This window comes from Hydrogenophaga sp. RWCD_12, assembly GCF_046604225.1.
Lineage (GTDB): Bacteria > Pseudomonadota > Gammaproteobacteria > Burkholderiales > Burkholderiaceae_C > Hydrogenophaga.
Map to the genome: position 1 here is coordinate 1,460,727 of NZ_JBKIXC010000001.1, position 57,083 is coordinate 1,517,809.

The following is a 57,083-nucleotide window of genomic DNA, read 5'->3' on the forward strand; positions in this document are numbered from 1 at the left end:
TCAAGGTCCGCTGCCCGCTGCGCCGCTTCCAACCCCAGCGCCTGGACCCGGCATTCAAGCTCTTCCGCCCGGACTCTCGTGACGTTGAGTTCCTGCACCTGGCGTTCAAGCACGGCGGAACGGCCCTTTACCTCGTGCAGCGCATGAACCTGCTGCTCCAGCTCGGCAGCCCGCACCCGCACAAGGTGCATTTCCAGCAGTTGCCGGTCCATGTCAGCCAGGCGGACGTGGGCGGCGTGCAATTCCGTCTGGGTGCTGGTCAACCCCGCAGAAGCTTCGATCAGGCGGGACTCCAGGCTCCGCGCGCTGCTCAGCAGCATCCCGGTCTGCACCGCGACGTATGGTGTGCCAAAAGGCAGCAGGTTGGCGGCGACATGGCGGGCGAATTCGCGCAATTCGTCCTGTGGCGCGATCCGCGGCCGCGTTGGCTCGGCCTGGACCACCTGAAGCGCCAGTGCCTCAAGGCCATCGGTGGTGGCTTCCAGCGACACATGGGTGCGCACATACCCGGTGACCAGCGTCGCATCGGCCGCGTCATAGCGCAGAACCTCGCGCCGCACGCTCTCCAGGTCGATCGGCGTCTGCATCAGCCGCCGCCCGAAGTTCCAGTGGTGCCATTCCTGCATCCGGTCGGAGGTGACCATCCCGGCCAGCCCCATGCCTTCATTGAGCAGGACCACAGCGCAGCCCACCGCCATCGCCTCCATGGCGCAGCGCGCCTTGGCGAACACCAGATCGAAGTCACCCAGCACCGCCTCGGGCGCTGCGGCCTGGCGGCCGACGCCCTGCCCGATCACTTCCAGCGACAGACCGAGAGACTCGCAGGCTGCGCGGATGGCACGCGTGTCGTCGCTCTCGGTGGCGTAGTTGCTGAAGATCGCTGCGCGCGTTGGCCGCTCGGGCAACGCCGACCGCGGGCGAAACCGTTGCAGGTCCACCCCGTTGGACACGATGGCGATGTCTGCTGGCGCGATGCCACTTTCCTGCGACAGCCGTTCGGCGCAATTGGCATCCACCGCGACGTACTGCCGCACCCGGCTGAACAGCGGCGGCTGGCCATGCGAAGCCGTGCGGTCGTGACAGATCGAGATCGCCGGCACTTCCAGGAAGTGCGCCATGCAGGCCACGGTGTCGTCGCGGGTGTTGCCGATGATGAGCTCGGGTGCCACGGCCACCTGCCGCAGGTCGGTCACACAGGCAATGCCCCGCTGGCGCAGTCCGTCGACCATGTCGCCCATGACGGGCGCATACACAGCTAGGGAATGGCCACGCCGGTGCAGCGCCAACGCCACGTCGTGCACGAACAATTCGGCGCCAGAACGGTGGGCCATGCTGCAGATGGCCAGCAGAATGTTCACAAGGGTCCTTTTTCGGGGCTCTGGGTCTGGGGTGCGGGCCGCAAGCCTACCCGAAGGTCGCTGTCGGCCAGTGTTGGCGCGCTCCTGAAGCGCCGGCAACGGACATTCAAGGGCGCAATCCTCCGACCGCCAACACATCCCAGCATGCCCCCATGGTGTGGTAGTCCACCTTGCCGGCGGGCGATTTGGTGTCCTCCAGCTTGCCGCCACTGGCCGAAAGGATGCGGAACCAGGCGCCATGCACATGGTCGATCAGGTGCAGCCAGCTCCAGCGCCACAGCTGCAGGTACTGCTCCCGGAACGCCTCGTCGCCCGTGACGCGCCACAGGCGCCAGGCGCTGGCGAACGACTCGGCCTGCACCCAGAAGTACTTGTCGGTGTCGCAGGGGCGGTATTCAGGGTCGAAGCCATAGATCAGCCCGCCGTTGCTGGCGTCCCAGCCATGCTGCCAGGCCGCCTGCTGCAGCGCGACGGCGCGGGGGATGTACCGTGAATCGGGCGCGTGGCCGTGCGCTATCAGCAGCAACTTGGCCCATTCGGTCTGGTGACCGGTCTGGAAACCCCAGGGTTTGAAGATGTTGCCGGGGTTGTCGCGGTTGTAGTCCCAGTCGATCGACCAGTCCTGACCGTAGTGTTCCCACACCAGTCCGCCCGAAGCCTCGGCCAGGCCGAACACGAATCGCTCGATCAGCGACTGCGCGCGCTGCAGGTAGCGCGCCTCGCCGGTGAACGCGTAAGCCGCCAGGCAGGCCTCGCACATGTGCATGTTGGCGTTCTGCCCGCGGTAGTCGATCAGCGTGCCCGCGCCGTTGATCTCGTCGGCATAAGCCTGGTCGGCCGCGCGGTAAAACAGGGCCTCCATGGTGTCGAAAGCTTGCGCCACATCGGCCGCCGAGCACAGGCCGATGCGGTGCGCGTGCGCCCGTGCCAGCAGCACGAAGGCCTGGCCATAGGCCATCACGGTCGGGTCTTCGATGACACCGTCCCGAAGCGTCCATGCATAGGCGCCGGCCGCAGGACCGGTGGGGAGCCGGAAAACTTCCAGATGTGCCAATGCATGCGCCGTCCGCTCGCGGTAGGAGGCATGGCCGGTCTGCACATGGGCCATGGACTGCGTGAACACCAGCCTTGTTGCGCTGACGAGGTGGCGGTGCGTGCGGTCGTAGACCGTACCGTCGTCCTTGAGGTAGTGGAAGAAACCGCCAGCGGGATCGAAGGCGTTGGTGTCGTAGAAAGCCAGCGTCTGGCCCACGTGGGCGCGGAGCACCGCTTCGCTTTCAAAGTCGGGCAAGTCGGCAATGTGCACAGTTGTCTCCATGGTTCGTTCAGATGCTTGTGGCATGCAATCGCCGCAGCGCCGCTTCGCCCACCCGATGCCCGCTGGCGAGGCAAGCGGTCAGCAGGTAGCCGCCAGTCGGCGCTTCCCAGTCGAGCATCTCTCCGGCGCAGTACACGCCCGGCAAGGCCTCGCACATGAGGTCGGCGTCCAGCGCCTCGAACAGCACGCCGCCGGCGGTGCTGATGGCTTCGTCGATCGGCCGCGCCGCAACCAGATGCAGCGGCAGCGCCTTCACGGCCTGCGCGAGCTTCGACGGGTCGTTCATGGCTTCCTTGCCCAGCACCTCGTGCAGCAGCGCGAGCTTGATGCCGTCCAGACCGAGGCGGCCCTTGAGGTGGTTGGCCAGGGAGCGCGAGCCACGCGGATGTGCGATCTCGCGCCCCACCCGCTCGGCCGGCAGATCGGGCAACAGGTCCAGGTGGAGCGTCGCGTGGCCACTTCGGATGATCTCGTCTCGCAGCAGGCTGGAGGCGGCATAGATCAGGCTGCCTTCCACGCCCGATTCGGTGGCGACGAACTCGCCTTTGCGCTCGAAGTGATGCCCGGCCGCATTGACGCAGCGGATGGCAACGTTCTTGAACGGCTGGCCCGCGAAGCGCCCGCGGAAGAAATCACTCCAGCCGACCGGACGCGCCGGCACGGCCTGCACCGGGAGCAGACCCGAAGGCACAGTGGTTTCTCTAGGCAAGGCCACGTCGAAACCGCAATTCGTGGGCAACAGCGGCGCCACCGCGACGCCTCGGCCGGCGAGCAACGGCACCCAGGCGCCGTTGGAACCCAGGCGCGCCCAGCTGCCGCCGCCCAGGGCCAGCACGGTCGCTTTGGCCCGCACCGCCGCAACGCCCGACGGTGACTGGAAATGCAGCGTCTGCCCGTCGTCGCCCCAGCCCAGCCAGCGGTGCCGCATGTGAAACCGCACGCCCGGACCGCCCGCCACCGGATGCCGAAGCCGCGTCAGCCATGCGCGCAGCAGCGGCGCCGCCTTCATGTCGGTCGGAAACACGCGCCCCGAACTGCCGACAAAGGTGTCGATGCCCAGACCCAGCGCCCAGGCCCGAACCTCGGCCGCGCCGAATTCCTTGAGCAGGGCCTCGATCTGCTGGCGCCGATCTCCGTAGCGTTCGGCGAACCGGTCGGCGGACTCGGAATGCGTGAGGTTCATGCCTCCCTTGCCCGCCAGCAGGAACTTGCGCCCCACGGAGGGCATGGCGTCGAAAAGGTCGACCTGCACACCACCGGCCGACAGGATTTCGGCGGCCATCAGCCCCGCTGGCCCGCCGCCCACGATGGCGACGTCCGTGTTCAACAAAACGCTGGTGTCGGGCGACCCAAGACTCATGGAGATTCCAGTTCGATCAGCCTTCCGGCCGCATTGATGAAAGCCAGGCGCACGACGCCCTCCACACCGGAGGCCAGCAGGGCCTGGTGATAGCGCCGCATCTGCCCGCGCAGTTCTTCCTGCAGTTCGGGTCGCTCGGCGCTCTTGTAGTCGAGCACCCACCACTGGCCGCTGTCGCGCCGCTGCACCAGCCGGTCCATGCGCAGCAGCTCGCCGCCGTGCCAGATCTCGACCTCGTTGCCCCAGGAAGACAGCGCCGCCGCGTCCCAGGCCCAGGCCGCTTCGCCGCTGGCGACGCGGCGCGCCATGGCCAGCGCTTCGTCGGCGGCGGCCGGCGACAAGTCGAACTCGCGCGCCACGGCACGCACATGTTCGCGACCCCAGTCGTCCTCGGCCGCCGTCATGGACCTCCACTGCAGCAGGCGGTGCAAGGCGCGACCAATGCGCGTGCGTTCGTCGGCCTCCACGACTGTGACCGTGGAATTCAGACTGTGCAACAGGTCGGACCGCAAGGCCGGCAGGGTCGGCAGCTCGAAGCCCTCGTGTGCCTGCTCCGCAACGCTGACGGCCGTTGGCGAGGGCTGGGGCTCCGCGAGCGCCAGCAAGCGCCGCCACCACGACCGGTCCGGCGTGCGATGCGGCACGAAGCTGGAGATCACCAGCCGGTGCTCGGCGCGCGTCAGCGCCACGTACAGCGCGTTCAGCTCTTCGACCGAGCGCGCCTGCCGCTCGGCCGCCAGCAGGTCGTCGGCGCAGGCCGGCGGTGTCTTCTCGCTGGCGACAAAGACGAACCGGCGCGGTGAAGCTTCTTCGGCCGGCCAGTCGACCAGCACACCCATCGACTCAGTGCTTTGCGGCGGGCTGTCGGTGTCGAGCAGCAGGACCGTGTCGGCCTCCAGGCCCTTGGCGCCGTGGATGGTCAACAGGCGCACCGCGCCGGCATGGTGTGCGGCGCTGGCGGCGATGCCACCGGCCTTGAGCGCCCGCACGAAACGGTATGGCGTGAGAAAACGTCCGCCGTCCTGCGCCAGCGACTGCGCCAGCAGGTCGCGCAGGCAGGCCAGCGTTGTACCCCGCTCGCTGGCCGACACTCCGGCAGCGAACCGGGCCAGCACATCGCCGTGGTCAAAGATCGCCGAAAGTGCATCGTGCGGCGGCAGGCGATGCAGCCAGCCGCGGTAGAGGTCCAGGGTTTCGAAGGTGGCTTGGGCAAGCGCGAGGAAGCTGTTGGAAAGCCCGTCGCCGCCGGATCCGCTCGACAAGCTGCGCATCACGTCCCACCAGCCTGGCGCAGCCGCCTTGCTGTCTCCGCCGGGCCGCCCCTGCGGACTGGCCGCCCGCACCGCCGTGGCCAGCGACACCAGATCGCCGTCGCTCCAGCCGAACAGCGGCGACTTCAGGGCTCGCGCCAGACTCAGGTGGTGGCGCGGCGATACCAGTGCATCCAGCAGCGCGATCAGGTCCTGCACTGCAGGCGATTCGTGCAACAAGGTTTCGCCCGGCGCTTCGCTGGCGATGCCGCGCTCGCGCATGGCCTCGTGCATCAACCGCAGGCGGCTGCGCTTGCGCGCCAGCACCATGAACCCGTCCGGCTTGGCGCCGTTGGCGATCTGCGCGGCGATCCAGTCGGCAGCCTGCACCGCTTCGCGCTCCGCGCTGCCCTCTTCGTCCGGCAACACGCGCGGCTGGCTCAGGCTGTCGCGCCAGACCGGTTCGTCGCCATCGTCGACGGTTGGTTCGTCCTTCTCCGGCCGTTCGATCGCTGGCAGCGCCAGCACTGCTCCGTCCGCAACGCTGTGCGTGGTGTGCTCGCGAAAACCCTCGTATTCACCGGCCTGCACCGCGTCCTGCATCGCCGCATTGAGTGCCTGCACCACGGCCGGCGCACAGCGCCGCGTGTGGTCGCAGCTGAGCAGCAAACCGCCCAGGCCCCGCACCACGAAGGCTTGCGCCGCCTTGAACACCTGGGGCTCGGCGCGGCGGAAGCGGTAGATCGACTGCTTGGGGTCGCCGACCAGGAACACGCCCGGCGCTTCCCCCGGCCCAGCACCTGCGTAGGCGCTGAGCCAGCCGTACAGTGCCTGCCATTGCAAAGGATTGGTGTCCTGGAACTCGTCGATCAGCAGGTGCCGCACGCGGGCGTCCAGCCGCTGCTGCATCCAGCCCGAGAGTTCGGCATCACCCAGCAGACGGCACGCCACCGACTCCAGATCGTTCATGTCGACCCAGCCGCGCTCGCGCTTGAGACCGGTGTAACTCTCGATCAGCACCCGCGCCAGCCTCACCATGCGTTGCTGGTGCAGCCAGGCGTCGTGTTGCCGGCGGGCCAGCAGCACGCGTTGCACCTGCTCCTGCGCCACGCGCACGGCCTCGATGTCTGCGATCTTGGTGCCGAATTTCCGCGCCTCGCCGTCCTTGGTCAGCAGCGCCTCGCAGACGCCAGGCCAGCGCCCTTCGGTCAGCGCTCTTTCCAGCTCCACACCCTTGGCCGAAAAGCTCGGCGCCGAAGCCGCCCCGAGCACGCGCGCCGCCGTCCACAGGCTCTCCTGCATCCCAGCAGACGTCACCGCCGACTCTGGCTCGGAAAGCCCAGCCATTTCCGGGAACTGCTCGCCAAACGGGCGCACCGAACCGGCAGCCACGCCGGCCCCATCCGCCAGCGTGAACTCGACCCGCTTCTCCAGCGCCTTTTCCAGCGCCTTGAGCGTCTGGTGCCGACCGTGTCTCGCCACGCTTTCGAAGAACGCTGTCTTGTCGGCCTCGCTGGTCGCCAGCGCAGCATAGAAGCGCGGCCAGACCAGCGGCAAGGCCTTCTTGTCGTCTTCCAGCAGCTCGTAGGAGAGCGGCAGACCCAGCTCCTGCAGCACCGCCAGCGGCGCGCCGCGCAACAATGCGGAGAACCAGCTGTGGAAGGTGCGCAGCTGCACCTGGCGGCCTTGCGTGCTCACGCGGGCCTGCAGGCTCTTCAGTTCGGGCGCCCGGCGAAGTGCTTCGGACTCGCCGTAACCCCAGGACCGCAGGGTGACCGCCAGCGCCGGTTCGTCCAGCGCGGCGCAGCGGCGCAATTCGGCATTCAGGCGCCCGCGCATCTCGCCGGCAGCCTTCTTGGTGAAGGTGATGGCCAGGATGTCCTGCGCTGCCGTGCCCTCCAGCAGCGACCGCACGACGCGCGCCACCAGCATCCAGGTCTTGCCAGCACCTGCGCAGGCCTCGACCGCGATCGACCGCGCCGGGTCGCAGGCCGCCGCGTAGAACGTTTCCGCCGACACCGTCTGGCCGTTGATCTGGTACGCCGCTGGCCGCTTCATGGCGTGCTCCAGAAGTCCTTGCGGCACAAGCCCCGCGCGGCGCAGTATTCACAGACCAGGCCTTCGCCCAGCGCCGGCAGCGCATGTCCAGCCGCCACGCGACCCAGGTCTTGCACGATGCCTTCGCGCAATTGCTCGCGGGCCTGCAGCACCAGCGGCTGTTCGACCAGGTGGGTCGCTCCCTCGCGGCCCGAGGCCGAACGGCCGTCGGTGATGCTGAGGTAGGCGGCGCGCAAGTTCTCGTCGGGCAGCAATGCCGCGTAAAACGCCAGCTGCGTGTCTTCGAACGGGTCCTTGACGCGCTTGTTGGTCTTGTCCCGGCTCTCGGTCTTGTAGTCGATCACCAGCGGCAATGGCCCTTCCGGGCTGCTCTGCTGGTCGATGCGGTCGAGCTTGCCGTACAGGCGCCAGGGCGGCAGGGTCACGCTCAGCTCCGCCTCGGCGCGCGCAAACATCGGCCCGGGCCGTTCATCGCTTCCTTCGTGCCCGGCCAGCCAGTCCAGATATCCCTCGCGCAGTGCCGGCCACACGGCCTGGTACGGCAGGAAGCCCGCGCCGCCCTCGTCGACCTGCAGCCCCATCTCGGTCGCGATCTCTTCGCCGATCTGGTCCAGCCGGCGGGCGTCGATGTCGCGGCCCGGACGCCCGTCGCCGCGTTCCTCGTGAAAGCGCCGCAACACGGCATGCAGCCAGTTGCCAAGGTCGCGCTGGTCGGGTTCGGCTTCTAGCTCGTCGGCCTCGGACAGACGCAGCTGGCGCAAGGCAAAAAAGCGGTAGGGACAGTCGCGCAGATCCTGGTAGGCGCTGGCGGACAGGGCCGACGGCATCAGATCCGGCGCCACCGGCAAAGGGTGCGCAACCACGACCGTGCACAGAGGACGCGGCGCGCAGAACGTGTTCGCGCCGGCCTGTCGATCGTCGAAACCCGGCAAGGCCATCACCCAGGGGCTGGGCGAGAGTGGCTCACCACCTTCCTGCCGCCGCCAGAGGATGTCCACCTGCGGCGCCCGCAAGGCCGCTTGCCAGGCCTGCGCCTGGCCCTCCATGAGCGCGGTCCGCCCCGGGAGCCCCAGTTGTTCACACTGCGACGCGGTCCAGGGCGACTGTTGGCCGGGATCGGGATCGAGCGTGAGCTCGTCGCAGCCGGGCATCACCACCGTCGAGAAACCCCGGCCCAGCAGTTGCGACAGCGGCAGGATCACCACTTGGGCCTGAGGATCCGCGGCTGGCTTGAAACTCGCGCCTTCGAGCACGTCGCGCACCCAGGCGCTGAACGCCGACAGTCCCAGTCGCGCGCCGGGGCGGCCCGTCTCCGCCACCGCCAAGCCGACCTGCAGCAGCTCTTCCGACGCGCCTTCGTCCAGACGCAGCGCACGGATCGCCCCCTGCCCGGCTGCATCGGCTGCCAGCCGTTCCCACAGGCCGCCTGACTGCAAGGCAGCGCGCAGGGCATCCAGCCAGCGCTCCAGTGGCCTGGCCACCTGCAAGCTCTCCAGCAACGCTGCAAATCCTTCCGGGATCAGCGGAGCCAACACTGCGTGCTGGGCCGCAGCCTTCCATGCCGAGATGCCCGCCTCTCTTGCCGCCAGTTCCAGCGCCTCCACCTGTGCCGGAGGCCAGGCGGAGCCTTGTTTGAGGAGATCCAGCACGTCGTCCATGCGTGCCCGGGCGTCGGCCGCCCGCAACACGGCCATGATCTGGGCGGCCGCGTGGGTGGTTGACAGCTTCCAGCCGGTTTCGTCGCACAGCGAGACCCCCGCGCCCGACAACATCGCGCTCACGCGGCGGGTCAGGCGCCGGTCGTTCGCGACCAAAGCCAGCGGAAACCCTCCTTCGTTGATCCGTGCGATGACAGAGGCGGCCGTTCGCTGGGCTTCTTCTTCGGCATCGGCGCAGGATTGCAGGGTCAATGCCCGTGGCGCTGCAGTGGCATCGCCGGCCAGCAGGCTGAAAAGATCGGACACCTCGGCCCGCTCGCCCCAGTGCGTTCCCAGCGCCAGCCCCAACGGATCGTGCTGGAACCCCTGCAACAACCAGATCCGGTCTGCCACCACCCCGGGTGCCGCAGTGTCGCCCCAGAGCACATCGGTCGGATAGCTCGCATTGCCCGCCCACGCCAGGGCCAGCGACGCCACCAGAGACTCCCAGTGCGGGCCTTGCCCCAGGGCTTCGCGCTGCTCTCCCGCCCAGGCCGCCCGTTGTGCCGGCGGACGGGCCGCCGCCAGCGGCGCCACAGACCGCACGGCGTCCACCAGCCGAGACACCAGCACCGCACGCAGGGCCGGATCGGCGCTGCCTTTGACCATTCGAACCACCATCGCCTCGGCCACCAGGCTGTCGCGCGCCATGTCGCCGCTGACATCGGTGGGCGCCGGCCACCACGGTGCGAGGCCCGACGCCCAGCTGCGTGTGGTCTCAAAGCGCGGCCCGAAACCGCTCGGGTGTGCGGTAGCCCAGGCTCGGCGGGCGGGCTCCACCAGCTGCAAATAGGGGAGCAGGACCACCAGGCGCCCGGGTGCCAACTCCTGCCGGGCCAGGCGATCATCCAGATGGCGGATGCAGGCCGGCCAGTCCGCCCCGGCAGGCGTGATGGACCCATACCCGGTGGGGTGGTCGGAGGAAGGCATCGGCGGCGGGGGGGTTTCTGTCACAATGTCTCGGTCACAGGGCGTCAAATCGTTTTTTTGCCCTGATTTCCGACTTTAACTTCCCCGATCCACGTTCCTCAGGATGAACCATGGCCAGTGAGCTGATCACCCACGTTTCCGACGCAAGTTTCCAAGCCGATGTGCTGGACGCCAAGACTCCCGTTCTGGTGGACTTCTGGGCCGAGTGGTGCGGCCCCTGCAAGATGATTGCCCCGATCCTGGACGAAGTTTCCGGTTCCTACAACGGCAAGCTCAAGATCACCAAGGTCAATGTCGACGACAACCGCGAAATCCCGGCCAAGTTCGGTATTCGCGGCATCCCGACGCTGATGCTGTTCAAGGACGGCCAGCTTGCCGCCACCAAGGTCGGCGCCATGAGCAAGGCCCAGCTGACCGCCTTCATCGACCAGCAACTGGCCTGACCGGCCACGCCGGTCGCCGCCGCTCCGGGTGCAAGGCCCGGCCCTTGTGTGGCGACCGGTTTTTTCCTGTCATAATCCGCCCGTCAGCTGGCCCCCACCAACGGCCCAGCCCCTTCTGACAGCGCCAGTCCGCCAACCGGACACCAGCGCCCCCTCCCCCGGTTCTGACACGACTCCCCTTCCGGAGCGAATTCCATGCACCTTAACGAACTCAAGGCACTGCACGTGTCTGAAGTCCTCAAGCAGGCCGAAGCGCTTGAGATCGAAAACACCGGCCGCATGCGCAAGCAGGAGCTGATGTTCGCCATCATCAAGAAGCGCGCCAAGGCCGGCGAACAGGTGAACGCCGACGGCGTGCTGGAAGTGCTGCCCGACGGCTTCGGCTTCCTTCGGAACATGGACACCAGCTTCACGGCGTCCACCGACGACATCTACATTTCGCCCAGCCAGATCCGCCGCTTCAACCTGCATACCGGCGACATGATCGAGGGCGAGGTCCGCATCCCCAAGGACGGCGAACGCTACTTCGCGCTCAACAAGCTCGACGCCATCAACGGCCTGCCGCCCGAGTCGAACAAGCACAAGGTGATGTTCGAAAACCTGACGCCGCTGTTCCCCAAGGAACAGATGCGCCTGGAACGTGACATCAAGACCGAAGAGAACATCACCGGTCGCGTCATCGACATCATTGCCCCCATCGGCAAGGGCCAGCGCGCCCTGATCGTCGCCCCGCCCAAGAGCGGCAAGACGGTCATGATGCAGCACATCTGCCACGCCATCACCGCCAACCACCCTGAGGTGGAACTGATGGTGCTGCTGGTGGACGAACGCCCGGAAGAAGTGACCGAAATGCAGCGCACGGTGCGCGGCGACGTGATCGCCTCGACCTTTGACGAACCGGCCGCGCGCCACGTGCACGTCGCCGAAATGGTGATCGAGCGCGCCAAGCGCCTGGTCGAGCTGAAAAAAGACGTGGTGATCCTGCTGGACTCCATCACCCGCCTGGCCCGCGCCTACAACAACGTGCTGCCCAGCTCTGGCAAGGTGCTGACCGGCGGTGTGGACGCCAACGCCCTGCAGCGCCCCAAGCGCTTCTTCGGTGCCGCCCGCAACGTCGAAGAAGGCGGCTCGCTGACCATCATCGCCACGGCCCTGGTCGACACCGGCAGCCGCATGGACGAAGTGATCTTTGAAGAATTCAAGGGCACCGGCAACAGCGAAATCCACCTGGACCGCCGCCTGTATGAAAAGCGCGTCTTCCCCTCGATCCAGCTCAACCGCAGCGGCACCCGCCGTGAAGAACTGCTGCTGGCACCCGAGATCCTGCAGAAGACTCGCATCCTGCGCCAGTTCATGTACAACATGGACGAGATCGAAGCCATGGAAATGGTGCTCAAGAGCATGAAGGCGACCAAGAACAACTCTGAATTCTTCGACATGATGCGCCGCGGCGGTTGATCAGCGAAAAAAATCATATAATTCAAGGCTTTGCAACTTGCGGCAAGTACGAGAGAACGGTTCTTTCGCGGCTGTCGCACCTGACCACAAGGAATCGCCATGAAAGAAGGCATTCACCCCAACTACCGCGACGTCTGCTTCGTGGACCTGTCGAACAATTTCAAGTTCGTGACCCGTTCGTGCGCGAACACCAAGGAAATGATCAAGCTGGAAGACGGCCGCGAGCTGCCGCTTTTCAAGCTGGATACCTCCAGCGAATCCCATCCCTTCTACACCGGTACCCAGAAGTCGGTGGACAACATGGGTGGTCGCGTGGAGAAGTTCCGCAACCGCTTCGGCAAGAAGTAATCGGACCGATCGCTTCTTCGGGCCTGTGCCCGGGACAGAAAGGCAGCCGGTCTCCGGCTGCTTTTTTTTCGCCTGGACCCACCTGAAACCCCCTGTATATTTGCCGCCGTGAGTTCTGCCACCCCCGCCATCGTGACCCAGTCGGCCGTGCGCCGCCTGCCGCGGCTTGCGCTGATGCTGCTGGGGCTGGCGTATGTGCTGCCGGGCTTCCTCGGCCGGGAACCCTGGAAAAACATCGACGTGGCGACCTTTGGCGCCATGATGGAGATGGTGCGTGGCAGCAGCGGCTGGTGGACTCCCCAGGTGCTGGGAGCTCCGGTCGATGTGGCTGGTCCGCTGCCCTACTGGCTGGGTGCCCTCTCCATCCAGCTGTTTCCTTTTCTGTCTCCTGACCTTGCCGGTCGCATTCCCTTCGGACTGCTGCTCGCATTGACTCTGGTCTGCACCTGGTACGCGGTCTACCACCTGGCGCGGCAACCGAGCGCTCAGCCGGTGGCCTTTGCATTCGGTGGCGAGGCCGATCCGATCGACTACGCCCGGGCGCTGGCGGACGGCGCCCTGCTGGCCCTGGTGGCTTGCCTCGGTCTGGCGCAGATGTCGCACGAGACCAACCCCGATGTGGCGCGGCTGTCGATGGTCAGCGCCATCCTTATGGCGGCATCTCGCATGGCCCTGCCCGCCACTCGAAGGCCCTGGCTGGCGCTGCTGCTCTGGAGCGGCGGGACGGTCGGGCTGGTCTTCAGCGGTGCGCCATGGATTGCCTTTTCACTGGGCGCCGGACTCGCCGCGGGCGTCTGGTACACCCGTACCCGACAGGGCGCTGACAATACGCGGGAAATCAGCTGGGTGATTGGCATGCTGGCGCTGGTGGTGGTGCTGGCCGCGACCACCGAGCAGATTCACTGGCCGGCCAATCTGGCCCCGCCGCTCGAGCTCGATGACTGGCAGCGCTGGGGGCGCCTGCTGGCCTGGTTCACCTGGCCGGCCTGGCCGCTGGCACTCTGGACGCTGTGGCGCTGGCGACACCAGCTGCTGAGCCCGCACGTGGCGCTGCCGCTGTGGACGGCACTGGTGAGTGTGGTCAACAGCGCCATCAATCCCGACTTCGACCGCTCGCTGTTCCTCGCACTGCCTGCCATGGCGGCGCTGGCATCTTTCGCGCTCCCCACCTTGCGGCGCAGCGTGGCGGCGCTGATCGACTGGTTCACGCTGGTGTTCTTCAGTGGCTGCGCGCTGGTGATCTGGGTGATCTGGCTGGCCATGCAGACCGGCTTCCCGGCCAAGCCTGCAGCCAACGTAGCGCGTCTGGCCCCCGGCTTCTTGCCCGAGTTCTCCTGGCTGTTGCTCCTGCCAGCGCTGCTGGCCACGATTGCGTGGGGCTGGCTGGTGTCGTGGCGCGTGGGACGCCACCGCCAGGCGATCTGGAAGAGCCTCGTGCTGCCGGCCGCCGGCGCCACGCTGTGCTGGCTGCTGCTCATGACGCTCTGGCTGCCATTGCTGGACTTCGGGCGCAGCTATGGCCCGCTCGCGCGACGCATCGCCCGCCTCCAGCCGGAGAACTCGCCCTGTGCGCTGGTCGATGGCCTGGGTCAGGCCCAGATTTCAGCCCTTCAGTTCCAGGGAGGCATTTCTCCGGTGCGTGCGGGCAACGGCGCGGGGGAGAACTGCCGGCTGCTGGTGGTGCATCCCGACAGCCAGCCTTCGCTGGACCGCCGTGTCAAGCTGGTCGACTGGGCCTTCAAGGGCACGGTCCGGCGCCTGTCCGACAAGGAACCCCTGCTGATCTACCAGCGCATCCGGGGCGGTTAACTCGCCACCGAGGCGGCAGGCATTGGCCGCAGCCGCGAGGCAGGCAGCGAGATGGCGAAGGTGGAACCCTGGCCAACTGCGCTGCGGATGTAGACCTGACCGCCGTGGCGTTGCGCCACGTGCTTGACGATCGCCAGTCCCAGGCCGGTGCCGCCGGTTTCGCGCGAACGGCTGCGGTCGACCCGGTAGAAACGTTCCGTCAGCCGCGGCAGGTGTTCGGGTGCAATGCCCGGACCTGTGTCATTGACGAAGAACTCGCACACCCCATCCGGACCACTGCGCCAGCCAGCGCGGATGCGACCGCCCGGCGGCGTGTAGCGCACGGCATTGCTCACCAGGTTCGATACCGCGCTGTAGAGCTCATGGCGGCTGCCAGCGACCTGCAGCGACGGCCCCATTTCCAGCGCGATGTCGTGCACAGGGCTGGCGATCGCCGCAGACAGGCCTCGCGCATCCTGCACCAGTTGCTGCATCCATTCCCCCACATCGGTCCATTCGCCGATCCCGGGCGCCGGACTGCCTTCCAGGCGGGAGAGGGTCAGCAGGTCGTTCACCAGCGTCTGCATGCGCAAGGCCTGCTGGCTCATCAGGGCCAGAAAGCGCTGGCGCTCCTCTTCGTCCAGCGAAAGGCTCTGCATGGTTTCGACGAAACCCGACAGCACGGTCAGCGGCGTGCGGATCTCGTGCGACACGTTTGCTACGAAGTCGCGGCGCATGGCCTCGGCCAGTTGCACCGCGGTGACGTCGCGCGTGAGCATGAGCTGGCGCTGGTCGCCGTACGGGTGCACCTGCAGCGAGATCTTGTGGGGCTGTGAGGTACTCTGGCCAGCGCCATCGATTTCGATTTCGCGACCGAAGTCCCCGCTGTCCATGTAGGCCGTAAAGGCAGGGTGGCGCACCAGGTTGCGCACGTACTGGCCCAGATCGCGCTCAGGGTCCAAACCCAGATGGTGCTGCGCCGTCAGGTTGCTCCACTCGATGCGCGACTGCGCATCGAGCAGCACCACGCCGTTGGGTGAAGCCTGCAAGGCCGCCAGGAAATCCTGCAACCGCCCATCGCTGCTCTGGCCCTTCAACTCCAGCACGCGCAGCCGCTTGCGGGTGCGCTCGAACAACTCACCCCAGAGGCCCGAAAGCCTTGGCGCAGCCGGTGCATCGGCGCGGCTGAGCCAGCGCAGCAGCCTGGCCGCAGCAACCGTATCCCACACCAGCCAGAGCACAGCTGCGGCGAGGACGCCCAGCAGCGTCTGCAGCACCGAACCGTTGAAGGCTCCCCAGGCGCCGCCCAGGGACAGGGCCAGCAAAAGCCCAAGGAAACGCAAAATCATGCCGAATTGTCGTCGCTTCCCTGACCCACCGGCTGGCGGGATGTGATGCGGTATCCGGCGCCTCGCACGGTTTCCACCATGCTGGCCGCATCGCCGAGCGATTCACGCAGGCGCTTGACGTGTACATCCACCGTGCGTTCTTCGATGAACACATGGTCGCCCCAGATCTTGTCGAGCAGGGTGCCGCGCGTGTGCACGCGCTCCGGATGCTTCATCAGGTAATGCAGCAGCTTGAACTCGGTAGGACCAAGCTTGAGCTCGGTGTCCCGGTAGCTGACGCGGTAGGTCGCGGCGTCCAGCGCCAGTTCACCCACCTGCACCGAGTCATTGACGATCTCGGGCGCACGGCGGCGGAGCACGGCGCGGATGCGGGCCAGCAACTCCTGCGTCGAGAACGGCTTGGTGATGTAGTCGTCGGCACCGGCGTCCAGGCCCTGCACCTTGTCGGCTTCGTCGCTGCGCGCGGTCAGCATGAGGATTGGCACGGTCTTCGTGCGCTCCTGCTTGCGCCATTGGCGCGCCAGCGCCGCGCCGCTCTCGCCGGGCAGCATCCAGTCCAGCAGGATCACGTCGGGCAGGACTGCGTCGATCTCGCGCCGCGCGGCCGCGCCGTCGTACACCACCGTCGGCGCAAAGCCGTTGTGGCGCAGGTTGACGGCGATCAGCTCGGCAATCGCCGGTTCGTCCTCGACCACCAGGATGCGGGGGAGCTTTTTCATCGACGGGCCGCCCCAGGATGAGAAAGCGCCCCCTCGGGGGGCAGCGCTCCGAGCAACGCGAGGAAGCGTGGGGGTCTCATGATGATCATCCGACGACCGATTCCACTTTGTCCATCGGGCTGTGCCGCACGTCCTCGCCCTTGACCACGAAGATGATCTGCTCGGCAATGTTTTTCGCGTGGTCGCCGACGCGCTCCAGCGACTTGGCCAGGAACAGCAAATCCAGGCTCGGCGAGATGGTGCGCGGATCTTCCATCATGTAGGTGATCAGCTTGCGCAGGAAGCCGTTGTATTCGCCGTCGATCGCGTCGTCGTCCTTGATGATCGCCAGCGCCATGTTGACGTCCAGGCGCGCGAACGAGTCGAGTGTCTTGCGCAGCATGCCCGCGGCCAGATCGGCCGCCAGCCGCAGCTCGGAGATCGGCAGCGAACGCGGCGAGCCGCTTTCGATGATGGACTTGACCATGCGCGCCACCCGGGCGATCTCGTCGCCGGCGCGTTCCAGGTTCTGCGTGGTGCGCGAGATCGCCATCAGGAAGCGCAGGTCGCGCGCCGTGGGCTGGCGACGCCCGATGGTGGAGATGATGGCGTGATCGATGTTCACTTCCATCTGGTTGATGCGGTGTTCGGTCTCGAGCACCTGGTCGGCGGTCTCCAGACTCAGGTGCACCAGGGCGTACACCGCCTGGTGCAGTTGCGACTCGACCAGCCCACCCATCTCCAGCACATGCGTGGAGATGCCGTTGAGCTCGACGTCGAACTGGCTGGAAATGTGTTTGTCACCCATGTAGTTCTCCCTGATCAGCCGAAGCGGCCGGTGATGTAGTCCTCGGTCTCGGTGCGCGTGGGCTTGAAGAAGATCTGTTCGGTGGAACCGAACTCGATCAGCTCGCCCAGGTACATGTAGGCCGTGAAGTCGCTGCAGCGCGCTGCCTGCTGCATGTTGTGTGTGACGATGGCGATGGTGTAGTCCTTCTTGAGCTCGTGCACCAGTTCTTCGACCTTGCCGGTCGAGATCGGGTCCAGGGCCGAGGTGGGCTCATCCAGCAGAAGCACCGACGGCTTGACCGCGACGCTGCGCGCGATGCACAGGCGTTGCTGCTGACCACCCGACAGGGAGAGACCGCTCTGGTCGAGCTTGTCCTTCACTTCATTCCACAGCGCGGCCTTGGTCAGCGCCCATTCGACCCGGTCGTCCATCTCGCTGCTGCTCAGGTTTTCGTAGAGCTTCACGCCGAAGGCGATGTTGTCGTAGATCGACATCGGGAACGGTGTCGGCTTCTGGAACACCATGCCGATGCGGGCGCGCAGCAGGTTCAGATCCTGCTTCGGGTCGAGGATGTTCTCACCGTAGAAGTTGATCTGTCCTTCGGCACGCTGGCCCGGGTAGAGGCTGTACATGCGGTTGAGCGTGCGCAGCAGTGTGGACTTGCCGCAGCCAGACGGGCCGATGAAGGCGGTGACCTTGTTCTCGGCGATGTCCATCGACACGCTCTTGAGGCCTTGGAACTTGCCGTAGTAGAAATTCAGGTCGCGCACTTCGAGCGCGTTCTTCTCGGTGGTGATCGTGGTGGGCATGGGTAGGTGCCTTTTTGAAGATGGAGGATCAGTGTGCCGCCCGGTCGCGGAAGAACAGGCGGGCCACGATGTTGAGCAACAGCACGGCCAGGGTGATCAGCAGCGCACCGGCCCAGGCAAGGCGGATCCAGTTGTCGTAGGGGCTCATGGCGAACTGGAAGATCACCACCGGCAGGTTGGCCATCGGCTTGCTCATGTCGGCGTTGAAGAACTGGTTGTTCAGCGCGGTGAACAGCAGCGGCGCAGTTTCGCCGCTGATGCGGGCCACCGCCAGCAGCAGGCCCGTCATGACACCGCTCTTGGCGGCGCGCAGCGTCACCATGGTGGCCACCTTCCAGCGCGGCGCACCCAGGGCGAAGGCTGCTTCGCGCAGGCTGCCGGGCACGAGGCGCAGCATGTTTTCGGTGGTGCGCACGATCACCGGCACGGCGATCAATGACAGCGCCAGCGTGCCGGCCCAGCCGGAGAAGCCGCCCATGGTTGCCACCGCGATGGCGTAGACGAACAGGCCCAGCACGATCGAGGGGGCCGACAGCATGATGTCGGTCACGAAGCGGGTCAGACCGGCGGTCTTGCTGGTGTCGCCGTACTCGGCTAGGTAGATCCCGGCCAGGATGCCGACCGGGGTTGCAAACAGCACGGTGCAGCCGACCATCATCAGGCTGCCGACGATGGCATTGCGCAGACCACCGCCCTCGGTGCCGGGCGCCGGCGTGTCCTGGGTGAACAGGTTGGCATCGAGTGCCGACACACCATTGGACAGCAGCACGAACAGGATCCACAGCAGCACCGCCAGACCCAGCACCATGGAACCCATGGACATGGTCAGGCCAATCGCGTTGGAGAACTTGCGGCGGCGGTAGATCGCCTGGTTGAAGTCCTTCATGGTCAGAGTCCTTTGGCCTTTTCGCCGCGGATGATCATCCACTTGGCCAGTGCCAGCACGACGAAGGTGATCACGAACAGCAGGAAGCCCAGTGCGAACAGGGCGGAAATGTGGAAGTCGGCGGCCTCGCCGAATTCGTTGGCCAGGGTCGACGCGATCGACGTGCCCGGAGAGAACAGCGAGGTCGGCATGCGGTTGGCGTTGCCGATCACGAAAGTGACAGCCATTGTCTCGCCCAGCGCGCGGCCCAGACCGAGCATCACCCCACCGATGACGCCCTTCTGCGTGTACGGCAGGACCACACGGCGCACCACTTCCCAGGTTGTGCAACCCAGGCCGTAGGCCGACTCGCGCAGGATCGGAGGCACGATCTCGAACACGTCGCGCATCACGGCGGCCACGAAGGGCAGCACCATGAAGGCCAGCACGATGCCGGCCGCCAGGATGCCCATGCCGTTGGTCGAGCCTCCGAACAGGAACCCGATCAGTGGCATGCCACCCAGCACCTTCTGCAAGGGCACCTGCAGGTAGTCGGCAAACAGCGGTGCAAACACGAACAGGCCGAACATGCCGTAGATGATCGAAGGCACGGCCGCCAGCAGCTCGATGGCGGTGCCCAGCGGGCGGCGCAGCCAGGTCGGGCAGGTTTCGGTCAGGAACAGCGCAATGCCGAACGCCAGCGGCACCGCGATCAGCAGGGCGATGCCCGCGCTGGCCAGCGTGCCGACAATCGCGATCGCGGCACCGAACTCTTCATTGATGATGTCCCATTCGACGTACCAGATGAACCGGGCGCCGAACTTCTGGAACGCGGGCAACGCGTTGACGAAGAGGGAAATCAGGATGCCCATCAGGGCGACCAGCACCAGCAGGGAAAAACCCTGCGTGATCCGGTGGAAAAACAGGTCTTGCAGCCGCTGGCGACGCGCGATCGACTGCATGCGGGGTGCGGCCGACGCCTCGGCCACCGGTGACGTACTCATGGTGATGCCCACGCTCATGTTGGGTCCCCTCCAGGTGCTTTCAAACCGCTGAAAAGGCCCGGGAACCGGCGCACAGTGTGCACCAGGGCCCGGGCCGGGAGGGTGGTGCTTACTTGGCGACCTGGTTCCAGACCTTGGAGCGGATCTGGGCAGTCAGGGCGTCGGGCAGCGGCACGTAGTCGAGGTCGGTGGCCAGGGTTTTGCCCTTGCTGAAGGCCCAGTCGAAGAACTTCAGGGCTTCGGCGGAGGCAGCCTTGTCTTCCGGCTGCTTGTACATCAGGATGAACGAGGCGGTGCTGATGGGCCAGCTGGAAGCGCCCTTGGCGTTGACCATGGACACGCCCATGCCGGGCACGCTGAACCAGTCGGCGCTGGCGGCGGCGGCAGCGAAGGTCGTGTCGTCGGGGCTGACGAACTTGCCATCGACGTTCTGCATCTGCAGGAAGGTCATGTTGTTCTTCTTGACGTAGGCGTACTCGACGTAACCCAGCGCACCCTTGACGCGGTTGACGTTGGCGGCGACGCCTTCGTTGCCCTTGCCACCGACCGAGGAAGCGGCCGGCCACTTGACGGCAGCACCCTTGCCAACGCCATCAGCCCAGGCCTTGCTGACCGAGGTCAGGTAGTCGGTGAAGTTGAACGTGGTGCCCGAACCGTCGGCGCGGTGCACGATGGTGATGTTTTCTTCCGGCAGCTTCTTGCCGGGGTTCAGGGCGGCCAGCTTGGGATCGTTCCACTTGCTGATGGTGCCCAGGAACATCTCGGCCAGCACCGGACCGCTCACGCGCAGTTCACCGGGCTTGAAGCCTTCCAGGTTCACGACCGGGACCGTTCCGCCGATGATGGCCGGGAACTGGATCATGCCGTCCTTGTCCAGATCGGCGCCGGGCACAGGAGCGTCGGTGGCACCGAAGGTCACGGTCTTGGCACGGATCTGCTTGATGCCACCGGACGAACCGATCGACTGGTAGTTCAAACCGGTACCGGTTTCCTTCTTGTAGGCCTCGGCCCACTTGGCGTAGACCGGGAACGGGAAGGTGGCGCCAGCGCCGGTGATGTCGGCGGCGAAGGCGGTGCCCATGGCCATGGTGGCCAGAGCGGCGGCGGCCAGGGTCTTCAGGATGGTGCGTTTGGTGTTCATTCGGGTTCCTCGGGGGTAGGGGAAAAAGTCCACAGCCGCCACTCTAGGGTCGCTCTGTGACATCAATGTGACAAATCGGCGATGTCACAAACCGTGCGCACAGATGCCCCGGTGGCACCTCGGTCATGCGTCACAATCGCCGCACACCTGACCGCCCTCCCCCATGCAAAACGGAACCCTTCTCGCCGCCATCGACCTTGGCTCCAACAGCTTTCGCCTCGAAATCGGGCGTTTTCAGTCGGGTCACATCGAGCGCACCGAATACCTGAAGGAGACCGTGCGCCAGGGCAACGGCCTGGACGAGAACAAGATGCTCAGCCAGGCCGCCATGCAGCGGGGCTGGGATTGCCTGGCGCGTTTTGCCGAGCGGCTGCATGGTTTTCGCAAGCAACAGGTCCGCGCAGTGGCGACCCAGACCCTGCGAGAAGCGCGCAACCGTGACGAATTCCTGGCCAAGGCCCAGACCATCCTGGGTTTCGGCATCGAGGTGATTTCCGGGCACGAAGAAGCCCGCCTGATCTACCAGGGCGTGTCGCACCTGCTGCCGCAGTCGGACGAGCGCCGGCTGGTGGTTGACATCGGCGGCCGCTCGACCGAGCTGATCCTGGGCCAGGGCTACCGGGCCGAGCAGATGGAGTCGTACCGGCTGGGCAGCGTGGCCTGGTCGACGCGCTATTTCGGCAAGGGCCAGTTCAGCCAGGATGCATTTCGCACTGCGGAAATTGCCGCCAAGGCGGTGCTTGACCAGGCGCTGGATGTCTTTCCCCGCTCGCAATGGCAGGTCGCCTATGGCTCTTCGGGCACCGTGGGGGCGGTCGCTGATGTGCTGACGGCCAACGGCTGGCCGGCCGGCGCGGTCAGCCGCGAGGGCCTGGACTGGCTGGTCGAGCGGCTGATCAAGGCCGGCAATGCCGACCAGCTGAAGATGGAAGGCATGAAGGACGACCGCCGGCCGGTGATCGGCGGCGGCGTCAGCGTGCTGAGGGCGGTGTTCGACCTGTTCGGCATCCGCGAGATGCTGCCGGCCCAGGGCGCACTGCGCCACGGGGCCTTGTACGACCTGATCGAACGCGACACCGGCGAAGGCGATGTGCGTGAACGCACGGTGCGCTGGCTCAGCGAGCGCTTTTCGGTCGACGCCGCCCAGGCCCAGCGGGTCAGCGCCGTCGCCACGGGACTGTTCGCCCAGGTCGCCGCGGGCGCTGCGAATGAGCGCTTTTCCCAGAAGCTGGCCTGGGCCGCGCGGCTGCACGAGATCGGCACCCACATTTCGCATGAGCGTGCCTACCACCACGGCGCCTACATCCTCGACAACGTCGACGCGCCCGGCTTTTCGTTCCCGGAGCTGCACCGCATGAGCCAGCTGGTGCTGGGCCAGCGCGGCAAGCTGCGCAAGCTGGAGGTCGAGCTGGCCGACGAGCTGTTCGCCAAACAGCTGCTCTGCCTGCGTCTGGCCGTGATCCTGTGCCACGCGCGCCGGGCGCCAGAGCACGAGCCGCTCAAGCTGTCTTACAAGACTGGGGCCTTCCGGCTGGTGACACCCGAAGGCTGGTCGCGCAAGTTTCCCCAGTCGGCCTGGCTGCTGGGCGAGGAACTGCTGGCCTGGCAGAAGTCGGCCTGGAAATTTCAGGCCGACATTCGTTGAAAGCCGCACACCGGCGTCGACCGTGTGCGACGCCGGGGTCCAGCGCTGAGTGGGTACTGACGGAAATTGGTGCGCCGACCCGGTAGGATCGGGCCACAAAGCCCGCACGGGCGACAAAAAGCGGGCAACGATGGCATTGATAGTGGTGGCGGAAGACGACGCCGGAACCTTGCGACTGATCGAGGCGACGCTGCACCTGCAGGGGCACACGGTGATGGCCGCCAACAATGGCCAGTCGGCCTGGCTGACGATCCGCCAGTGCCAGCCCGATCTCGTGGTCAGCGACATCAACATGCCGGGCCTGTCCGGCTTCGAGCTGCTGCGCGAAGTGCGGGAAAACCCCAGCCTGAACCAGACGCCCTTCATCCTGGTGACCTCGATGCAGGAGCGCGGCGACATGCGCCAGGGCATGAACCTGGGTGCCGACGACTACCTGACCAAACCGGTGCACCCGACCGAGCTGGCGCAGGCCGTCTCGGCCCAGCTCAACCGCCAGGCGATGCGCGCTGCCGCGCGGGAACTGGTCGTCAAGGATGCCGTGACGCAGGCGCTGGAAGACCAGGCCTGGACCCTGCAGGAACAGTTTGAGAAGCGGCTCGCTCGCGAACTGAGCGAACAGTGGCCCGGGGAGTCGCAAGGCAGCCAGGAAACCCTGCACCCGCAGGCCACGATGCTGTTCGCCGACCTGCGGCACTACGGCAACTGGCTCTCGGCGCTGGAGCCACCACAGCTGGCCCGGGTGCTGCAGCGCTTCTACGAAAGCAGCGGCGACACCGTCCATCTGTTCGGTGCCAGCTCGGTGCATTTCGTGGGCGATGGCCTGCTGACCCTGTTTGCCGACCAGCCCGGCACCACCGCGCGGCACGGACTGCGCGCCGTCAAGGCCGCGCTGGGGCTGCGCAACGCGGCCACGGCCATGAAGCCCTGGCTGCGTCAACAGTTCCCCGGCAAGGACCTTCCCCGCTTCGAGGTCGGCATCGCGCTGCACACCGGCCCGGTGGCGATGATGCGGCTGGAAGGACTGCTGGGCGGCACGACACAGCTGCTGCCGGTGGGAGAGACCGTGGTCGACACCCTGGCCATCCAGCGTCACCAGCAGGTACAACACCCCATCACGGTCACGATTCCGGTGCTGCGCAGCGTCACCGGTGCCGTGCAGCCGGTGGCGCGCCAGGTCATCCAGTTGCCTCACCGGCGGGTGGCGATCGAGGTGTGTGCGGTCGACCCGCTGCCGGCGCATTGAGCATGGCGGGCGATCCATCCTCTGCGGCGCCTGCGCCCCAACGGCGGCGTCTGTCGCTGGGTCCGAGCCTGATTGCGGCCCTGGTGCTGTCGGCCCTGCTGCCGGCGCTGCTCGTCTCGTGGCTGCTGTCGTCCAACAGCTCGCAGGCCATCGACACCCTGGCCGAGAACGCCATCAGCCAGGCCGCCCACCGGGTGGATGTCGGGGCGCTGGCCCACCTGGGCGAATCGCACACCGTGGTCAACGCGCTGGTGCCGCCCGTGACCACCAGCGGAGCCGAAGCCGAGCGCACCCGCAACTGGCTGCACGACACGGCAGCTTTCGAGCTGATGGCCTACGCGCTCACGCAGCAGTCGCCCAACGTGCCGTACCTGTATTTCGGCACCACCGACGGCAGCTTCTTCGGCCTGGAGCGCGAAGAAGGCCGCTTCGTCGTGCGCGAGATCCTGCCGGGCGATAGTGGACGCCGCCACTATGAAATCACCGAGCCGGGCGACCGCAGCCGCCTGATCAAGACCGAGACCACGGTCTACGACCCGCGCAAGCGCCCCTGGTACCAGCTGGCCGCCAGCACCGGCAAGCGTGTGTTCACCGACGTCTACCGGTCGGCGGTCAAGAACCAGTTCGACCTGACGCTGGCCCAGCCGATCTTCGACGCCGACGGCAAGACGCTGCTGGGCGTGATGGCGGTCGACATGAGCCTGGCGCGCCTGACCGACCTGATCCGCAGCACGCGCATCAGCGACCACGCGGTGACCTACCTGGTCGACGGCCAGGGGCGCATGGTCGCCTCGTCGGTCGACGAGGACCTGAGCACGCTGGTCAACGACAAGCACCAGCGCATCACACCACTGCAAAGCCGCGAGGCGCTGGTGCGCGAGTCCTACGCCCAGCTGTTCGCGCCGGACCGTCAGGCATCGAAGGGCGAACAGGGCCTGGTGCGGCTGGAAACCGGCAGCGACTGGCTGCAGCGACTGGGCCTGACCAGCAACCGCCTGATCGCCCTGCACCGGCCCTTCGGCAGCAAGTACCAGCTCGACTGGCAGCTGGTCGTGGTCGCGCCGGAGCAGGACTTCACGGCCCATGTGCTGCAGGCGCGGCAGTGGGCCCTGCTGGCGATGGCGGCGCTGATCGGCTTTGGCGCGCTGGTGGCTTTTCTCGTCGCCCGGCGCCTGTCGGCACAGTTCCGGCGCCTCAACAAGGCGGCCACCCTGGTCGGTACAGGCAGCGTCCCGCCAGTCCAGGAAAATGCACCGTTCCGCGAGGTCTATAACCTGTCGCGGGTGATGCACGACAGTGCGGCGAAGCTGCAGGCCTACAACCGGGCGGTCAAACGCAAGAACAAGGCGCTGCGCGAAGCCACGCTGCTGCTCGAAGAACGCGTCCGGGTGCGCACCGCCGAACTTGCCACCTCGCGCGAAGAGGCGCTGGCAGCGGTCAAGGCCAAGGCCGGCTTCCTGGCCGTGATGAGCCACGAGATCCGCACCCCGCTCAACGGCGTGGTCGGCATGAGCCAGCTCCTGGGCGACACCGGCCTGAACCGCTCCCAGAAGGAACTCCTGGGGGTGCTCAAGGTGTCGAGCGAGCAGCTGCTTTCGGTGGTCGACGACATCCTTGATTTCTCCAAGATCGAGTCCGGCAAGCTGTCGCTGGAGCACCTGCCGATGGACCTGCACGCCGCGATCCGCGGCGTCTGCGACATCGCGCGGCTGAAGTCCCAGGAGAAGGGATTGCAGCTGCGGGTCGATCTGCGGCCGGACCTGCCGCAGGCCATCGTGAGCGACATCACCCGCCTGCGCCAGGTGCTGCTGAACCTGCTGTCCAATGCCGTCAAGTTCACCCACCACGGCGATGTCACGCTGCGCGCCTGGGTCGAACAGGCGGGCGATCCGATGACGCTGGGTTTCAGCGTGAGTGACACCGGGGTCGGCATCTCGCCGCAGCGCCTGGGTGAGCTGTTCCAGCCTTTCTCGCAGGGCGACACCTCGACCGCGCGGGTGTATGGCGGCACCGGCCTGGGACTGATGATCTGCCGCTACCTGGTCGAACGCATGGGCGGCAAGATCCAGGTCAACAGCCAGACCGGCGTCGGCTCGACCTTCTCGTTCACCATCCAGACCAGTCTGGCGCAAGCCGGCGACATCCCGTCGACCACCGTGCCCGAGCTGCGGCTGGCGGTGGGTTCGTACCGCCTGCTGGTGGTCGACGACAACCTGACCAACCTCAAGGTGGCGTCCGCCATGCTGACCCGGCTGGGTTACCTGCACGACACGCGCGACAACGGGCTGCGCGCGGTGGAGGCGGTGGAGCAGGCGCAGCGCGAGCACCGGCCTTACGCGCTGGTGCTGATGGACAGCCACATGCCCGAAATGGACGGCGCCGCCACCACGCTGCAGATCCGCGAACGCCTCGGGGCCGACGCCCCGATCGTGCTGGGCGTCTCGGCGTCGAGCCTGCCCAACGACCGCATCCGTTGTCTGGAATCGGGCATGTCGGACTACCTGGCCAAGCCGCTGGAACTGCACACCCTCGGCCTGGCCCTGCAGCGCTGGCTGGGCGACAACGAAGCCCTGGGGCCGGAGACCATGACCGGCGCGCCCCTGCTGCCCGCCGAAGCCAAGGTAGCCCCCTGGATCAATGTCGAGCGCTGGGCGATGCTGGGCGAGTTCGACAGCGGCGCGGGCAAGGTGCGCAGCGCCATCGTGCAGGACTTTCTGGCCGAGCTGGACACCCGCAAGGGCGAGATCCACCGGGCGATGGCCGCACGCGATCACCAGGCGCTGGGCAACGCGGCGCACCAGCTCAAGGGGGCGGCTCTGAACACCTGCGCTTCACGGCTGGCGCAGGTCTGCGAGGCGCTGGAGATGCGTTCCCTGGTCGAAGACCCCGAGGCCTTCGCCGACGACGGCAGCCTCGATCAGGTGATCCAGGGCACGCGCGAGGCGCTGGAAGCGGCCTGAGTCGGCCGCTCCTCAGACCAGCTCAGGCGTCTGCACCGTCACGATGACGGTCTGCATCACGCCGCCGCGCTCGCGCTCGCGCAGCCACCAGATGGCGCCCTTGCGCATCGGGCACTCGGTGTCGGGCAGCCCCAGCAGCTTACCGATCACCTGACCCAACGTGGGCTGGTGACCGATGATCACGACCGGTCCGCGGCCGTCGGGCCAGCCCGCCAGTGCCAGCACCGCCGCCGGATCGGCACCGGGCAGCAGCTCGTCGCGCTGCTTGAACTTGCGGCCCAGTGCCTGCGCGGTCTGCACCGTGCGCTGTGCCGGGCTCGCGAAAACGCGGGCGCCATCGGGCAGTTGCCGGTCGAGCCAGGCCGCCATGCGCGCGGCCTGCTTTTCGCCGCGGGTGGTCAGGCGGCGCTCCAGATCGAGCGCATCGCCGCCCACACCGTCTTCGCCGTGCGGATGGTCCACTGCTTCGGCGTGGCGCCAGAGAATCAGTTCCATGTGCCGGACTCCGGTTGGTGGTGGCCGTAACGCGCCATCAGCGCGGCCTGCGCCGACAGCGGTTGCTCGCCGGCGGACAGAAGGTCAGACGCGCGGCGGTATTCGCCATCGGGCTGCAGGAGCCACGCGTCGCGGCTGTCGTGCAGGTAGGCCGAAAGGCATTCGTCGAGCACCCGCTGGCGAAGGGCCGGGTCGGTGACCGGCCAGGCCAGTTCGACCCGCCGCAGCATGTTGCGGTTCATCCAGTCGGCGCTGGAGAGCCAGAGCTGCTCTTCGCCGTCGATGCGGAAATAGAACACCCGCGAATGCTCCAGCAGGCGGCCAATCACCGAGCGCACCCGCAGGTTCTCGGTCACGCCGGGCACCTGCGCCGGCAGGATGCAGGCGCCGCGCACGATCAGGTCGATGCTCGCGCCCTGCTGGGAGGCGCGCGCCAGCGCGCGCGCCAGGGGTTCGTCGGTCAAGGCATTCATCTTGAGGATGATGCGCGCATCCTTGCCCGCTTCGGCGGCCCGCCCTGCCCGTTCTACCAGTTCGAGCATGGTCTTGTGCAGGTTGAAGGGCGCGATCAGCGCCTTCTTCAGGCGAGGCAGCCGGCTCTGGCTGGCCAGGTGCAGGAACACCTGTTCGATGTCTTCGGTCAGCGCGCGGTCGGCCGTGAGCATGCTCAGGTCGGTGTACAGGCGCGCGGTGCCGGGGTTGTAGTTGCCGGTCGACACATGCGCGTATCGCCGCAGCGCAGCGCCTTCGCGCCGTGTCACCAGCAGCATCTTGGCGTGGGTCTTGAGCCCCACGACGCCGTAGACCACCTGCGCGCCGACCGACTCCAGCCGTTCGGCGTAGTTGATGTTGGTTTCTTCGTCGAAGCGCGCCTTGAGCTCGACCACCGCCGTGACTTCCTTGCCCCGGCGAACGGCTTCGCGCAGCAGGTCGATCATTTCGGCCTTGCTGCCGGTGCGGTAGATGGTCTGGCGGATCGCCAGCACGTCGGGGTCTTCGACCGCCTCGCGCAGAAAAGCGAGCACGGCGTCGAAGCTCTCGTAAGGCTGGTGGATCAGTACGTCGCCCTGCCGCAGACGCTCGAAGAACGACTGCCCTGGCACCAGCTGCACCGGCCATCCCGGCGTGTGGCGCGCAAAGCGCAGCCCGGGCGCCTCCACCTGGTCGATCAACTGGTTCATGCGCACCAGGTTCACCGGACCCGGCACACGGTACAAAGCCTGCGAAGGCAGCGCAAACTGCTCCAGCAGGAACGCCGACAGGAATTCTGAGCAGCCGGCCGACACCTCCAGCCGCAGCGCCTCGCCGAAATGGCGTTGCTGCAAACCCAGGCGCAGCGCGGTGCGCAGGTTCTTGACTTCCTCTTCGTCGACCGCGAGGTCGGAATGGCGCGTGATGCGGAACTGTGAGAACTGCGTCACCTGCCGGCCCGGGAACAGGTCGGCCAGGTGCGAACGGATCAGGCTGGAGATGGAGACGAACAGGTTCTGCTTCGAGCCCCGGCTGGCCGGCATGCGCACGAAGCGCGGCAGGCTGCGGGGCACCTTGACGATCGCCACCTCGTTCTCGCGACCGAACGCATCCTTGCCGCGCAGGCGGACAATGAAGTTGAGCGACTTGTTGGCCACCTGCGGAAACGGATGCGACGGGTCCAGGCCCACGGGCAGCAGCAAGGGCCGCACCTCCCGCTCGAAGAATTCCTTGACCCAACGGCGCTGGCGCACATCGCGCTCGCCGTGCGAAACCAGCTTGATGCCTTTCTTGTCCAGCAGGGGCAACAGCTGCTCGTTGTAGATCGCGTATTGCCGAGCCACCAGTTCGTGCAGCCTCGTGCTCAGGCGCTCGTAGCCGGCCGCGGTCTGTGGGCCGCGCTGCTCGTTGGCGTTGAACGCGGCCAGTTGCGGCGCCATGCGCACCTCGAAAAACTCGTCGAGGTTGGAAGAGACGATGCACAGGTAGCGCAGGCGTTCCAGCAGCGGAACGTCCTCGCGTTGGGCCCAGTCCAGGACGCGTTCGTTGAAGCCCAGGATGCTCTGGTCCCGGTCGAGAAAGGTCGGTGAAATGGTCTTGTGGGCAGCGTTCATTGGGGTGTGCAGCGACCGATGGGTTGCACAGAGGTGGGGTCGCTGCCTCGATTCAATGACGATTATTCGACCAATGGATGACGTTCTTGTGACACTTGGATGCGCTGCAGGGCCAGCACGGCCGATTCTTCGTTCAGGGTGTGGGGACGCGAACGGGGCGAACGGCGCCGTGGCGCAAGCGGTACCAGATGACCCAGGAACAGCTCCGCGGCCCGGTCCCAGCCAAATTCCAGCGCCCGCCCGCGGGCCAGCTGGCGGGGAATCTTCAGCGCTTCTGACCAGGCCTGGCGCAGGTCATTGCGCATCACGCCGCCCGGCGAATCCGCGATCACCTGCAGCGGCCCGTCGACCGGGAAAGCTGCCACCGGCACGCCGCACGACATCGCTTCAAGCATCACCAGACCAAAAGTCTCGTGCAGGCTGGGAAACACGAACACGTCGGCTGCGCCATAGACCTCGACCAGCTCTCGACGCGGAAGCGCACCGACCCAGTGCACATCGGGATACCGTTCGCGCAGCGACGCTTCCAGCGGACCAACGCCGCACACCACCTTGCTGCCCGGGATGTCGAGGTCCAGGTATGCCTGGATGTTTTTCTCGTGCGAGAGTCGACCGACAAACAGGCTCACCGGCCGCGGCAGGTCGCCCAGCCCGGCGCACGCGCGCGGCTCCGGCAGAAAGCCGAACAGTGCGGTGTCGACGCCGTGGGTCCATTCGCGCAGGTTGGCGAACCCCCGCTGCCGCAACAGGTCCATCACACCACTGGTCGGCACCAGAACCCCCTGGCTCGGCCGATGAAACCGGCGGAACAGCGCATAGGCCCAGGACAGCGGCACCTTCAGCGCGACGTGCAGCATCTCGGGAAAACGGGTGTGGTAAGCCGTGGTGAACGGCAGCTTGCGGCGCAGGCAGTGGCGCCGCGCGGCCCAGCCCAGCGGGCCCTCGGTAGCAATGTGGATCGCGTCCGGCTGCGCTTCATCGATCAGCTGCCGCAAGCGGCGTCCTGGAAACAGCGCCAGATCGATGCCCGCGTAGCCGGGACATGGACGAGTGCGGAACTGCGCCGGATGGATCACTACCACCTCGTGGCCCAGCGACTGCACTTGGCGCACCAGTTCGACCAGCGTGGTCACCACGCCATTGACCTGGGGTTGCCAGGCATCGGTCACGAGCAGGATCTTCATGTTGGTCTCCTCAGTCCCTGGGTCATGCCGGCACGAGGTCGGCGATTTCGGCCACTGGCTCGGGTTCGGGCATCGACAGGTCGTCGTGGCCCAGGCGGTGCCAGTGCACCAGCTCCAGCCGCCCGTCCATGTGTTCGACCAGGGCCGACAGGCTTTCGACCCAGTCGCCGTCGTTGAGGTAGAGCGTGCCCTCGATCTCGCGCATCTCGGGCCGGTGGATGTGGCCACAGACCACACCCTGGTAACCCCGCGCCCTCGCCTCGGCTGCAACAGCCTCTTCAAAGTGGTTGACGTGACTGACCGCGCGCTTGACCTTGTGCTTCAGGTACTGCGAGAGCGACCAGTACGGCATGCCCAGGCGGTGACGGACGCGGTTGAAGTGGCGGTTGATCTCCAGCGTGATGCCGTAGGCCCGGTCACCGACATAGGCGAGCCACTTGGCGCACTGGATCACACCGTCGAAGTGGTCACCGTGGATCACCCACAGGCGCTTGCCATCGGCGGTGGTGTGCACCGCTTCATTGGCCACCTCGATGCCGCCGAAATGCAGGCCGTCGAACTGGCGGGCGAATTCGTCGTGGTTGCCCGGCACGAACACCACGCGGCAGCCTTTGCGCGCCCGGCGCAGCAGCTTTTGCACCACGTCGTTGTGCGCCTGCGGCCAGAACCAGCGCCGCCGCATCTGCCAGCCGTCGACGATGTCGCCGACCAGGTACAGCGTGTCGCTCGGATGGTGCTTGAGGAAATCGAGCAGCGCCTCGGCCTGGCAGCCGGCCGTCCCGAGGTGTATGTCAGAAATGAAGACCGCGCGCAACCGACGCGAAGCCGGAGGGGTGACCCCATCCACAGGAGCCGCGGAACCGCCTCCGCCGGGCCACCGACGCTGCCCCGGGGGGATGACTCCGAAGGCGGCGCGGTGAGGAACCATCTCAAACTCCCAGGAAGTGGCGGCGGTAGCGCGGCGGCATGTCGGCGATGCGCATGATCATCGGCAGGTCGGCGGCGTTGAAATCCGGGTCCCAGGCCGGCGGTCCCATGACCTTGGCACCCAGGCGCAGATAGCCCTTGATCAGCGCGGGCGGCTCCACATCCAGGCTGTCGTCCAGTTGCTCGATCGGCAGCGGCAGGCGCGGCCGCACGTGGCAGTCGATCGACGCCATGTGCTTGTCCTTCACCTGGCGCCAGATGCTGGCGGCAGCGTGACCGCCGCCGACCACCCCGTGCTCACCTTCGTGGTTCATCGGAATGCTGGCGCAGCCGATCATGGTGTCCAGGCGGTTGCGGTGCATGAAGGCCGCCAGCGCGCCCCACAGGGCCATGATGACGCTGCCCTGGCGGTGTTCGCGGTGCACGCAGCTGCGGCCCAGCTCCACCATCTGCCCGCGCAGATGACGCAGTCGCACCAGATCGAACTCGGTGTCGCTGTAGGTGCTGCCGGCGCGCTTGGCCTGTTCGGGTGTGAGCACGCGGTAGGTGCCGATGACCTTGCGCGTCGCGGCTTCCCGCACCAGCAGGTGTTCGCAGTAGTCGTCGAACAGGTCGACGTCATGGCCCGGGACGCTGTTGGACAGGATGGCGCCCATCTCGCCGGCGAACACCTCGTGCCTCAGGCGCTGCGCTTCGCGAACCTCATCCAGATGCCTGGCCCATCCGACTTCGATGCCGGGGCTGAGCTTTTCCACGCCGCCAGGGACCACCACCGCGGCAGTTGTTGGCGAGCTTGGATGAAGCGACCTCCGGAAGTCGGGCATCGGCGAGAGGTCCAGTGTCGGGGTCGGCAGTTCGCGCATGGAAGACTCCTGGGTGACGATCGCGTCGACCAGCGACGCAGGTTGGGGGTAGGTGTTGCTCATGTCCCGTCATGCTGGACAGCCCCCGTGTACCGGACGTGGCAGTCCGATGAATTTTTCGTGACGGCAAAACAGCGTCTGTCATGACCTCGCCGCAGAAGCGTCACAAAACATTCATCACCGGCAGACAGACTGCGGCACTTTCATTTCCAACCCAACGCCGGAACCCCCATGAAAGCCGAATCCCCGTTCAACGACGAGAACTCCAACACCTCCGACAACCTCGCCTTCGACGACGTCCTGAAATCGCGTCTGAGCCGCCGCAGCCTGCTGCGCGGTGCCGGGATGGCGGGCGCCGTGGCTGGCACGTCGGCGCTGACCGCCTGCGCGACCACCGGCATGGGTGATTCCCAGGGCCCGGCGTTGCAGACCCTGGGTTTTGCCGCAGTGGCCAAGCACACCACCGACAAGCTGGTCGTGCCCGAGGGCTACAGCGCCCAGGTGGTGTTTGCGCTGGGAGACCCGCTGAGCGCCGACACGCCGGCGTTCCGCAACGACGGCACCGACACCGACTTCGCACGCCGCACCGGTGACCACAACGACGGCATGGAGTGGTTCGGCCTGGATGCCAAGGGCCTGCCCTCGCGCAACGCCAGCCTGCGCGGCCTGATCGCGATCAACCACGAAGCGACCACCGACGAAAAGCTCGCCTCCTTTTTCCTGCATGCCAACGGCGGCACGGCCACCCTGCCCCGCCCGGCCTCGGAGATCGACAAGGAACTGATGATTCATGGCCTGTCCGTGGTCGAGCTGCAGTCCGACGGCAAGCAGTGGGCCTACAAGAGCGGCTCCAGCTTCAACCGCCGCATCACCACCATGACCGAGGCCGCGATCCACGGCCCGGCGCGCGGCAGCGAGCATCTGGTCACCAAGTTCGACGGCACCGGCACCAAGGCCCGCGGTACGCTCAACAACTGCGGCGCCGGCATGACGCCCTGGGGCACCTACGCCAGCGGTGAGGAAAACTGGTTCGGCTACTTCTTCCGCGACGCCAAAGACGACGACGCCCGCAAGAAGGACAAGCAGGTGCAGGCCCTCAAGCGCTACGGCCGCAAGGCCGGCGAAGCCAGCCGCCACGGCTGGGAGAGTGGCGGCAGCGACGACCGCTTCGTGCGCTGGAACAACAGCGCCGTGGCGGCCTCGGCCAAGGAGGACTACCGCAACGAGATGAACACGTTCGGTTTCATCGTCGAACTCGACCCCTACGACAACAAGAGCGTGCTGCGCAAGCGCACCGCCCTGGGCCGTCTGGGCCATGAAAACATCACCTTCGCCCGCGTGACAGCCGGCCAGCCGGTGGTGGCCTACATGGGCGACGACGCGCGCAACGAATACATCTACAAGTTTGTCTCCGACGCGAAGTGGGATGCCGCCGATGCCGAGCCGTCCAACCGCCTGGCCGCCGGCGACAAGTACCTTGACAAGGGCACGCTGTACGTCGCCCGCTTCAAGAGCGACGGCAACGGCGAATGGCTGGAGCTCTCGATGAACAACCCGATCATCGCGGGCAGTTCGTACTTCGAATTCAAGGACGCCGCCGACATCGCTGTGTTCACGCGCCTGGCGGCCGATGCCGTGGGAGCGACCAAGATGGATCGCCCCGAGTGGGCCGGCGTCAACCCGAAGAACGGCGAGGTCTACATCACGCTGACCAACAACAGCACGCGCACCCCGGCCAACACCGACAGCGTCAACCCGCGCTCCTACACCGACCTCAAGGCCGGCAAGGAGCAGAAGGGCAACGTGAACGGCCACATCGTTCGGCTGGCCGAACCACAACCCGCCGCCACCGGGTTCCGCTGGGACATCTTCCTGTTCGGCGCCGAGGCCGAAGCGGACAAGTCGACCATCAACCTGTCCAACCTCTCTGACGAGAACGACCTGTCGTCGCCGGACGGCCTGGTGTTCAGCAAGGCCACCGGCCTGTGCTGGATCGAGACCGACGACGGTGCCTACCTCGACAAGACCAACTGCATGCTGCTGGCTGCCGTGCCGGGCCGCGTGGGCGACGGCGGCAACCGCACCCTCACCCATGGCGACCGCCAGGTCACCACGCCGGTGGGCCGCCCGCAGACCACCGCCACGCTCAAGCGCTTCCTGGTCGGCCCCAAGGGCGCCGAAATCACCGGCATCACCGAAACGCCCGACGGCCGCGCCCTGTTCGTGAACATCCAGCACCCGGGCGAGAACACCAAGATGGCCGACATCGGTGAACCGAGCAAGTACGAAAGCCAGTGGCCCGCCAATGCCGGCTACGGCGCCGGCAAGCGCCCGCGCTCGGCCACCATCGTCATCACCAAGAACGACGGCGGCGTCATCGGGAGCTGATGTGAACGACCGCGCGCACACCAACGGCCTGCAGGGCACCGAGCAGCAGATTGCGCAACTGCGCGAGGATCTGCTGGATTCGATGGACGAGGAATTCGAGCTGGAGATGGAGGACCGTCTCGGTGAAGACGCCAAGCGCCCTGCGGGCAGCGCCTCCACCCGGATCAGCTACTTCCGCGAACTGTTCCGGCTGCAGGGCGAACTGGTGAAGCTGCAGGACTGGGTGGTCGCGACCGGACACAGGGTCGTGATCATCTTCGAGGGGCGTGATGCGGCCGGCAAGGGCGGCGTGATCAAGCGCATCACCCAGCGGCTGAACCCGCGGGTCTGCCGCGTGGTCGCCCTGCCCGCCCCCAACGACCGCGAGCGCACGCAGTGGTACTTCCAGCGCTACGTGACGCACCTGCCCGCGGGCGGAGAGATCGTGCTGCTGGACCGCAGCTGGTACAACCGGGCCGGCGTCGAGAAGGTCATGGGCTTCTGCAGCGACGAGCAGTACGAGGCCTTCTTCCGCGACGTGCCCGAGTTCGAGAAGATGCTGGTGCGAAACGGCATCCAGCTGATCAAGTACTGGTTCTCGATCTCCGACGAAGAGCAGCACCAGCGCTTCATGGGCCGCATCCACGACCCGCTCAAGCAGTGGAAGCTCAGCCCGATGGACCTGGAGTCGCGCCGCCGCTGGGAGCTCTACACCAAGGCCAAGGAAGTGATGCTGGAGCGCACGCACATTCCCGAGTCGCCCTGGTGGGTGGTGCAGGCCAACGACAAGAAGACGGCGCGCCTGAACTGCATTCACCACCTGCTGAGCCTGATGCCCTACGCCGAAGTGCCGCGCCCAGGCATCGTGCTGCCGCCCCGCGAGCGGCACGAGGACTACAAACGCCAGGCGGTGCCGGAAGAGATGATGGTTCCAGCGATTTATTGATTGATCCCTCGGACGCCGCTCAGCGGCGTCTTCTTTGTCCATTATTTCTATTATCATTGAAATATGGAAATAATCACTCCCATTGAACAGCAGACCCTGCGTGCGCTCACGGCCCTGTCGCAGGTGGTGCGTCTGCGGGCCTTCCGTGAACTGGTGGTCGCCGGGCCGGAAGGCATGACGCCGGGTGCGATCGCCGAGCGGCTGGACGTGGCGCCAAGTTCGCTGTCGTTCCACCTCAAGGAGCTGGTGCACGCCGACCTGGTCAGTGCCGAGCCGCAGGGCCGCCGCCTGATCTACCGCGCGCATTTCGACCGCATGAACGCCCTGCTCGGCTACCTGACCGAACATTGCTGCGGCGGACAAGCCTGCGAGGTCACGCCGCCCGGCTGCGTCAACTGCGGAGACCAGGCATGAACCTCGCGGACTCCCTCAACCTCGGCTGCGCCTGTCAGACGCTGGAGGCGCCGAACCTGCGCGAGCAGCTGGAGACTTCGCCCGCACTGGCCGGCCTGACCGAGCGCCTCGCCCAAAGCCACCCGCACCTGTTCTCGAAGTCGGCGGTGTTCCTCGACCCCGGTGTGCAGGCGCAAATAGCGGACGCCGTCGCCGCCATTGAGCGTGTCATCGCCCTGCCCGCATGGCGGCAACAGGCGCTGGCGCGCGCGCCGCAGATCGCCAGTGTCGACCACGGCCCGGGAGGTGTGTTCATGGGGTACGACTTCCACATCACTGACGACGGGCCGCGCCTCATCGAGATCAACAGCAACGCCGGAGGCGCTTTTCTCAACGCCGCGCTGGCCCGTGCGCACCGCGCCTGCTGCGCGTCGTTCAAGGTGGTGTTCGATCCGCGGGACCAGCTCCGGACGCTCGACAGCGCCTTCATCGACATGTTCCGCGCCGAATGGATCGCGCAGCGTGGCCTGACGCCCTGGCGCAACGTGGTGATCGTCGACGACGCGCCGCTGGCGCAGTACCTGGCGCCCGAGTTCGAACTGGCGCGCGCACTTTTCACGGCCCATGGCCTGCAGGCCGTGATCGCCGACCCCGGTGAACTGCAATGGCGCGACGGCGCGCTCTGGCATCCCGCGTGGCCGGAGCAGCCGGTCGACATGGTCTACAACCGCCTGACCGACTTCTATCTGCAGGACGGCGCCCATGCCGCACTGCGCCTTGCGCACGAAGCCGGAGCGGCCGTGCTCACGCCGCACCCGCGCACCCACGCACTGTATGCCCACAAACACAACCTGATCGTGTTGTCCGACGACGCGCAGCTTGCGGCCTGGGGCGTGACGGAAGCGGACCGGGACATCCTGCGGCGCGTGGTTCCGGCCACGCGGCACGTCACCCCAGAAACCGCCGACGTCCTCTGGGCGCAGCGCCGCACGCTGTTCTTCAAGCCCGCCGCCGGCTTCGGCGCCCGCGCCACCTACCGCGGCGACAAGCTCACGCGCCGGGTCTGGGACGAGATCCTGGCCGCCGACTACGTGGCGCAGACCATCGTGCCGCCCAGCGAGCGCCTGGTGCGCGTCGGTGACCAGACGACGCACCTGAAGCTCGACCTGCGTGCCTACAGCTACCGCGGCCAGGTCCAGCTGCTGGCCGCGCGCACCTGGACCGGCCAGACCACCAATTTCCGCACCGAAGGCGGCGGCTTTTCGCCCGTCGTCGTGCTGCCCGAAACCGACCATCCCCTCCAATGAACGCATCCATGCCCGACACACTCAACGTGCTGTTCCTCTGCACGCACAACTCGGCCCGGTCCATCCTGTCCGAGGCACTGCTCAACCACCTGGGCCGCAAGCACGGCGTCCAGCGCTTCCGCGGCTTCTCCGCCGGCAGCAGCCCGCGGGAGAACCAGCAACCGAACCCGCTGGCGCTGCGCGCCCTGCAAGACGCCGGCATCGACACGCAAGGCCTGTCGAGCAAAAGCTGGGACGTGTTCGCGCAGCCCGAGGCGCCGCGCATGGACCTGGTGATCACCGTCTGCGACAACGCCGCGGGTGAAGCCTGCCCGTTCTGGCCCGGTCAGCCGGCCACCGCGCATTGGGGCTACCCCGATCCGTCCAACGCCACTGGAACCGAAGCCGAACGCCTCGAAGCCTTCCGGCTCACCCTGCTGGCGATCCGTCAGCGCCTGGAACTGCTGGTGAACCTGCCGCTGGCCAGCGTGGACCGGCTGCGCCTGCAGCAGGCCGCCCGCGACCTGGCCACCCAATCCTGAAAGCCGACGCCACCATGGGACTCTTTGAACGCTACCTCACCGTCTGGGTCGGCCTGGGCATCGCCGCCGGTGTGGGTCTGGGCCTGCTCACGCCAGCGACGTTCGCCGCCATCGCCGCACTCGAACTCGCGCACGTCAACCTCGTGGTTGCCGTGCTGATCTGGGTGATGATCTATCCGATGATGATTCAGATCGACTTCGCCGCCGTGCGCGATGTCGGCAAGCGGCCCAAGGGCCTGCTGCTCACGCTGGCCATCAACTGGCTGGTCAAGCCCTTCACCATGGCGGCGCTGGGCGTGCTGTTCTTCCGCTACGTCTTCGCCGGCTGGGTCGATCCGCAGTCGGCCAGCGACTACATCGCCGGCATGATCCTGCTGGGCGTGGCGCCCTGCACCGCGATGGTGTTCGTCTGGAGCCAACTGATGAAGGGCGACCCGAACTACACGCTGGTGCAGGTCTCGCTCAACGACCTCATCATGGTGTTCGCCTTCGCGCCCATCGCAGCCTTCCTGCTGGGCGTGACCGACCTCACCGTGCCCTGGCAGACGCTGCTGCTGTCGACCACGCTGTACGTCGTGCTGCCGCTGGTGGCGGGCATCGCGACGCGACAGGCATTGCTGGCCCGGGGTGGCGCAGCGGCCGTCGCCGCCTTCGTCGGCCGGCTCAAGCCCTGGTCGGTGGTCGGCCTGATCGCCACCGTCGTGCTGCTGTTCGGCTTCCAGGCCGAAACCATCCTGGCGCAACCGATGGTGATCGTGCTGATCGCGATCCCGCTGCTGGTCCAGACCTACGGCGTGTTCGCCCTCACCTACCTCGGTGCACGCTGGCTGCGCCTGCCACACAACATCGCCGGCCCGGCCTGCCTGATCGGCGCGTCCAACTTCTTCGAACTGGCCGTGGCGGTCGCGATCTCGCTGTTCGGGCTGCATTCCGGCGCTGCCCTGGCAACCGTGGTCGGCGTGCTGGTCGAGGTGCCGGTGATGCTGTCGCTGGTGGCCTTCGTGAACCGCTCGCAGCACCGCTTCGGCCATGCGGCCGCGCCTTAGGGCCGTCCCACCCGCTCACTACAATCGGCGGCACTGTCTCACGGCGTTCAAGGAGTCCGACATGTCCGCTCACAAACCCGTTCTGCTCGCCGCCGCCGTGCTGGTACTGGCAGGCAGCCTCGCCGGCTGCGCCAGCACCTCGCTGGAGGAAAAGGCGCCGGTCGCGCAGAAGGCCGCCACGGGCGACCTGGTGCGTACGGTCCGCTCGGCCGACGGCAAGACCGAGGGCGAGATCAGCGGCACGCCGGCACCCGACAGCCGCTTCGCCAAAATCAAGATCGGCATGGAGCTGCAGCAAGTGGTGAAGCTGATCGGCCCCTACGACGGCATGTACGGCAGCGAAACCGCCAAGCGCTGGATTCCGTTCTACCTCGGCAACGACGCACGTCGCGGCATCGCCCTCTACAAGGGCGACGGCTGCCTGACCTTCACCGGTGGCAACTTCTGGTCGGCGGGCGGCAACGAGCTGATCCGCATCGAAGTCGACCCCGCCGGCAAGTGCTACCAGCCCTGATGCCGGATTCCCGTCTTGTTGCAGCTCCTGCGAGCCTCCTGGCGTTGCAGGTTCATCCGGCCACGCCGGGACCCGAAGGTCTTTCCGTCCGTGCCGGCGTACAGATCGTCGACGATGCGGTCACACCGGGTTGGTGGCTGCATTACCTGATCGAGGGACCGGTCGACGCCCTGACCATTCCAGTGCCGCAGACACCCGGCCCCGCCGACGGCCTCTGGCGCCATACCTGCTTTGAAGCTTTCGTGCAGGACGGCGACGGTCCGGGCTACCGCGAATTCAATTTCTCGCCTTCGGGCCAGTGGGCGGTCTACCGTTTCACCGCCGAGCGCGAGCGCTGTGCCAATGACACTCCGCCCGCCGTCGGACCGTCGATCAACGTCCAGACCTCCGCAGACGCACTGCACCTGCGCGCCTGGATACCCCACGCCCTGCTGCCTGAGACTCCCGGACGCGTCGGTCTTACCGCCGTCATCGAAACCACCGAAGGCCAACTGAGCTACTGGGCGCTGCAACACCCGCACGACGATCGCCCCGACTTCCACCACCCGGCCGGCCGCGCGCTGGCGCCGGCCTGATCTTCTTTTCCAACAGTGTCCGCATGAAATTCGGCCTCGAACGTTTCCTCGAAGAACCCGCGCTGCGCGCCCCGCTGGCGGGCCGCCGCGTCGCCCTGCTGGCCCACCCGGCCTCGGTCACGCGCGACCTGACCCATTCGCTCGACGCCCTCGCCGACCTGCCCGATGTGAAGCTCACGGCGGCCTTCGGCCCGCAGCACGGCCTGCGCGGCGACAAGCAGGACAACATGGTCGAGTCGCCCGACTTCCTCGACCCGCGACTGGGCATTCCGGTGTTCAGCCTGTACGGTGAGGTTCGCCGCCCGACCGACGCGATGATGGACACCTTTGACGTGCTGCTGGTCGACCTGCAGGACCTGGGCTGCCGCATCTACACCTTCATCACCACGCTGCGCTACGTGCTAGAAGCCGCAGCGAAACACGGCAAGGCCGTCTGGGTGCTGGACCGCCCCAACCCCGCGGGCCGGCCGGTCGAAGGCACGCTGCTGCGCGAAGGCTGGGAGAGCTTCGTCGGCGCCGGCCCCATGCCCATGCGGCACGGCATGACCATGGGTGAACTCGGCCACTGGTTCATCGCATCGCTCAAGCTGGATGTCGAATACCGCGTCGTCACCATGGAGGGCTGGTTGCCCGAGGAAGGCCCCGGTTTCGGCTGGCCGCAAGACAGAACCTGGGTCAACCCCAGTCCCAACGCCGCCAACCTCTGGATGGCACGCGCCTATGCCGGCACCGTGATGCTCGAGGGCACGACGCTCAGTGAAGGCCGCGGCACCACGCGACCGCTCGAACTCTTTGGCGCACCCGACATCGACACCAGCCGCCTGCTGGACGACATGCGCCGCATCGCTCCGCAATGGCTGGCTGGCTGCCGCCTGCGCGCCTGCTGGTTCGAGCCCACCTTCCACAAACACGTGGGCAAGCTTTGCAATGGCGTGCAGATCCACGTTGAAGATCCGCAGCATTACGACCATGCGGCCTTCCGCCCGTGGCGACTCCAGGCCCTGGCCTTCAAGGCCCTGCGCGAACAGGCCTTCGACTACCCGCTCTGGCGCGACTTCCCCTACGAGTACGAGAGCGACCGCCTGGCCATCGACCTGATCAACGGCGGACCGGCGCTGCGCGAGTGGGTAGACGACTTGAACTCGACCGCCGCGGATCTGGAAGCGGTCGCTGCACCCGACGAAGCAGCCTGGATCGAAACCCGCAAACCGTTTTTGCTCTACTGAATCTCCGGCACCAGAGGCCAGGATGCGACGGCACCGGCTCCGCCGGGCCGCTCGCATTGCCACCTTGAGGGGGTCGCGCGCAGCGCGGCAGGGGTGGGCCTACAACCACTTCTGGAAGAACTGGGCCGTGCCCATGGTGGGGTCAAGCTGGTAGCCCTCGTAGCCGATGCGCCGGTAGAGCTTGACGGCCGGCGAATTCCCCGAAAGCACCTCCAGCGTCATCTTGACCGCGCCACGATCGACGGCGATGCGCTCGGCCTCGGCCAGCATCGCTTCGGCAATGCCACGACCGCGGTGGCTGGCCAGCACGGCGACGTCGTGCACATTGACCAGCGGCTTGCACTTGAAGGTCGAAAACCCCTCGATGCAATTCACCAGCCCGATCGGCTGTTCGCCGTCAAAGGCCAGGATGCTGAAGGCCTGCGGGCGCGCCGCCAGTTCAGGCACCAGATGGACCTTGGCGTAGTCGCTCAGAGGTTCACCACCACCGGCCGGATCGCTGGCATAGGCGTCCAGCAACATCACGATGGCCGCTGCATCTGAGGCCCGGCCGTAGTCGGCACGGCGAACGGAAAAAGCGGCCGCCATCAGCCTGCCTTCACCGCAGCCACCAGCCGCTCGGCGCAGGCCCTGGCCTGCTCAGGGTCACGCGCCTCGACCATCACCCGCAGCAGCGGCTCGGTGCCGCTGGCGCGGATCAGCACGCGGCCGGTCTCGCCCAGCTCGGCCTCGACCGCCCTGGTTTCGTCAGCCAGCTTCTGGTTGGTTTTCCAGTCCTGGCCCGGCTGCAGACGCACATTGATCAGCGTCTGCGGGAACAGGGTCACCTCGGCCAGCAGCTGCGCCATGGTCTTGCCACTGCCGGCGCAGGCCTGCAGCACCTGCAGTGCCGACACCAGACCGTCGCCGGTGGTGTGTTTGTCCAGCACCAGCAGATGGCCCGAACCTTCGCCGCCGAGGATCCAGCCGTGGCGCTCCAGTTCTTCGAGCACGTAGCGGTCACCGACCTTGGCGCGCACGAATTTGACGCCCTTCTTCCGGAACGCCACCTCGACCGCCATGTTGGTCATCAGCGTGCCGACCACACCCGGGACATCGTCGTCGCGCGCGATCCGGTCGGCGGCGATCAGGTACAGCAGCTCATCGCCGTTGAACAGGCGTCCGCTGGCATCGACCAGCTGCAAACGATCCGCGTCGCCGTCCAGAGCCACACCGTAGTCGGCGCCGGTCACCTGCACCGCCGCGACCAGGGCCTGCGGATGCGTCGCGCCCACTTCGTGGTTGATGTTCAGGCCGTCGGGAGAACAGCCGATGCGCACTACCTCTGCCCCCAGCTCGTGGAACACGGCGGGCGCAATCTGGTAGGCAGCTCCATTGGCCGCATCGACCACGATCTTCAGTCCCTTGAGCGTCAGGTCGTTCGGAAAGGTGCTCTTGCAGAACTCGATGTAGCGGCCGGCCGCATCGTCCATGCGCCGTGCCTTGCCCAGGTTGCGCGAATCGGCCCAGACCGGGTCCTTGTCCAATTCGGCTTCGACCGCCTGCTCCCAGGCGTCGTCGAGCTTGTTGCCCTGGGCGCTGAAGAATTTGATGCCGTTGTCGCCGAACGGGTTGTGGCTGGCGGAGATCACCACACCCAGGCTCGCGCGCTGCGCCCGGGTCAGGTAGGCCACCGCCGGCGTCGGCACCGGGCCGAGCAGCACGACGTCCACACCTGCTGAGTTGAAACCGGATTCGAGCGCGCTTTCCAGCATGTAGCCGGAGATCCGCGTGTCCTTGCCGATCAGCACCGTCGGGTGCTCCTCGGTGCGCTTGAGCACGCGCCCCACGGCGTGGGCCAGTTTGAGAACGAAATCGGGTGTGATCGGCGCCTGGCCGACGGTACCGCGGATGCCGTCGGTACCGAAATATTTGCGGGTCATGCCCGCGATTTTAGGCGGCTGACCTTACGTCATCGCCGCAATCCAAGTCAGGGATTCAACGCTCCAGTTGCGCCAGCACCGCGTCGATCTCGTTGGTCACGCCACCCAGGCCGGTGTACTCCACTGGCGCATCTGGCGTGCGTTCGCGGTGCGCTTCGAACTGCCGTTCCAGCGACTGTTGCACACTGGGCACGTCGGCAGGCAGGTCATGAGGCAACACTCGCGTTGCCACCGCGGGCGCAGTGCGGGTCGGCGTAACCGCAGGCGGGCGATCCGAAGGAAGCACGAGCGCCGGCACGTCCACCTTGGGCAGCAGCCGCTCCTTGAACGCTGACTCATGGAAGTAGCGAATCTTCTCGGACATCACCGGGTGCGCCATGCCCTCGACCAGCAGGATCTGCTTGTCGTCGCCCATGGCCTTGAGCTCCTGCGGCAACATCAGCGCCCGCCGCTCTTCGCTCTCACTGCGCGTGTAGCTGCTCTCGCGCGAGCGGCTGCGGCTCACGCTGTCCTTGCGCATGCCGGTGTAGCCCAGCATCTCGCTGTACTCGTTGGCGTCTTGCTGCTCACGCGGCGCAAAGATGATGCGCAGCGCGTGGTTGGTCATGATGGTGCGGGCGTTCTCCTTGCCGTAGGTCGATTCCAGCTGCGCCATGCTCTGGATGATGGGCATCAGACGCAGGTTGTAGCCCGCCATGAAACTGACCGCGTGGGCAATGATGTCGATGCGGCCAATGCTGGTGAACTCGTCCATCAGCAGCAGACACTGGTGCTTGAGGTCCGGATTGGCCTGTGGCAGCTCGCGCGTGTTCTGGTTGATCAGCTGGCTGAAGAACAGGTTGAGGATGAGGCGGCTCTCGGCCAGCTTGTTCGGCTGGATCGCGACGTAGATGCTCATCTTGCGCTTGCGCACGTCGCGCAGGTCGAAGTCGTCCGCGCTGGTCGCCGCATCCACCACCGGATTCAGCCAGGGGTTGAGCGGCTCCTTGAACGTGCCCATGATGCTGGCGAAGGTCTCGTTGGCCTGCCCGAGCAGTGTCGAGAACGCGGTGCGCGCGCTGGAACTCAGGTGCGGCCAGGCCGCCAGTTCACCCAGGTAGGCCTTGAACTCCTGCCCCGGCCGACCCGACGCCAGCCGGTACAGCCCGCCCATGGTGGGCACCTCGAACGGCACGTCGTACTGGTCGGCCAGGTAGGCGGACTGCTCGAAGGCATATAGGGCGAAGGCCACGAAAGCGTTCTGCGCCTGGTTGGCCCAGAACGGGTCCTTGTGCAGGTCCGACACCGGGTACAGCATGGCCGCGATGCTCTGCACATCGCTGACGCGGAAATTCGGATCCCGCGACACATAGGACAGCGGGTTCCATCGGTGGGAGCGCCGGTCTTCGGCAAACGGGTTGAACAGGTAGACCGACTGCCCGTAGCGCGCGCGAAAACCGCTGGTGAGGTCGAAGTTCTCCTGCTTGATGTCCAGCACGACCACCGAACCCTGGTAGCTCAGCAGGTTGGGGATCACGATACCGACGCCTTTTCCCGAGCGGGTCGGCGCCGCCAGCAGCGCGAACTGCTGGCCATTGAAATAGACAAACTGCCCGTCCTTCTTGCCCACCACCAGCGCGGTGTCTTCGGGTTTGAGCATCTTGCGGGTGCGCAGGTCACCCAGCGTCGCGAAGCGCGCTTCGCCATACAGGCTGGGCCTCTTGCGCATCAACAGCGCGAGCGCCAGCCCCCCAAGCAGCAACACGGGCACGGCAAAACCGATCAGCCCGCTGCTCTTGATCACGCGCCCATATTTGGGAGCGTCCGAATAGGCCGCCCAGTAACGCCAGTAGTCGGCCCAGCCGGTCTGCTGTGTCGGCAGGTCCAGCCTCCAGGCCAGCAGCTGGCTGCTGAGGTATGTGCCGGCCGCGAGTGCGGCGGCCAGCAACACCAGCGCCAGCAGCCAGACCGCCTTCCTCATTGCCGGACCTTGCCCTTGCCGTCGGACAGACGCGCAATCTGGTCCTTGTAGCGCCGCAGCTGGTCACGTGACCATTCGTAGCGGCACAGCTCTGTGGCGGCGGGCAGTTCCTTCACCGGCACGGATTGCTCGCGCGACTGAGAGGCGCAGCGAGCGTCGCGGTACATGCGCCAGCTGCTGTGGTCCAGGTCCTGGCTGCGCGCATAGGCCTGTGCGTACTCCTTGCCGTGCACGGCCTGCAGGGTCTGCATGCGGCCATTGCGGTAGTCACGCACCAGGGTCAGCAAGGACTTGTCCTGTTCGATGCGGGCGCGGCGACAGGCGATCAGCTCCGGGCTGCCAGCCTCGCATGCAGCGTCGACGCGTTCGGCCACCTGGGTCTTGCGCACGCTCTCCGGTTTGCCGCGCACCCAGCGGCCCGAGGCAGCGACATAACAGTGGCTCTCCATCTTGGCGGCACCCGACGCGGCGACCACCTTCAGTGATACGCAGTTCGATGTCGTCGACTGGATCTCGCCCGCGTTGGACACCACGTCGATCTGCGCAAAGCGGCCGGTCTTGGCATCGAACTGGTACAGGCTGTCCACCGGAACCTTGCCGTCCATGACGTACATGCGCGTGACCTTGAAGTCTGTCAGCCCGTCGCCGTTGAAGTCCTTGAACGTCAGCCACTCGCGGCGATCCAGCCGGTCGCGCGGCATTTCAAAGGCGTGCGGCAATGCCTGCAGCTCCTTGCCATCCTGACTGACCACGATGTAGCCTGAGCCGACCTCGCCGTCGGCGGCATCGGCTTTGTCGTCGAACTCGAACGCGAAGCTCAGCGGTGAACCCTCCGGCCCCACCTTCTGCGACAGCGTGTCCAGCCCCTGACCTTGCGAGCGCAGGAAATCCAGAGGCATGTTCGAACAGGCGGAGACTGCGAGCAGCAATCCCAGACCCGCAACGCGGTACCAGAGTCTCGACTTTTCCATTGTCTGCCTCCCTGCAACTTGGCTGATTCAATATCCGCAGCGCGCAAACACCTCGGTGTCCACCTGCTCGGGCAACTGGTCGTCGTTGCGGCGCTTGGACCACAGCAGTTCGTCCTGGCGCAACTCGAACACATAGGTCTCCAGTACCTTGGCCTTCTCATACGGCGGCACGTCGACCAAGGCCTGCAGGCGCCAGGTGTTGGCGCGCCGCGCCTGGATGTCGGTCACGAAGAACATCGTGGTCTGGGTGTTTTCCGCCCACAGTTGCAACTGGCGCTCGCTGATCACCAGGGCACCCGGATCGGGTTCGACCGGCTTGCGCCCCAGGTAGGCCGCGCATTTGGCGGCGCCCTGCTCGTTCTTCAGGAACCAAAGGCCGCGCATGTCCACGGGGGTCAACCCCGTGGCGGGCGCAGGTGCGGCGGCCTGCACGGTTACCGCGCACAGGCTCAGCAGGCTGATGGTCAGTGTCGTTTTGATGTTCACGATGTCCTCCTTGAATGTCACGACTCCAGCGCCTGCTTGCGCTGCGGGTCGAAGTCGATACCGGTGATGTAGCGCTGGCCGGCATGGGCCTTGATGTGCACCACCACGTCGATGGTCAGCATCAGCAGCCGTTTGATCTCATTGAAGTCAAGGCCGGCGCCTTCGGGCGAAGCCTTGACCATCAGCGCCATCTGGTCCCAGGTCTGGCTGGTGCTGCCGGCGTGGCAACTGGTGATCGAGCCCGGGTGGCCGGATGCGCAGTTGCGGATGTAATAAAACGACTCGTCGCCCCGGATTTCGGCCAGGATGATGCGGTCCGGCTTCATGCGCAGGCAGGCTTCCATGCAGCCCTTGGCCGTCACGTTGGCCGTGCCCTGTCCGCCACGCGAATAGATCAGGTGCACGCGGTTGGGCTGCTCGATGAACAGCTCGCGCGCGTCCTCGATGGTGATCAGCCGCTCGTCTTCGGGAATGTGCGTGACGAGCGACTTCATGAAGGTGGTCTTGCCACTGCCAGTGGCCCCGGAAACCACGATGTTCTTCTTGTAGAACACCGCCTTGCTGAAGAAGCCGTGGTAGTCCTTGGCCTTCTTCAAGGCAAGCAGTTCTTCGTCCATCCCGCTGATGCCGCCCGTGTCGTCCAGGATCTGGGCAAAGAAGCCGTCTTCCTGGTACTGGTTGAGCGACTTGGTGTAGCGCGAAGGCAGCCGGATGGTGATCGACACATGGTCCGCCGGTACCGCCGGCGGCAGCACGAACTGGGCGCGCTGACCGGTCGGAAAGGTCAGTGACACCACCGGGTCGACCGCGGTGATGCGCTGCCCGGTCTTGCTCTCGTTGACCACCGTCGTGCAAAACTGGCGCGCGCGGTCAAAAGTCAGCCCCGGCACATCGATGCGTTGCCAGCCCTTGACCGTCTCCAGAAACACCTCGCCTGGGCGGTTGATGCAGATTTCCGTGACCTGCGGGTCGTTCAGGAACTGGGTGATGCCCAGCACGTGGTACTGGTACTCCAGAAACTCCGTCGAGATGTTTGCGATGGTTTCGCCATCGGACCGTTCCGTCATGTCGAAGCCACCACCCTGCTCAGCGCATCACGCTGGAAAAGTCCACGTCGCGCGCCGCGAAGATGTTGATCACCGTGCCGTTGAGCACCGTCACCGTCGCCTTGCGGTTGGCCGAGCGGGCCAGCATCTCGGTCGCTGCCTTCTTGGCGGTGGCCGCGGTCTGCGACTCCCACGGGTCGATGGTCACCACACCCACGCCGCCCGCCGCCGAGACAGTCGTCCGGCCACGGATGTCGTTGTCGTTGGCAAACTTCTGCGCTCCCGCATCGATACCGTCGGCCAACAGACTCACCAGCATGGCGGCGCCGATGCGCTCGCCCCAGTGGCCGTCGTAGTGACCCGGAATGCCAGCACCACCCAGCGCATCGGTGCCCGCGCTGTCGATGCGCACGTCCAGGCCGGTGGTCGTCAGCACGCGGGTCCACACGACGCCAACGCGGTCGTAGTTTTCATCGACGTACTTGTATTCACCCGTGACCTTGGAGCCCTTGTCGATCAGCAGCCGGCGACCGTTCACCGAGTAGATCGGCTCAGTCACGATGCAGGACGTCATGCCCGGCAGCGTCGACACGATCTTGGTCTCGAGCGCGCAGCGGATGAAGGTACCGCGGGTCATCACGAACTCGGCATTGGCCAGGACCTCCACCGCGCCACGTTTGACCGTCGAGTACTCGTCTTCAAACAGCTGGTTCTTCTTGCCTTTGTCGGCGTTGGCAGCCACCAGGTTGTTTTCGCTGGCCATGCGGCGCTGCTGAAGGTCGTCCTTCTTCTCGGCCGTTGCGCCCTCGGGCATGGGAGGCATGTCCGTCGGCAGCGGCGGCATGTTGGACTTGGCCACGAGCTGCGCCGGCTCCGCAGGAGGCGGCAGCAACAGCTCCGGCTTCTTGGGCACCGTGACCTCCTCCATGGAGACCTGCTTGTCTTTTTTGTCGTTCGCCGAGAAGGCGTTGCTGGCCACCCAGAGGGTCATGCCGATGGTCGCGATCGACACCAGCACGATGTAGGCGATGGCTGTCTTGTTCACGCCGCGGGTCAGGCCCGCCGAGAGTTTGGGCATGTTGTCGGACAACACAGGGCCTTGTCCGTTGCCGTTGGGAAACTGCATGCTCATTTGTTCCTCCTCAATCCCACCACGTCATTGCCCAGCCGCATCACGAGAAACGGATAGACGCCCAGAACCACCATCACGTTCTTTTCGCTCTTGGTGTTCACAAGAAACTCTTCGCCATTGCGGTCGTTGCGGCCAAACAAGGCCGGAAAGTTCGCCATTGGAGGCAAGTGGATGTAGGTGAACTGACCGTTGTCGTACACCCGGGTCGGCACGATCGTCGACACATCGCTGCTGGTCGAGTAGTCGTAGTTCAGGTGGTAGTTGCTCTGCGAATTCAAAGCCGCCGCGGTCGGCGACAGCACCGCGTTGGCAGAGGCCAGCGGGCTCGCCTTGTCCGGTTCCTCGCTGCCATACACGAAGCGGATCTTGTAGAACACGCCGGCGTTCTTGGCCTCCTCCAGCGTCTTCCATTTGGTCGCCGACACGCGCAGGTCCAGCAGGTACGAGCGCATGTTGGTGCGGATGTACATGTTGGTGTCCACGTCCACATTCTTCGGGCGGATGTAGAAGATGTTGTCGCGGCGGACAAGTTCCCAGCCGTCGCTAAAGCCCGTGCCGAAGTCCTTGACCTGTTCCTGAGAACTGATCTCGATCTGCGTCGCGATGCCCAGGCCTGTGTTGACCCGGACCACCTGGTCCGGACGGTACGGAATCTCGCGCACTTCCTGCGCCATGGCGCCGGTGCTCAGAGTCGCCATCGCGAACGCCAGCGCCGATCCCACCGCGCGCCAGGAGCTGCTGATTCGTTTCATGGTTGTCATCGTTGCTCGTTCCCTGTTGCTCAATCGATTGTTCATGGGGTCACCGGGTCATTGGCCTTGGTGGGGGGTGGCGGGCGCACCCGGCAAACTGGCCGGCTGGCTGGGTGCCGCGGCCGACGTTGCTGGCGCTGCATTGGCTGGCGCATCAGCTCCACGGTGCGTCACGCCCTCTTCTTCGTTCAGCAGCGGCACGCCCACGTCCTTGTTGGTTGCCTTGAAAACCGGCGCGTTGAATTCGTCATCCACCCGGAAGGCGGTGACTTGAAAGCCCAGCGGATTGCGCAACCGCAGGTTGTCGCTCATCTTCAGGTTGGTCTTGTATTCGTACCGGACCGTGGCGACGTGGCTGCTCAGGTAGTCGCTCTTGCCGGTCGTCTTGTCGAAACGCCACTTCTCGAAGCGCACCGTGGCGCCGGTCGGGATCGCGCCGCGTTCTTCGTCCAGGCCGTTGAACACGATGCTGTTGACCTTCACCCGGATGGCGTTGTTGCGACCCCATTTCTTCTCGGGGCTGTTGGGAGTGCCGTCGAACTGCTTGACGAACAGGCCCTTGACCTGGTCGTTCGACATCGACGCCACGTACTCCCAGTCGTACTCGTTGATCGTGTCGTAGTCGTAACCTTCGCGGGCTTGCACGAAGCGCGCCACATGGCTTCGGTTGAGCGCTTCGCTGGCGTAGATCCCCGTTGCGGCGATGTTGTCCCGCAACGGCGAAATCGTGCTGGTGCTGCGCTTGAGGTCCACCGTCACCAGGTAAGGCACTTTCTCCTTGAGCGGCAACATATAGGCGATCGCGCCGCCCATCATCAGCGACAGCACCAGTGCGCAGATCGCCACGATCCATGCGCGGCGCTCGCTGCGCTTGACCATCGAAATCACGTTCGACTCGAAGTCCATCGACTTCTTGAGGATCTCTTGCGAGGCCTCGGAGACCTCGCGCTTGAACAACGCCATAAATCCCTTGTGGTCTTGAGTAGGGTTCGTCGACTTTGGTGAACGCTCAGGGCATCTTCGTGACGAGCATGGTCTTGTTCGCCGACACCTGGATGCGCAGCTTCTGCGCCGCATAGGTCTTGCGCACCGAGTTCAGTGCGCGCTGCAAGTTGCTGTCCTTGATGCTGTCCAGACCGGTCACCAAGGTCAGGTCGCTCGGGTACTGCCAGTCGAGCGCCCCGCCATTCTCCTTGGCCCATCGCTCCAGCATGTGCCGGAGGGTTGCATCGGTCGGCAACATCTGGAACTTGGGTAGCTCAGCCTCTTCCTTCAGCGGAATTTCCTGCGGCTTGGACGCCAGCGAATTCACCGGCTTCCAGTTGTCGGAAATGTCTGTGGCTTTCGGTGCTGCGCACGCTTGGAGGAGCAACAGCATGCCCGTGCACAAGGCAACGCTCCAGGCACTAGAGGAGACGAAGTAGTTCTTTGGAGACATATGCATACAGAAAAACCTAGATCAGAGAAAGGACCACAAGAATTCGACAACAACTGAGGAATGAAACAACCTGTCACTGAGGTGCCTTGGGTATCCGCGAAGGAAGCCCTGGACGCGCGAAACGCAAGGCCTTATCTCCGGAAGATGCGGGAAGCGCCATGTGGCTATTGCCGCCCGCAGATGCAGAACCAGATGAACCAGCATTGGCCGCCCCACTCCCCAACGCTTGGGCTCCGCCCACGGAACCAGTGTGATCTCCGATGACAAGGTGACCACCGGTCCCCAACTTGGAATCGCTCTTGATCACGGCGTCCGTCACATTCGTGCCATTCGTTTGCCACTTGGTCCCGCCAAGCTCTGTGGGGATCGCAGCCACTTTGCTTGCATCAGCGCTGGAAGCCGGCATGTTGCTGCCCACCCGAAACGCTTCACTCGCCTGCTGGGCCCGGATCTGCTTCACGCTGGCGTTTTCCTGATTCGCCAAGCCCTTTGCTCCCGCGAACGTGCCACCACCACCTTGCATGGCGGCGGCAGCATCCCCGCCACTGGCGCCCATAGTGTTTGCCCGGGTGATCGCCTGTTGAACGTTGGACTGAGCCATCCCACCCGCAGGCCCGGATTCGTGCCCGCCCGCCGCGAGCTTCTGCATCGGCGCATAGCCAGGCAACGCGCCCGTTGCTGCGCCGACACGAAAATGCTCCGTGCCTCCACCGCCGCCGGATGCAGCACCAGCACCTCCACCAGCAGAAGCAGGTTGCAGTGGACGCACCCCAATGGAGCCCATCACGTTCTGTGCAAATCCAAGTGAGGTATTGAACAGCTGCATGATCACCGGGGGCACCGCCACAATCAAGGTCGCAAACAAACCGCCCATCATGGCCAGACGCATGGTTGCCCCTCCCATGTCCACCCGGTTACCACCGTTGGTCAACAACCCTATCAACACTTCGGCGATCACGCCCAACCCGGTCTGAACTGCTGTTGCGTTATCCGCAATGCCTGCATCGGCCACCGAGTTCAGCACATACGACACCATGATCGTCATGCCGTAACTCAGGGTTGCCTGCATGGCGATCGTCGAAACGATGCCCACAAAACACAGCGTAATGAAGGTGCCCAGCAAGAATTTGGCCCAACTCCAGAACAATGCGCTGGTCTGCTGGAACAGAAGGAAGAAAACAAACAAAGGCGCCAGCATCAACGCCAACACGACCGCCACCTGCGACAGAAGCACCAGCACAGAAGTCAACACTGCAGGCCCAGCCCCCCCAAGCATGCTCATGATCACGGAACTGCCACCCGACTTGTTGGCCTGGTCGATGGTGGTGTTCGTGACATCCTCGGAAACCATGTTGACGACCTGCGTCACCCCCACATTCATGTCGATCAGCTGATCCACCGACAGGTCAGAACCGGTGACGATGGTGGTGATGGACTCCTGGATTCCCAGCACCGTGTGAATGATGGTGTCGGACTTACCGAGCATGCCGGTCACCAGCGACAACACCAGGGCAATCTTGGCCCCACGAAACATGAGGTCCAGCACCGGCTCCTTGTTGGTGCGAAACATGACCTTCAGACCTGTCGTCACAATCCAGAGCGTCACAAACGCCGTCGACATGGACAACACCACAATCGACAGGTTGTTCACCACAAACCACATCCACTTATTGGTCAGCGTTTCGTAGAGAACATATTTCCGAATATCGCAATAGAAGGCCGCATCCGACAACGCGTTGAGATAGCGCGCCGGAAATACTCCCGAATTCTCAAGCGCCTCGGAGAAACCAGGCACGACCACCATCTGGCCGAGAAAGTCGGCCAGGTGCAGTCCTGCACAGGTAGGTTCATCAAGCAAGGTTGCCATAAGCGGTAAACAAGCTATTTATTGACTGGACCAGGCATCGAAAAATGCAAGAATTTCGGCGGACGCGGATTGCGATTGGCCTGCGCCTGACTCAGCATGGCCTTGCGGGCTTCCGCCTGCTGCGTCATGTACATGGCCTCGCGTTGGTGGTAACCGTCCATCAGGATCTTGATCTGCAAGGCGTCTGCCTGCATCAGGGCTTGTTGGCCTTGAATTTCGAACATGGCGCGCTGAAGTTGCCCGAGCTTTTGGTCATCATCAGAAACCCAATCACGAGTTTTCTTGATCAAGGTCACGATCTGCTCACGACGCAATGCCAAATTCTTGAGCATAGCGTGACTTTGCACCAAAGTTTGCAGCCGAAGATTCCGCAAACCAATACAAGCTTCATAGTGCTTAGGGTTAATCTCTTTTTGACCGCAGTCAGCCTCTGTGCCTACATATTTCTTTTTCTCTTCAGGCGTCAGTTCTGGCAAAGCATCAGCGTCTTCAAACTTGGTCTGCAGCCCTTTTAGAATTGCACGACCATCCCCGCTACCCATCTTAATATCGCCCGTATCGTCGCGACTACTGTCGTAGTGTTCATACGGCTTATCACTTGTTACTCCGGTCAAAGGCTTTATTTTATTGACTGCAGCCAGTTGCTTGTAAACCTCATCATCATAAACCGCCCATTGAGCATAAACTGGAAGAGATGCCAGCGAAAGAATTACGAAAAATATATTCGCCGTCTTCATATCAGTAATCAAATGATCGTTGTTTACTATTCACGCCATCAGCCTCGGTCAATTTCGCATCGGTGATAATTCTCGGACTTCCTGTCGATGTAAAACCAACATAAAGCGTAACACCATCAACAATCCATCGTAGATCAACAGTGGTTCTCCAACTGTTGGCCGGAAATCCAACCAACGCTTCAACATCTGCCACTGTCATGCCATTTCGCAAATTGGCATACGCACTTCTGAGTGCTTGCACATCTCCCGACGAACCATCCCCCCCACCTCCGCCACAAGCCGCCAAAGCCAGCCCCATCGCCCCGCTGGCGACCAAACGCATCGCTGTGCGACGTGGCATGGCGGGAAAGCTGTTGCTCAGGTTGGATCTCATTGAATTCGCTCCTTATGAATGAATGTATGGGTGACCGAATGGGTGAAAGCGAGAATTCAGGCAGCGGTCAGAATGCTGGTGGCCTCGGAGAGTGCGGAATCGGCGAGACCTGAGACGCAACTGCCGAGCTTGGTCCACAAAGTGCAGCCTCCCGGGCAGCAGCCTTCTGCCAATGCGCCTGCGCGCTCTGATCCAGCGCATCGGCCACCCTGAATTCGCGCAAAGGCGGATGCTCCTGGTGCATCGCCACACTGTTGGCGTCCTTGCTCAACAGAAACCGGCTGACTTCGCCTTGATCCGCATGGAGGGCCGCCTCCTTGGCCGCCGCGGCGGACATGGTCTCGATCTGTTGATCATTCAAACCGCATTGCCTCAGCCGCTCGCCCAACTGATCCTCGAATCGCTGGGATGTGGTCAATTGGGTCGGTGTCGCTGGGTTCCGAGCCTGGGCCGGCAAATAACCCTCTGTGGTGATCGCTCCGGAACTGATGTCTTTCAGGTACTGATCGAGTTGCCCGATGTACCGAGCATTCACATCCATGTGGGTGTGAACCGCCCCGGTTTTCTGATTGCTCTGCGTGCCCAGCGCCTGGCCGTACGCCACGGTGTCGCCGGTTTTGAGCTGGATGGCGTCCATGTGTCGAATCTGGGCCAAAGGCTCCTGCGTCTTTGGATCCCGAATGATCACCAGGGCTTGGCGCTGATCGACCTCCACCACACCAGCGAATGGAGAAGGAACCGGCACCTGCTTGGTCGCGGCCGACACCTGTCCCAGATTTTTCACTCCCGTCGGATCGAACAGCACGAAGTCCTTGGAAACCAGGGTGTACCCATCGCGGTGCACGACCTCTTCCTTGTGGCCATCGACGGTTTCGTAGACGCGGCCCTTTTCCTTGAAGTGCTTGCTGGGATGGTGGTTGCTCAGGTCGTCGTACTCGGCCACGGGCTCGCGCGTGTTTCCCACACTTTCGTAGATTCCGTAGCGTTTTCCTGGCATGTGGCTCTCCCTTTGCTCGCGACGTTCAGACGCACTTAAAGAGGACACGGGTCGACTTCCGGACAACCCCGTTGTCTGTGAACTGGAAGGTCTGCTTCATGACTCCACGCGCGGGAAGACGCACTTCAGTTTGCGTCTCGGTGAATTCATTGGCCTCGTTCAGATGAAAGTGTTCGACAAAGTGCCAGCGGTTGACCCCGGCTTTCTCGACCTTGACGGTAGATGAATAGCTGGACTCGCCCTCGGAGACCTCGGTCCATCTGGTGGCCGAGATCACCGTGGCATTACCCAGCTTCTTCCCGTCGGCATGGCGTCGGTACAGCTTGCAGGCCGATCGGCCTTCTGCCGTCCGGTCAAACCAGACGCCGTGAAGCACGGGTGGGTATCCCGTCTCGGCAATGCTCTTTTCGGGCGCGGCCATCACGCCCCCCAATCCAAGGCAGAGTGAACCGGCAGCCAGCAACTTGCAGGCGAATCGATTTGTCATGGGCTTGCGGTACTGGGTCACGAGATCACCATCAGAAGTCGTCGCCGTGTTCGCAGTCGCTCATCCCATCGGAACCATTGGGATCACCTTTGGTGCTCAGCGGCTGGCGCCCCCCTTTGCCTTTCCACATGCCCATCTGTTTCCCGTGCACGCAGACCTCTTCAAATTTGGGAATCCATTTGGTGTTGAGATACTGGCAAGTCTGTGTCCAGGTGCCCGGTCCAGTGGGTGCCCAGCAATGGGCCGGCACACCGATCGCACAGAACGAGAACACATCCTGCTCATATGGAACCCCGTTGCTGAAATAGGCGCCGCCGGTGCTCTTGCCCTGGGCCACGCCACCGCATTTCGAGGCAAACGCAGGCCATGGCAATGAAACTGCCAGCGCAACAATTGCAAGACCGGTCTTCCAGTTGACCTTAACTGCCATTACCACTTCCTTCAGTTCGTTTCAGCCTCAGCCGTTGGCGCATGCCGCAGGTATTCGTTGCTGTTTGCCATGAGCGACTTGCGCTGGGTCCGCATGCCCTTTCGCCGAGCATGAAACTCGGGAAGCCAGGTGTCCGGCAGATCCGGCGTTGGATGCTCGGCCAGCAAGGCTGTGAGGATTTCGACGTTGTCGCTGGACCCTGACAGCACGGCCAGCTCATCGTCCATGCCGTTGAGGTTGAGCTGGCAGAGCACAGCGTTGTGCCCCTGCTTGACGAGGAAACACCGGCTGCGTTCGTCCAGACCCACAACCAGTTCAAACTCGGCACGGGTGAGCTTGAGACCTTCCAGATAGTCCTTCGGGTCGGCGTTCGGGTTGGGCAAAAGGATCAGCGTGGCGGTCTGTTCGATCAGTGCGGCCGAGATGTCGCTGTTGAGCGCGTCCTGTGGCGACTGGGTCGCAAAGATGCCCAGACCGTTCTGTTTCCGGATGGTCTTCTGCTTGTTCTTTGCGAAGTCCTTCAGGCCGCCCTTGCCTTCAAGCACCTTCCAGAACTCGTCCATCACGTAGATGAACGGCCGGCCATCAATCAGGCCTTCCATGCGGTGCAACAGGTACTGGATGATCGGCTCGCGGGTCTTCGAGTCTTCGATCACCTCGGTGTAATCGAAGCCGATGATGTTGGAGCCCGAGAAGTCGATATTGTCCTTGGGGTTGTCGAACACCCAGGCCGCCGTGCCTCCCTTGCACCAGACCGAGATGCATTCGAAGAGGCTGTTTTCACCCATGTTGGGCAGGCTCTTCTGCAGGTTGGTCATGGTCCGCAGATGCATTGGCGTGTCGAGAATCGCACGCACCGCCCTGAGCATGTCTTCCTGCTCGGAGGCCGAGTACTTCTCTTTGCCACACAGCGTCTGGATCAGCTCGACCAGAAACTGTTCGTTGTCCGGCGTGTTCTCGCACTGCAGCGGGTTGAAACCCGTGGGCTTTCCCTTCTCCAGGGTGAAGTAGCGACCGCCACAAGCGCGGATGAAGATCTCGGCGCCGCGGTCCTTATCGAAAAAGAAGATTGTTGGCTCGGGCTCGATCTTCTGCACCTGCGCCAGCAGGAAGTTGATCAGTGCGGTCTTGCCGGTACCCGACTTGCCGATCACCATGGTGTTGGCAATGGCCTTCTCGCCCAGCGAGTACTCGTGCGGCTTGGTGGCGTGGAAGTTGAAGTGGTAAGCCTGATTGTTCAGCGTCTGCAGGATGCTGACCGACGGGCCCCAGGGATTGAAGTTGGGCTTGCCGGTCGCGAAGTTGTGCAGCGGGCTCAGGCCGAGAAAGTTGAGCGAACTCAGGTTCGCGATGCGTGGACGGAAGCGCCAGTTGCAAGGTAGCTGCGCATAGAACGCCGCAGGAATCGCCACGTCCTCCTTGACCGTCACGAAGCTGGCGCCGGACAGCTGCGCACGCGCCTGTGCAATGTGGCTGTACAGCTCGTCCTGGCTGCTGGCGAAGATCGCCATATTGAAGTGGTACT

50 protein-coding genes (2 of these 50 cut by a window edge) are annotated in these 57,083 nt (G+C 65.1%); 16 read left to right on the plus strand and 34 right to left on the minus strand.

The window, feature by feature from the left end; all coding sequences use genetic code 11:
- The 5 genes from ACLIJ1_RS06710 to ACLIJ1_RS06730 all read right to left on the minus strand — a co-directional run.
- Positions 1-1,331, minus strand: partial view of a glycosyltransferase gene (locus ACLIJ1_RS06710; RefSeq protein WP_411364695.1) — the 5' portion only. The gene continues 142 nt to the left of window position 1, outside the view; the window shows 1,331 of its 1,473 coding nt (coding positions 1-1,331); its start codon is at positions 1,329-1,331; the stop codon falls past the left edge of the window.
- A 133-nt stretch (positions 1,332-1,464) separates the two neighbouring features.
- Positions 1,465-2,676 carry an AGE family epimerase/isomerase gene (locus tag ACLIJ1_RS06715; protein WP_411364696.1) on the minus strand — a complete coding sequence of 404 codons (1,212 nt, stop codon included), beginning with the start codon at positions 2,674-2,676 and terminating at the stop codon, positions 1,465-1,467.
- A 7-nt stretch (positions 2,677-2,683) separates the two neighbouring features.
- On the minus strand, positions 2,684-4,036 hold the full coding sequence (locus ACLIJ1_RS06720) for a TIGR03862 family flavoprotein (RefSeq protein WP_411364697.1): 1,353 nt from the start codon (positions 4,034-4,036) through the stop codon (positions 2,684-2,686).
- The gene (locus tag ACLIJ1_RS06725; RefSeq protein ID WP_411364698.1) at positions 4,033-7,344 is read right to left on the minus strand and encodes a UvrD-helicase domain-containing protein; all 3,312 of its coding nucleotides are present in this window, start codon (positions 7,342-7,344) and stop codon (positions 4,033-4,035) included. The genes ACLIJ1_RS06720 and ACLIJ1_RS06725 overlap by 4 nt, the downstream gene beginning before the upstream one ends.
- A complete protein-coding gene (locus ACLIJ1_RS06730; RefSeq protein ID WP_411364699.1) occupies positions 7,341-9,971 on the minus strand; it encodes a PD-(D/E)XK nuclease family protein in 2,631 nt (876 codons plus the stop codon). The genes ACLIJ1_RS06725 and ACLIJ1_RS06730 overlap by 4 nt, the downstream gene beginning before the upstream one ends.
- A 110-nt stretch (positions 9,972-10,081) precedes the next feature.
- On the opposite strand from ACLIJ1_RS06730, the gene trxA reads away from it, so the two are divergent.
- The 4 genes from trxA (at position 10,082) to ACLIJ1_RS06750 (ending at position 14,029) form a co-directional block, all read left to right on the plus strand.
- Positions 10,082-10,414: a thioredoxin TrxA gene (gene trxA / locus ACLIJ1_RS06735; RefSeq protein ID WP_411364700.1), complete on the plus strand. Its 333-nt coding sequence runs from the start codon at positions 10,082-10,084 to the stop codon at positions 10,412-10,414.
- Positions 10,415-10,609: 195 nt separating this feature from the next.
- On the plus strand, positions 10,610-11,872 hold the full coding sequence (rho, locus tag ACLIJ1_RS06740; protein ID WP_411364701.1) for a transcription termination factor Rho: 1,263 nt from the start codon (positions 10,610-10,612) through the stop codon (positions 11,870-11,872).
- A gap of 99 nt (positions 11,873-11,971) precedes the next feature.
- Positions 11,972-12,220, plus strand: a complete 249-nt coding sequence (locus ACLIJ1_RS06745) for a type B 50S ribosomal protein L31 (protein ID WP_411364702.1) — start codon at positions 11,972-11,974, stop codon at positions 12,218-12,220.
- Between the two features lie 108 nt (positions 12,221-12,328).
- Positions 12,329-14,029 (plus strand): ArnT family glycosyltransferase, encoded by a 1,701-nt coding sequence (locus tag ACLIJ1_RS06750; protein WP_411364703.1) that lies wholly within the window; start codon positions 12,329-12,331, stop codon positions 14,027-14,029.
- On the opposite strand, the gene phoR is transcribed toward ACLIJ1_RS06750, so the two are convergent.
- From phoR to pstS, 7 genes are all read right to left on the minus strand, one after another.
- Entirely contained in the window at positions 14,026-15,357 is a 1,332-nt protein-coding gene (gene phoR, locus ACLIJ1_RS06755; RefSeq protein WP_411364704.1) for a phosphate regulon sensor histidine kinase PhoR, read from the minus strand. The genes ACLIJ1_RS06750 and phoR overlap by 4 nt on opposite strands.
- Positions 15,354-16,076, minus strand: a complete 723-nt coding sequence (gene phoB, locus ACLIJ1_RS06760) for a phosphate regulon transcriptional regulator PhoB (RefSeq protein WP_411364705.1) — start codon at positions 16,074-16,076, stop codon at positions 15,354-15,356. Before phoB ends, phoR begins: the two co-directional genes overlap by 4 nt.
- Positions 16,077-16,161: 85 nt before the next feature.
- Complete coding sequence (gene phoU, locus ACLIJ1_RS06765; protein ID WP_411364706.1) at positions 16,162-16,863, minus strand: phosphate signaling complex protein PhoU; 702 nt, start codon at positions 16,861-16,863, stop codon at positions 16,162-16,164.
- Between the two features lie 14 nt (positions 16,864-16,877).
- Entirely contained in the window at positions 16,878-17,654 is a 777-nt protein-coding gene (pstB, locus tag ACLIJ1_RS06770; protein ID WP_411364707.1) for a phosphate ABC transporter ATP-binding protein PstB, read from the minus strand.
- 28 nt (positions 17,655-17,682) lie between these two features.
- Positions 17,683-18,540: a phosphate ABC transporter permease PstA gene (pstA, locus tag ACLIJ1_RS06775; protein ID WP_411364708.1), complete on the minus strand. Its 858-nt coding sequence runs from the start codon at positions 18,538-18,540 to the stop codon at positions 17,683-17,685.
- A 2-nt stretch (positions 18,541-18,542) separates the two neighbouring features.
- Positions 18,543-19,541 carry a phosphate ABC transporter permease subunit PstC gene (gene pstC / locus ACLIJ1_RS06780; RefSeq protein ID WP_411364709.1) on the minus strand — a complete coding sequence of 333 codons (999 nt, stop codon included), beginning with the start codon at positions 19,539-19,541 and terminating at the stop codon, positions 18,543-18,545.
- A gap of 91 nt (positions 19,542-19,632) precedes the next feature.
- Positions 19,633-20,664 (minus strand): phosphate ABC transporter substrate-binding protein PstS, encoded by a 1,032-nt coding sequence (gene pstS / locus ACLIJ1_RS06785; protein ID WP_411364710.1) that lies wholly within the window; start codon positions 20,662-20,664, stop codon positions 19,633-19,635.
- Positions 20,665-20,827: 163 nt separating this feature from the next.
- Here pstS and ppx point away from each other — a divergent pair, with 163 nt between their 5' ends.
- From ppx to ACLIJ1_RS06800, 3 genes are all read left to right on the plus strand, one after another.
- Positions 20,828-22,309 (plus strand): exopolyphosphatase, encoded by a 1,482-nt coding sequence (gene ppx / locus ACLIJ1_RS06790; RefSeq protein ID WP_411364711.1) that lies wholly within the window; start codon positions 20,828-20,830, stop codon positions 22,307-22,309.
- Positions 22,310-22,439: 130 nt separating this feature from the next.
- On the plus strand, positions 22,440-23,552 hold the full coding sequence (locus tag ACLIJ1_RS06795; RefSeq protein WP_411364712.1) for a response regulator: 1,113 nt from the start codon (positions 22,440-22,442) through the stop codon (positions 23,550-23,552).
- Between the two features lie 2 nt (positions 23,553-23,554).
- The gene (locus tag ACLIJ1_RS06800; protein WP_411364713.1) at positions 23,555-26,512 is read left to right on the plus strand and encodes an ATP-binding protein; all 2,958 of its coding nucleotides are present in this window, start codon (positions 23,555-23,557) and stop codon (positions 26,510-26,512) included.
- Between the two features lie 12 nt (positions 26,513-26,524).
- Here the strand turns inward: ACLIJ1_RS06800 and ACLIJ1_RS06805 are convergent, their stop codons facing one another.
- From ACLIJ1_RS06805 to ACLIJ1_RS06825, 5 genes are all read right to left on the minus strand, one after another.
- The gene (locus ACLIJ1_RS06805) at positions 26,525-27,007 is read right to left on the minus strand and encodes a SixA phosphatase family protein (protein WP_411364714.1); all 483 of its coding nucleotides are present in this window, start codon (positions 27,005-27,007) and stop codon (positions 26,525-26,527) included.
- Entirely contained in the window at positions 26,998-29,091 is a 2,094-nt protein-coding gene (ppk1, locus tag ACLIJ1_RS06810) for a polyphosphate kinase 1 (protein ID WP_411364715.1), read from the minus strand. The genes ACLIJ1_RS06805 and ppk1 overlap by 10 nt, the downstream gene beginning before the upstream one ends.
- Before the next feature lie 62 nt (positions 29,092-29,153).
- Positions 29,154-30,275 (minus strand): glycosyltransferase family 4 protein, encoded by a 1,122-nt coding sequence (locus ACLIJ1_RS06815; RefSeq protein WP_411364716.1) that lies wholly within the window; start codon positions 30,273-30,275, stop codon positions 29,154-29,156.
- 22 nt (positions 30,276-30,297) lie between these two features.
- Positions 30,298-31,203 (minus strand): UDP-2,3-diacylglucosamine diphosphatase, encoded by a 906-nt coding sequence (locus ACLIJ1_RS06820; protein ID WP_411364717.1) that lies wholly within the window; start codon positions 31,201-31,203, stop codon positions 30,298-30,300.
- Position 31,204: 1 nt separating this feature from the next.
- Positions 31,205-32,065, minus strand: coding sequence for a GNAT family N-acetyltransferase (locus tag ACLIJ1_RS06825; RefSeq protein WP_411364798.1), 861 nt, complete (start codon positions 32,063-32,065; stop codon positions 31,205-31,207).
- Between the two features lie 231 nt (positions 32,066-32,296).
- On the opposite strand from ACLIJ1_RS06825, the gene ACLIJ1_RS06830 reads away from it, so the two are divergent.
- The 9 genes from ACLIJ1_RS06830 to ACLIJ1_RS06870 all read left to right on the plus strand — a co-directional run bounded on the left by ACLIJ1_RS06830 (position 32,297) and on the right by ACLIJ1_RS06870 (position 40,960).
- Complete coding sequence (locus tag ACLIJ1_RS06830; RefSeq protein ID WP_411364718.1) at positions 32,297-34,453, plus strand: PhoX family protein; 2,157 nt, start codon at positions 32,297-32,299, stop codon at positions 34,451-34,453.
- An 82-nt stretch (positions 34,454-34,535) separates the two neighbouring features.
- On the plus strand, positions 34,536-35,378 hold the full coding sequence (gene ppk2 / locus ACLIJ1_RS06835) for a polyphosphate kinase 2 (protein ID WP_411364799.1): 843 nt from the start codon (positions 34,536-34,538) through the stop codon (positions 35,376-35,378).
- A 63-nt stretch (positions 35,379-35,441) separates the two neighbouring features.
- Positions 35,442-35,792: an ArsR/SmtB family transcription factor gene (locus ACLIJ1_RS06840; RefSeq protein ID WP_411364719.1), complete on the plus strand. Its 351-nt coding sequence runs from the start codon at positions 35,442-35,444 to the stop codon at positions 35,790-35,792.
- On the plus strand, positions 35,789-37,078 hold the full coding sequence (locus ACLIJ1_RS06845; protein ID WP_411364720.1) for a hypothetical protein: 1,290 nt from the start codon (positions 35,789-35,791) through the stop codon (positions 37,076-37,078). The genes ACLIJ1_RS06840 and ACLIJ1_RS06845 overlap by 4 nt, the downstream gene beginning before the upstream one ends.
- A gap of 8 nt (positions 37,079-37,086) precedes the next feature.
- Positions 37,087-37,599 (plus strand): arsenate reductase ArsC, encoded by a 513-nt coding sequence (locus ACLIJ1_RS06850; RefSeq protein WP_411364721.1) that lies wholly within the window; start codon positions 37,087-37,089, stop codon positions 37,597-37,599.
- Between the two features lie 14 nt (positions 37,600-37,613).
- Entirely contained in the window at positions 37,614-38,645 is a 1,032-nt protein-coding gene (gene arsB / locus ACLIJ1_RS06855) for an ACR3 family arsenite efflux transporter (protein WP_411364722.1), read from the plus strand.
- Positions 38,646-38,706: 61 nt separating this feature from the next.
- Positions 38,707-39,159, plus strand: coding sequence for a hypothetical protein (locus tag ACLIJ1_RS06860; protein WP_411364723.1), 453 nt, complete (start codon positions 38,707-38,709; stop codon positions 39,157-39,159).
- Positions 39,159-39,734, plus strand: a complete 576-nt coding sequence (locus tag ACLIJ1_RS06865) for a DOMON-like domain-containing protein (protein WP_411364724.1) — start codon at positions 39,159-39,161, stop codon at positions 39,732-39,734. The genes ACLIJ1_RS06860 and ACLIJ1_RS06865 overlap by 1 nt, the downstream gene beginning before the upstream one ends.
- Positions 39,735-39,757: 23 nt before the next feature.
- Positions 39,758-40,960, plus strand: coding sequence for an exo-beta-N-acetylmuramidase NamZ domain-containing protein (locus ACLIJ1_RS06870; RefSeq protein WP_411364725.1), 1,203 nt, complete (start codon positions 39,758-39,760; stop codon positions 40,958-40,960).
- Between the two features lie 99 nt (positions 40,961-41,059).
- On the opposite strand, the gene ACLIJ1_RS06875 is transcribed toward ACLIJ1_RS06870, so the two are convergent.
- The 17 genes from ACLIJ1_RS06875 to ACLIJ1_RS06955 all read right to left on the minus strand — a co-directional run.
- A complete protein-coding gene (locus ACLIJ1_RS06875) occupies positions 41,060-41,548 on the minus strand; it encodes a GNAT family N-acetyltransferase (RefSeq protein WP_411364726.1) in 489 nt (162 codons plus the stop codon).
- Positions 41,548-42,882, minus strand: coding sequence for a phosphoglucosamine mutase (glmM, locus tag ACLIJ1_RS06880; protein ID WP_411364727.1), 1,335 nt, complete (start codon positions 42,880-42,882; stop codon positions 41,548-41,550). The genes ACLIJ1_RS06875 and glmM overlap by 1 nt, the downstream gene beginning before the upstream one ends.
- A gap of 55 nt (positions 42,883-42,937) precedes the next feature.
- A complete protein-coding gene (locus tag ACLIJ1_RS06885) occupies positions 42,938-44,842 on the minus strand; it encodes a type IV secretory system conjugative DNA transfer family protein (protein ID WP_411364728.1) in 1,905 nt (634 codons plus the stop codon).
- Positions 44,839-45,813, minus strand: a complete 975-nt coding sequence (locus ACLIJ1_RS06890; protein WP_411364729.1) for a hypothetical protein — start codon at positions 45,811-45,813, stop codon at positions 44,839-44,841. Before ACLIJ1_RS06890 ends, ACLIJ1_RS06885 begins: the two co-directional genes overlap by 4 nt.
- A 27-nt stretch (positions 45,814-45,840) precedes the next feature.
- Entirely contained in the window at positions 45,841-46,299 is a 459-nt protein-coding gene (locus ACLIJ1_RS06895; protein WP_411364730.1) for a hypothetical protein, read from the minus strand.
- A gap of 17 nt (positions 46,300-46,316) precedes the next feature.
- Positions 46,317-47,366 carry a P-type DNA transfer ATPase VirB11 gene (gene virB11, locus ACLIJ1_RS06900; RefSeq protein ID WP_411364731.1) on the minus strand — a complete coding sequence of 350 codons (1,050 nt, stop codon included), beginning with the start codon at positions 47,364-47,366 and terminating at the stop codon, positions 46,317-46,319.
- 19 nt (positions 47,367-47,385) lie between these two features.
- A complete protein-coding gene (locus ACLIJ1_RS06905; protein WP_411364732.1) occupies positions 47,386-48,477 on the minus strand; it encodes a TrbI/VirB10 family protein in 1,092 nt (363 codons plus the stop codon).
- Complete coding sequence (locus tag ACLIJ1_RS06910; protein ID WP_411364733.1) at positions 48,474-49,229, minus strand: TrbG/VirB9 family P-type conjugative transfer protein; 756 nt, start codon at positions 49,227-49,229, stop codon at positions 48,474-48,476. Before ACLIJ1_RS06910 ends, ACLIJ1_RS06905 begins: the two co-directional genes overlap by 4 nt.
- Positions 49,230-49,286: 57 nt before the next feature.
- Positions 49,287-50,192 carry a virB8 family protein gene (locus ACLIJ1_RS06915; protein ID WP_411364734.1) on the minus strand — a complete coding sequence of 302 codons (906 nt, stop codon included), beginning with the start codon at positions 50,190-50,192 and terminating at the stop codon, positions 49,287-49,289.
- A 46-nt stretch (positions 50,193-50,238) separates the two neighbouring features.
- Entirely contained in the window at positions 50,239-50,619 is a 381-nt protein-coding gene (locus ACLIJ1_RS06920) for a TcpQ domain-containing protein (protein ID WP_411364735.1), read from the minus strand.
- A 121-nt stretch (positions 50,620-50,740) separates the two neighbouring features.
- Complete coding sequence (locus ACLIJ1_RS06925; protein ID WP_411364736.1) at positions 50,741-52,534, minus strand: type IV secretion system protein; 1,794 nt, start codon at positions 52,532-52,534, stop codon at positions 50,741-50,743.
- A gap of 14 nt (positions 52,535-52,548) precedes the next feature.
- Complete coding sequence (locus tag ACLIJ1_RS06930) at positions 52,549-53,271, minus strand: hypothetical protein (protein WP_411364737.1); 723 nt, start codon at positions 53,269-53,271, stop codon at positions 52,549-52,551.
- A gap of 1 nt (position 53,272) precedes the next feature.
- The gene (locus tag ACLIJ1_RS06935) at positions 53,273-53,644 is read right to left on the minus strand and encodes a hypothetical protein (protein ID WP_411364738.1); all 372 of its coding nucleotides are present in this window, start codon (positions 53,642-53,644) and stop codon (positions 53,273-53,275) included.
- Positions 53,645-53,711: 67 nt separating this feature from the next.
- Positions 53,712-54,641, minus strand: a complete 930-nt coding sequence (locus tag ACLIJ1_RS06940; protein WP_411364739.1) for a hypothetical protein — start codon at positions 54,639-54,641, stop codon at positions 53,712-53,714.
- A gap of 25 nt (positions 54,642-54,666) precedes the next feature.
- Complete coding sequence (locus tag ACLIJ1_RS06945; RefSeq protein WP_411364740.1) at positions 54,667-55,149, minus strand: hypothetical protein; 483 nt, start codon at positions 55,147-55,149, stop codon at positions 54,667-54,669.
- 10 nt (positions 55,150-55,159) lie between these two features.
- On the minus strand, positions 55,160-55,558 hold the full coding sequence (locus tag ACLIJ1_RS06950) for a hypothetical protein (protein ID WP_411364741.1): 399 nt from the start codon (positions 55,556-55,558) through the stop codon (positions 55,160-55,162).
- Positions 55,559-55,569: 11 nt separating this feature from the next.
- Positions 55,570-57,083 carry the 3' portion of a VirB4 family type IV secretion/conjugal transfer ATPase gene (locus ACLIJ1_RS06955; protein WP_411364742.1) on the minus strand. Its footprint extends 961 nt past the window's final position, so the window shows 1,514 of its 2,475 coding nt (coding positions 962-2,475); its start codon lies off the right edge, out of view; the stop codon is at positions 55,570-55,572.

Excerpts from the sequence above, each read along its gene's own strand:
- ACLIJ1_RS06860 (WP_411364723.1), top strand. The coding sequence starts at position 38,707 with ATGTCCGCTCACAAACCCGTTCTGCTCGCCGCCGCCGTGCTGGTACTG.
- ACLIJ1_RS06935 (WP_411364738.1), bottom strand. The coding sequence starts at position 53,644 with ATGAGATCCAACCTGAGCAACAGCTTTCCCGCCATGCCACGTCGCACA.
- ACLIJ1_RS06910 (WP_411364733.1), bottom strand. The coding sequence starts at position 49,229 with ATGAAACGAATCAGCAGCTCCTGGCGCGCGGTGGGATCGGCGCTGGCG.
- ACLIJ1_RS06745 (WP_411364702.1), top strand. The coding sequence starts at position 11,972 with ATGAAAGAAGGCATTCACCCCAACTACCGCGACGTCTGCTTCGTGGAC.
- ACLIJ1_RS06825 (WP_411364798.1), bottom strand. The coding sequence starts at position 32,065 with ATGCGCGAACTGCCGACCCCGACACTGGACCTCTCGCCGATGCCCGAC.
- ACLIJ1_RS06940 (WP_411364739.1), bottom strand. The coding sequence starts at position 54,641 with ATGCCAGGAAAACGCTACGGAATCTACGAAAGTGTGGGAAACACGCGC.
- ACLIJ1_RS06865 (WP_411364724.1), top strand. The coding sequence starts at position 39,159 with ATGCCGGATTCCCGTCTTGTTGCAGCTCCTGCGAGCCTCCTGGCGTTG.
- ACLIJ1_RS06890 (WP_411364729.1), bottom strand. The coding sequence starts at position 45,813 with ATGGAAAAGTCGAGACTCTGGTACCGCGTTGCGGGTCTGGGATTGCTG.
- ACLIJ1_RS06840 (WP_411364719.1), top strand. The coding sequence starts at position 35,442 with ATGGAAATAATCACTCCCATTGAACAGCAGACCCTGCGTGCGCTCACG.
- ppk1 (WP_411364715.1), bottom strand. The coding sequence starts at position 29,091 with ATGAACGCTGCCCACAAGACCATTTCACCGACCTTTCTCGACCGGGAC.
- ACLIJ1_RS06795 (WP_411364712.1), top strand. The coding sequence starts at position 22,440 with ATGGCATTGATAGTGGTGGCGGAAGACGACGCCGGAACCTTGCGACTG.
- ACLIJ1_RS06820 (WP_411364717.1), bottom strand. The coding sequence starts at position 31,203 with ATGGTTCCTCACCGCGCCGCCTTCGGAGTCATCCCCCCGGGGCAGCGT.
- ACLIJ1_RS06950 (WP_411364741.1), bottom strand. The coding sequence starts at position 55,558 with ATGGCAGTTAAGGTCAACTGGAAGACCGGTCTTGCAATTGTTGCGCTG.
- ACLIJ1_RS06875 (WP_411364726.1), bottom strand. The coding sequence starts at position 41,548 with ATGGCGGCCGCTTTTTCCGTTCGCCGTGCCGACTACGGCCGGGCCTCA.
- ppk2 (WP_411364799.1), top strand. The coding sequence starts at position 34,536 with ATGGACGAGGAATTCGAGCTGGAGATGGAGGACCGTCTCGGTGAAGAC.
- ACLIJ1_RS06925 (WP_411364736.1), bottom strand. The coding sequence starts at position 52,534 with ATGGCAACCTTGCTTGATGAACCTACCTGTGCAGGACTGCACCTGGCC.
- ACLIJ1_RS06720 (WP_411364697.1), bottom strand. The coding sequence starts at position 4,036 with ATGAGTCTTGGGTCGCCCGACACCAGCGTTTTGTTGAACACGGACGTC.
- ppx (WP_411364711.1), top strand. The coding sequence starts at position 20,828 with ATGCAAAACGGAACCCTTCTCGCCGCCATCGACCTTGGCTCCAACAGC.
- glmM (WP_411364727.1), bottom strand. The coding sequence starts at position 42,882 with ATGACCCGCAAATATTTCGGTACCGACGGCATCCGCGGTACCGTCGGC.
- phoB (WP_411364705.1), bottom strand. The coding sequence starts at position 16,076 with ATGAAAAAGCTCCCCCGCATCCTGGTGGTCGAGGACGAACCGGCGATT.
- rho (WP_411364701.1), top strand. The coding sequence starts at position 10,610 with ATGCACCTTAACGAACTCAAGGCACTGCACGTGTCTGAAGTCCTCAAG.
- pstS (WP_411364710.1), bottom strand. The coding sequence starts at position 20,664 with ATGAACACCAAACGCACCATCCTGAAGACCCTGGCCGCCGCCGCTCTG.
- ACLIJ1_RS06905 (WP_411364732.1), bottom strand. The coding sequence starts at position 48,477 with ATGAGCATGCAGTTTCCCAACGGCAACGGACAAGGCCCTGTGTTGTCC.
- ACLIJ1_RS06870 (WP_411364725.1), top strand. The coding sequence starts at position 39,758 with ATGAAATTCGGCCTCGAACGTTTCCTCGAAGAACCCGCGCTGCGCGCC.
- ACLIJ1_RS06830 (WP_411364718.1), top strand. The coding sequence starts at position 32,297 with ATGAAAGCCGAATCCCCGTTCAACGACGAGAACTCCAACACCTCCGAC.
- ACLIJ1_RS06850 (WP_411364721.1), top strand. The coding sequence starts at position 37,087 with ATGCCCGACACACTCAACGTGCTGTTCCTCTGCACGCACAACTCGGCC.
- ACLIJ1_RS06725 (WP_411364698.1), bottom strand. The coding sequence starts at position 7,344 with ATGAAGCGGCCAGCGGCGTACCAGATCAACGGCCAGACGGTGTCGGCG.
- virB11 (WP_411364731.1), bottom strand. The coding sequence starts at position 47,366 with ATGACGGAACGGTCCGATGGCGAAACCATCGCAAACATCTCGACGGAG.
- arsB (WP_411364722.1), top strand. The coding sequence starts at position 37,614 with ATGGGACTCTTTGAACGCTACCTCACCGTCTGGGTCGGCCTGGGCATC.
- pstC (WP_411364709.1), bottom strand. The coding sequence starts at position 19,541 with ATGAGCGTGGGCATCACCATGAGTACGTCACCGGTGGCCGAGGCGTCG.
- ACLIJ1_RS06800 (WP_411364713.1), top strand. The coding sequence starts at position 23,555 with ATGGCGGGCGATCCATCCTCTGCGGCGCCTGCGCCCCAACGGCGGCGT.
- trxA (WP_411364700.1), top strand. The coding sequence starts at position 10,082 with ATGGCCAGTGAGCTGATCACCCACGTTTCCGACGCAAGTTTCCAAGCC.
- ACLIJ1_RS06915 (WP_411364734.1), bottom strand. The coding sequence starts at position 50,192 with ATGGCGTTGTTCAAGCGCGAGGTCTCCGAGGCCTCGCAAGAGATCCTC.
- ACLIJ1_RS06815 (WP_411364716.1), bottom strand. The coding sequence starts at position 30,275 with ATGAAGATCCTGCTCGTGACCGATGCCTGGCAACCCCAGGTCAATGGC.
- ACLIJ1_RS06715 (WP_411364696.1), bottom strand. The coding sequence starts at position 2,676 with ATGGAGACAACTGTGCACATTGCCGACTTGCCCGACTTTGAAAGCGAA.
- phoR (WP_411364704.1), bottom strand. The coding sequence starts at position 15,357 with ATGATTTTGCGTTTCCTTGGGCTTTTGCTGGCCCTGTCCCTGGGCGGC.
- ACLIJ1_RS06730 (WP_411364699.1), bottom strand. The coding sequence starts at position 9,971 with ATGCCTTCCTCCGACCACCCCACCGGGTATGGGTCCATCACGCCTGCC.
- pstB (WP_411364707.1), bottom strand. The coding sequence starts at position 17,654 with ATGCCCACCACGATCACCACCGAGAAGAACGCGCTCGAAGTGCGCGAC.
- ACLIJ1_RS06805 (WP_411364714.1), bottom strand. The coding sequence starts at position 27,007 with ATGGAACTGATTCTCTGGCGCCACGCCGAAGCAGTGGACCATCCGCAC.
- ACLIJ1_RS06930 (WP_411364737.1), bottom strand. The coding sequence starts at position 53,271 with ATGAAGACGGCGAATATATTTTTCGTAATTCTTTCGCTGGCATCTCTT.
- phoU (WP_411364706.1), bottom strand. The coding sequence starts at position 16,863 with ATGGGTGACAAACACATTTCCAGCCAGTTCGACGTCGAGCTCAACGGC.
- pstA (WP_411364708.1), bottom strand. The coding sequence starts at position 18,540 with ATGAAGGACTTCAACCAGGCGATCTACCGCCGCCGCAAGTTCTCCAAC.
- ACLIJ1_RS06885 (WP_411364728.1), bottom strand. The coding sequence starts at position 44,842 with ATGAGGAAGGCGGTCTGGCTGCTGGCGCTGGTGTTGCTGGCCGCCGCA.
- ACLIJ1_RS06845 (WP_411364720.1), top strand. The coding sequence starts at position 35,789 with ATGAACCTCGCGGACTCCCTCAACCTCGGCTGCGCCTGTCAGACGCTG.